The sequence below is a fragment of the Flavobacterium silvaticum genome, assembly GCF_012911565.1.
GTDB lineage: Bacteria > Bacteroidota > Bacteroidia > Flavobacteriales > Flavobacteriaceae > Flavobacterium > Flavobacterium silvaticum.
Genome location: NZ_JAAMPU010000094.1, coordinates 1 through 57671, shown reverse-complemented (window position 1 = coordinate 57671; position 57671 = coordinate 1). Strand labels below are relative to the sequence as shown.

47 protein-coding genes and 1 pseudogene (1 of these 48 running past the window's edge) are annotated in these 57671 nt (G+C 44.5%); 24 read left to right on the top strand and 24 right to left on the bottom strand.

Translation table 11 applies throughout. The features are described 5' to 3' along the window. Both G6047_RS01440 and G6047_RS01435 read right to left on the bottom strand, forming a co-directional pair. Positions 1-2150, bottom strand: a pseudogene (locus tag G6047_RS01440) (hypothetical protein); its annotated part reaches 38 nt to the left of the window's first position; the annotation flags it as partial. A gap of 120 nt (positions 2151-2270) precedes the next feature. Next, positions 2271-2687, bottom strand: coding sequence for a hypothetical protein (locus G6047_RS01435; RefSeq protein WP_169525688.1), 417 nt, complete (start codon positions 2685-2687; stop codon positions 2271-2273). A 150-nt stretch (positions 2688-2837) separates the two neighbouring features. On the opposite strand from G6047_RS01435, the gene folE reads away from it, so the two are divergent. The 4 genes from folE to lgt all read left to right on the top strand — a co-directional run bounded on the left by folE (position 2838) and on the right by lgt (position 6527). After that, positions 2838-3470 carry a GTP cyclohydrolase I FolE gene (gene folE / locus G6047_RS01430; protein WP_169525687.1) on the top strand — a complete coding sequence of 211 codons (633 nt, stop codon included), beginning with the start codon at positions 2838-2840 and terminating at the stop codon, positions 3468-3470. Positions 3471-3663: 193 nt separating this feature from the next. Further along, entirely contained in the window at positions 3664-5148 is a 1485-nt protein-coding gene (gene cysS / locus G6047_RS01425) for a cysteine--tRNA ligase (RefSeq protein ID WP_169525686.1), read from the top strand. Between the two features lie 51 nt (positions 5149-5199). Further along, positions 5200-5439: a membrane protein insertion efficiency factor YidD gene (gene yidD, locus G6047_RS01420; RefSeq protein WP_169525685.1), complete on the top strand. Its 240-nt coding sequence runs from the start codon at positions 5200-5202 to the stop codon at positions 5437-5439. Positions 5440-5594: 155 nt separating this feature from the next. Beyond that, the gene (lgt, locus tag G6047_RS01415; RefSeq protein ID WP_169525684.1) at positions 5595-6527 is read left to right on the top strand and encodes a prolipoprotein diacylglyceryl transferase; all 933 of its coding nucleotides are present in this window, start codon (positions 5595-5597) and stop codon (positions 6525-6527) included. 744 nt (positions 6528-7271) lie between these two features. Here the strand turns inward: lgt and secDF are convergent. The 5 genes from secDF to asnB all read right to left on the bottom strand — a co-directional run bounded on the left by secDF (position 7272) and on the right by asnB (position 16985). Then, positions 7272-10253 (bottom strand): protein translocase subunit SecDF, encoded by a 2982-nt coding sequence (gene secDF / locus G6047_RS01410; RefSeq protein ID WP_169525683.1) that lies wholly within the window; start codon positions 10251-10253, stop codon positions 7272-7274. 220 nt (positions 10254-10473) lie between these two features. Continuing rightward, positions 10474-11409 carry a malate dehydrogenase gene (mdh, locus tag G6047_RS01405; protein ID WP_169525682.1) on the bottom strand — a complete coding sequence of 312 codons (936 nt, stop codon included), beginning with the start codon at positions 11407-11409 and terminating at the stop codon, positions 10474-10476. Between the two features lie 120 nt (positions 11410-11529). Beyond that, positions 11530-13470, bottom strand: coding sequence for a DNA topoisomerase (ATP-hydrolyzing) subunit B (gyrB, locus tag G6047_RS01400; RefSeq protein WP_169525681.1), 1941 nt, complete (start codon positions 13468-13470; stop codon positions 11530-11532). Between the two features lie 114 nt (positions 13471-13584). Beyond that, positions 13585-14607: a dipeptide epimerase gene (locus G6047_RS01395; RefSeq protein WP_169525680.1), complete on the bottom strand. Its 1023-nt coding sequence runs from the start codon at positions 14605-14607 to the stop codon at positions 13585-13587. 761 nt (positions 14608-15368) lie between these two features. Next, a complete protein-coding gene (gene asnB / locus G6047_RS01390; RefSeq protein ID WP_169525679.1) occupies positions 15369-16985 on the bottom strand; it encodes an asparagine synthase B in 1617 nt (538 codons plus the stop codon). A 284-nt stretch (positions 16986-17269) separates the two neighbouring features. Here asnB and G6047_RS01385 point away from each other — a divergent pair, with 284 nt between their 5' ends. Next, a complete protein-coding gene (locus G6047_RS01385; RefSeq protein WP_169525678.1) occupies positions 17270-18295 on the top strand; it encodes an acyltransferase family protein in 1026 nt (341 codons plus the stop codon). Then, positions 18273-19793, top strand: coding sequence for a phosphoethanolamine transferase (locus G6047_RS01380; RefSeq protein ID WP_169525677.1), 1521 nt, complete (start codon positions 18273-18275; stop codon positions 19791-19793). Before G6047_RS01385 ends, G6047_RS01380 begins: the two co-directional genes overlap by 23 nt. On the opposite strand, the gene G6047_RS01375 is transcribed toward G6047_RS01380, so the two are convergent. Genes G6047_RS01375 through G6047_RS01365 form a run of 3 tightly spaced genes read right to left on the bottom strand, consistent with a single transcriptional unit; the run spans position 19786 to position 25024 of the window. Then, a complete protein-coding gene (locus tag G6047_RS01375) occupies positions 19786-20232 on the bottom strand; it encodes a hypothetical protein (RefSeq protein WP_169525676.1) in 447 nt (148 codons plus the stop codon). The two genes, G6047_RS01380 and G6047_RS01375, sit on opposite strands and share 8 nt — an antisense overlap. Before the next feature lie 28 nt (positions 20233-20260). Then, positions 20261-21997, bottom strand: a complete 1737-nt coding sequence (locus G6047_RS01370) for a TonB-dependent receptor (RefSeq protein ID WP_169525675.1) — start codon at positions 21995-21997, stop codon at positions 20261-20263. A 15-nt stretch (positions 21998-22012) separates the two neighbouring features. Continuing rightward, complete coding sequence (locus G6047_RS01365; protein WP_169525674.1) at positions 22013-25024, bottom strand: tetratricopeptide repeat protein; 3012 nt, start codon at positions 25022-25024, stop codon at positions 22013-22015. 264 nt (positions 25025-25288) lie between these two features. Here G6047_RS01365 and G6047_RS01360 point away from each other — a divergent pair, with 264 nt between their 5' ends. Next, on the top strand, positions 25289-26032 hold the full coding sequence (locus G6047_RS01360; RefSeq protein WP_169525673.1) for a hypothetical protein: 744 nt from the start codon (positions 25289-25291) through the stop codon (positions 26030-26032). 180 nt (positions 26033-26212) lie between these two features. After that, on the top strand, positions 26213-26896 hold the full coding sequence (locus G6047_RS01355; RefSeq protein WP_169525672.1) for a cell division ATP-binding protein FtsE: 684 nt from the start codon (positions 26213-26215) through the stop codon (positions 26894-26896). Here the strand turns inward: G6047_RS01355 and G6047_RS01350 are convergent. Then, positions 26893-27717 (bottom strand): 2OG-Fe(II) oxygenase, encoded by an 825-nt coding sequence (locus G6047_RS01350; RefSeq protein ID WP_211165354.1) that lies wholly within the window; start codon positions 27715-27717, stop codon positions 26893-26895. The genes G6047_RS01355 and G6047_RS01350 overlap by 4 nt on opposite strands. Position 27718: 1 nt before the next feature. After that, a complete protein-coding gene (locus G6047_RS01345; RefSeq protein WP_169525671.1) occupies positions 27719-28828 on the bottom strand; it encodes a glycosyltransferase family protein in 1110 nt (369 codons plus the stop codon). Positions 28829-28907: 79 nt separating this feature from the next. Here G6047_RS01345 and G6047_RS01340 point away from each other — a divergent pair, with 79 nt between their 5' ends. After that, positions 28908-29852: a glycosyltransferase family 2 protein gene (locus G6047_RS01340; RefSeq protein ID WP_169525670.1), complete on the top strand. Its 945-nt coding sequence runs from the start codon at positions 28908-28910 to the stop codon at positions 29850-29852. On the opposite strand, the gene G6047_RS01335 is transcribed toward G6047_RS01340, so the two are convergent. Both G6047_RS01335 and G6047_RS01330 read right to left on the bottom strand, forming a co-directional pair. Then, positions 29846-30244, bottom strand: coding sequence for a sugar 3,4-ketoisomerase (locus G6047_RS01335; RefSeq protein ID WP_169525669.1), 399 nt, complete (start codon positions 30242-30244; stop codon positions 29846-29848). The two genes, G6047_RS01340 and G6047_RS01335, sit on opposite strands and share 7 nt — an antisense overlap. Positions 30245-30291: 47 nt before the next feature. Next, positions 30292-31395 carry a glycosyltransferase gene (locus G6047_RS01330; protein ID WP_169525668.1) on the bottom strand — a complete coding sequence of 368 codons (1104 nt, stop codon included), beginning with the start codon at positions 31393-31395 and terminating at the stop codon, positions 30292-30294. 37 nt (positions 31396-31432) lie between these two features. Between G6047_RS01330 and G6047_RS01325 the strand changes: the two genes are divergently transcribed. Beyond that, positions 31433-32575, top strand: a complete 1143-nt coding sequence (locus G6047_RS01325) for a glycosyltransferase family protein (protein WP_169525661.1) — start codon at positions 31433-31435, stop codon at positions 32573-32575. 115 nt (positions 32576-32690) lie between these two features. Here G6047_RS01325 and G6047_RS01320 read toward each other — a convergent pair whose 3' ends face one another. The 4 genes from G6047_RS01320 to G6047_RS16895 are packed head-to-tail and all read right to left on the bottom strand — an operon-like array spanning position 32691 to position 36620. Continuing rightward, positions 32691-33980, bottom strand: coding sequence for an O-antigen translocase (locus tag G6047_RS01320; protein ID WP_169525659.1), 1290 nt, complete (start codon positions 33978-33980; stop codon positions 32691-32693). After that, positions 33977-34534 (bottom strand): acyltransferase, encoded by a 558-nt coding sequence (locus G6047_RS01315; protein WP_169525657.1) that lies wholly within the window; start codon positions 34532-34534, stop codon positions 33977-33979. The genes G6047_RS01320 and G6047_RS01315 overlap by 4 nt, the downstream gene beginning before the upstream one ends. Further along, positions 34534-35646, bottom strand: a complete 1113-nt coding sequence (locus G6047_RS01310) for a DegT/DnrJ/EryC1/StrS family aminotransferase (RefSeq protein WP_169525655.1) — start codon at positions 35644-35646, stop codon at positions 34534-34536. The genes G6047_RS01315 and G6047_RS01310 overlap by 1 nt, the downstream gene beginning before the upstream one ends. Beyond that, positions 35643-36620, bottom strand: coding sequence for a GNAT family N-acetyltransferase (locus G6047_RS16895; RefSeq protein WP_317168261.1), 978 nt, complete (start codon positions 36618-36620; stop codon positions 35643-35645). Before G6047_RS16895 ends, G6047_RS01310 begins: the two co-directional genes overlap by 4 nt. A 172-nt stretch (positions 36621-36792) precedes the next feature. Here G6047_RS16895 and G6047_RS01300 point away from each other — a divergent pair, with 172 nt between their 5' ends. From G6047_RS01300 to G6047_RS01290, 3 genes are read left to right on the top strand one after another with little or no spacing between them, the layout of a single operon-like run. Then, complete coding sequence (locus tag G6047_RS01300; RefSeq protein ID WP_317168260.1) at positions 36793-38622, top strand: T9SS type B sorting domain-containing protein; 1830 nt, start codon at positions 36793-36795, stop codon at positions 38620-38622. 7 nt (positions 38623-38629) lie between these two features. Continuing rightward, the gene (locus G6047_RS01295; protein WP_169525653.1) at positions 38630-40453 is read left to right on the top strand and encodes a gliding motility-associated C-terminal domain-containing protein; all 1824 of its coding nucleotides are present in this window, start codon (positions 38630-38632) and stop codon (positions 40451-40453) included. Between the two features lie 14 nt (positions 40454-40467). Then, a complete protein-coding gene (locus G6047_RS01290; protein WP_169525651.1) occupies positions 40468-42243 on the top strand; it encodes a T9SS type B sorting domain-containing protein in 1776 nt (591 codons plus the stop codon). On the opposite strand, the gene G6047_RS01285 is transcribed toward G6047_RS01290, so the two are convergent. Continuing rightward, positions 42240-42851, bottom strand: a complete 612-nt coding sequence (locus G6047_RS01285; RefSeq protein WP_169525649.1) for a trimeric intracellular cation channel family protein — start codon at positions 42849-42851, stop codon at positions 42240-42242. The two genes, G6047_RS01290 and G6047_RS01285, sit on opposite strands and share 4 nt — an antisense overlap. Before the next feature lie 155 nt (positions 42852-43006). Here G6047_RS01285 and G6047_RS01280 point away from each other — a divergent pair, with 155 nt between their 5' ends. The 8 genes from G6047_RS01280 to G6047_RS01245 all read left to right on the top strand — a co-directional run bounded on the left by G6047_RS01280 (position 43007) and on the right by G6047_RS01245 (position 51728). After that, positions 43007-43573: a hypothetical protein gene (locus G6047_RS01280; RefSeq protein WP_169525647.1), complete on the top strand. Its 567-nt coding sequence runs from the start codon at positions 43007-43009 to the stop codon at positions 43571-43573. Beyond that, positions 43570-44343, top strand: a complete 774-nt coding sequence (locus G6047_RS01275; protein WP_169525645.1) for a TrmH family RNA methyltransferase — start codon at positions 43570-43572, stop codon at positions 44341-44343. Before G6047_RS01280 ends, G6047_RS01275 begins: the two co-directional genes overlap by 4 nt. A gap of 191 nt (positions 44344-44534) precedes the next feature. Next, positions 44535-46058 (top strand): serine hydrolase, encoded by a 1524-nt coding sequence (locus tag G6047_RS01270; protein WP_169525643.1) that lies wholly within the window; start codon positions 44535-44537, stop codon positions 46056-46058. 1 nt (position 46059) lies between these two features. Then, on the top strand, positions 46060-47082 hold the full coding sequence (locus tag G6047_RS01265) for an Atu2307/SP_0267 family LLM class monooxygenase (RefSeq protein WP_169525641.1): 1023 nt from the start codon (positions 46060-46062) through the stop codon (positions 47080-47082). Between the two features lie 8 nt (positions 47083-47090). After that, on the top strand, positions 47091-48299 hold the full coding sequence (locus tag G6047_RS01260; protein ID WP_169525640.1) for an aspartyl protease family protein: 1209 nt from the start codon (positions 47091-47093) through the stop codon (positions 48297-48299). 298 nt (positions 48300-48597) lie between these two features. Further along, a complete protein-coding gene (locus G6047_RS01255; RefSeq protein WP_169525689.1) occupies positions 48598-50817 on the top strand; it encodes a RelA/SpoT family protein in 2220 nt (739 codons plus the stop codon). Positions 50818-50836: 19 nt separating this feature from the next. Beyond that, positions 50837-51340: a hypothetical protein gene (locus G6047_RS01250; RefSeq protein ID WP_169525638.1), complete on the top strand. Its 504-nt coding sequence runs from the start codon at positions 50837-50839 to the stop codon at positions 51338-51340. A 25-nt stretch (positions 51341-51365) separates the two neighbouring features. Continuing rightward, positions 51366-51728, top strand: coding sequence for a nuclear transport factor 2-like protein (locus tag G6047_RS01245; RefSeq protein ID WP_169525636.1), 363 nt, complete (start codon positions 51366-51368; stop codon positions 51726-51728). Positions 51729-51760: 32 nt separating this feature from the next. On the opposite strand, the gene G6047_RS01240 is transcribed toward G6047_RS01245, so the two are convergent. Then, entirely contained in the window at positions 51761-51976 is a 216-nt protein-coding gene (locus G6047_RS01240) for a hypothetical protein (RefSeq protein WP_169525635.1), read from the bottom strand. Positions 51977-52147: 171 nt separating this feature from the next. On the opposite strand from G6047_RS01240, the gene G6047_RS01235 reads away from it, so the two are divergent. The 3 genes from G6047_RS01235 to G6047_RS01225 all read left to right on the top strand — a co-directional run bounded on the left by G6047_RS01235 (position 52148) and on the right by G6047_RS01225 (position 54153). Further along, positions 52148-52621, top strand: coding sequence for a YdeI/OmpD-associated family protein (locus G6047_RS01235; protein WP_169525632.1), 474 nt, complete (start codon positions 52148-52150; stop codon positions 52619-52621). An 82-nt stretch (positions 52622-52703) separates the two neighbouring features. Next, entirely contained in the window at positions 52704-53282 is a 579-nt protein-coding gene (locus tag G6047_RS01230) for an HD domain-containing protein (protein ID WP_169525631.1), read from the top strand. Between the two features lies 1 nt (position 53283). Continuing rightward, complete coding sequence (locus G6047_RS01225; RefSeq protein ID WP_169525629.1) at positions 53284-54153, top strand: YitT family protein; 870 nt, start codon at positions 53284-53286, stop codon at positions 54151-54153. A 467-nt stretch (positions 54154-54620) separates the two neighbouring features. Here G6047_RS01225 and G6047_RS01220 read toward each other — a convergent pair whose 3' ends face one another. The 4 genes from G6047_RS01220 to G6047_RS01205 all read right to left on the bottom strand — a co-directional run. Beyond that, positions 54621-55664, bottom strand: a complete 1044-nt coding sequence (locus G6047_RS01220) for an adenylate/guanylate cyclase domain-containing protein (protein WP_169525627.1) — start codon at positions 55662-55664, stop codon at positions 54621-54623. Next, positions 55664-56041 (bottom strand): response regulator, encoded by a 378-nt coding sequence (locus tag G6047_RS01215; RefSeq protein WP_169525626.1) that lies wholly within the window; start codon positions 56039-56041, stop codon positions 55664-55666. The genes G6047_RS01220 and G6047_RS01215 overlap by 1 nt, the downstream gene beginning before the upstream one ends. 37 nt (positions 56042-56078) lie before the next feature. Continuing rightward, a complete protein-coding gene (locus tag G6047_RS01210) occupies positions 56079-57458 on the bottom strand; it encodes a sensor histidine kinase (protein WP_169525624.1) in 1380 nt (459 codons plus the stop codon). Positions 57459-57468: 10 nt separating this feature from the next. Next, the coding region (locus G6047_RS01205) for a sensor histidine kinase (protein WP_235946475.1) at positions 57469-57671 on the bottom strand (203 nt) is incomplete at its 5' end.

Genomic DNA, 57671 nt, shown 5'->3' with positions numbered 1-57671 from the left:
GAAGGGATAACAGGTGCCCCCACGACAGTCACACTCACCGTCTGGTTGATCTGCCGGATGCAGCCGTTGACGTCCGAAATGCTGATTAATTCAGCATCATAAGTTCCGGTAGAAGCTGTGCTTACTACGAATTGGAAAATATTTTCTCCAGGAGCAAGCGTCGTGCCTTGTACGATTCCTCCGTTAAGGGTATAATTAAACGTATAAGGAGATTCTCCTAAAGTAGGGTCAGCAGTAAACGTAACCGTTGGTTGAGGCGCATCCTGACAGACCTGACTGGCGCTTACTGTAGCTGAGGCAGATGGCAAAGAGTAAACTTCAAGATTTAGAATATCGCCTTGGAAATTTGAGCAATTGGCATCCGATACTTCCAGTAAGGTAATATTAACGGGACCTACTATAGAAGTATCTACAACATAATTAGGATATGTGGGATATGTCGAATCCATAACCAAAGGAGATCCGTTGTTCACCGAATAGGTAAATGAATATGGCCCAGTTCCATTTGAACCCGTAAACGTTACGGTCATTGGGCTTGATCCTTGGCATATTCCGGCAACGTTAGAGGTAATCGTCGCCTCTGGCAAAGGAAGCACATCTATGCTTACACTTTGATTTATAAGTTGTGAACAGCCATTCGCATCTACAATAGAGTCAAATGTAACCGTAACAGGTCCGGCTGTAGAAGCAGGAACATCTATAGTCAGGGAATTACCACTTACCGAAGGCGACTGTTGACCAGTAGCGTCAGTATAAGTAAAGGTAAATGGCGCCGTTCCTGTGGTAGCCGTAAAAGTCACCTGAGGAGTCGTTCCGCCAATACAAACAGAAGTTGCACTTGCACTGATAGTACCTGTTGGCAACGGGTTAACGTGAAGGGTAAAGAAAGCTGTAGAATACACGGTAGGATCTGCTATCTTTTCAAGACGAACCCACAACACCTGACCATCTGTACCGCTAAACAGAACAGCAGGATCTATTGGTGCGGCTCCGGTATCTGCATCACCTGAATTCAAATGGATGGTTGGTTGGTAATCTGCTGCCGAATTTGCCCCTAATGTCTGGGCATCGATACCACTTAAATCAAAAGACGCCACGTTTGATGGTATTGAAGCATCGGCACAAAGTGTCAGATCTCCCGGAGTTCCTGCCTGTACCTCCTCACAGAAATATCCTAAAGGAAAGGAATCTGCAAAAATACATCCGCTACCTACAGATTCGATGGACATCCAGATTATCTCTCCATCGGCACCCTGATACGTGGTAGGATTTGTAATATTATCGAACAAATATAATGCATCTTGTTCCGAGTGGTAAAAAGCCACGGTATTCGGATTCAATTCCGGTGGAATATTTGAGGTAAGATCAAAAACGGCAGGCCCCGGCTCATTACACGCAAACAATGTAGTTGGCGCTGTGTACGTAGGTGGCGGAGAAGTGAAAACCTCTACTGTTTGTGTATTATTACAAGCCGAACCTGTAGCTATGGTTCCATTGGCCTCGAGTGTATAAATACCCGGAACAGAAACAGTAAGTTGATTAGTGGTAGCCCCAGGAATGGCATTACCTGCCGGATCATACCATTGGAATGTTGGGTTGACTGCATCAGATTCTGCTACCAGGGTTACATCGTATCCCGGACATATAAAGCCCGGATCTATAAACGTTAGCGGACAAACATAATTACAGTCTGTACTACCTGCACCCGATTCCTGTGTGAAAGATATATAACCCGGATCGTCTGAATAATTCGTAATCAATACCATGTAGATTTGTCCGTTCTGCGCATTGTCGATGTGCAATGTTTCGGTATATGAAGCATCGAACGAACAATCCACAACCAATCCATCAGGATAATAATTAGGACTTGTTGTGTTGTTGGGACAAGAGTCGCACCAATCGTAATCTATGCCGTCGCATAAACTGGCAAGGAAGTTCGGATCGTTTGGATCCTGGCTGAAAGGGCCAAAGGCTATGAAATCTACATCCAGCGTTGTTCCGTTGCCGTTGGGCTGAGACGTTTGGGTAATATCGAACTGGAGATTACCTGACTGGTCTATTTTTAAGGTAAACCATGTTCCATTTGGCGTAGAACCAAGACAACCTACATCCCCAAGCCCCGTTGACCCCGTACAGTTAGGGAATTCCATGGAGTTGTTTATTTCATCCCCACAAAATGGAGTAGAATTATCACAGTTAAAGCATTGCGAAAACGCAGGAAAAAATGCAAAACAAGCGATCAAAGAAAAATAGAAATTTCTCATAGTACGTTATTGGCGATTTGGTATGATGGATTGGAATGTCCAGGCAGATTCTTCATGGCAAGTTGCAACGTCCAGTACAACGCGCCACTTAAAGCATTTAGTCCTGAAATTAGCTATGGTGTATGACGCCGATGAAACCGCATTTTCCTGAGTGATGGGATAAAAAGCAGTTTCACGGAACTGAGTGGCATTATCTGTTTCCCAACAATCCTTTACAGGTACGATTTCGATTTTGACTGATGCGCCGGATGCCAGCGCAGCCGTAAAATCCCAATCGAGTTTTACTGATCGGCGCGCATTGGACGCTTCATCTCCATTTATTGCCTTGATTTTGTACTGTAAATTACACGGATTTGAAGTTTGCCCAAAACAAAGGCTACCGGTTATAAATAGAATGGATGCAAATAATGTTTTATATGACATGGGAATTTATTTGAAGAGGCGAAATTTACAATAATTTGACATTATAACTAAGTTAATTTTTTAATTAATCCCGTTATTATGCCGGGTTCAATTATCAGTCGGAATTCCTATCTTTGCGCGGGTTAAATAAACAATATCCCACTTACGCATATGAGTAACAATCAACGCGCGCAAAACCCTACCCGCGAAGATGCTTTTGAGCTTCCAGACGATAAAAAAATCGAAATAATCAAAGGTCATGTAGAGAGTATCCTGCAGACATTAGGCATGGATCTTACTGATGACAGCATAAAAGGAACACCGAACCGCGTGGCTAAAATGTATGTCAAGGAACTTTTCGGCGGATTGAACCCGGCAAAAAAGCCAAGCCCTTCCACGTTCAGCAACAACTACAAATACGGCGAGATGCTGGTAGAAAAAAACATCACCGTTTATTCTACCTGTGAACATCATTTGCTACCTATTATAGGCAGGGCTCATGTAGCTTATATTTCTAATGGTAATGTGATTGGCCTTTCCAAAATCAACCGTATTGTGGATCATTTTGCCAAAAGGCCTCAGGTACAGGAACGTCTGACCATGCAGATCGTACAGGAATTACAGCTTGCATTAGGCACTGAAGATGTCGCCTGCGTGATGGATGCCAAACACCTTTGCGTCAATTCCCGAGGTATCAGGGACATTGAAAGCAGTACGGTAACATCTGAGTTCGGCGGGAAATTCAAAGAGGCACAGACCAAACGCGAATTCCTCGATTACATAAAACTGGAAACACGTTTTTAATTTCGGGCCGAATTCCCGACTTTTGCCCGACAGCCCTAGCCCGGATCTTAGCGGTTAGCCCACAGCGGGACAGGCGATTATTTTGATTTTTTTGCAAGGCGACCAAAGGAAGCCATTGGAAAATATACAAAATAACGACTGGATTGCGAGGACTAATAGCGGGAGCCGGAAACAGCTTCTAAACTCCGACACTATGCCGCTTTACAAAACCCAGGAACTTAAAATTTATAATTCGCTGTCTGGCGAAAAAGAGGTCTTTACCCCTATCCATGAGGGTAATGTGGGTATGTATGTGTGCGGCCCGACGGTGTACAGCAATGTGCATTTGGGCAACGTGCGGACGTTTATGTCGTTCGATATGATTTACCGATACCTGCGCCATTTGGGTTATAAGGTTCGGTATGTGCGGAATATTACAGATGTGGGCCATATTGTGGACGATGTGGACGACGGAGAAGACAAAATTGCCAAAAAAGCCCGTGTCGAAAAGGTTGAGCCGATGGAAATCGTTCAGCGATATACGGTGGATTTCCATGAAATTCTACGCGCCTTCAACTTTCTTCCGCCAAGCATTGAACCCACGGCGACTGGCCACATTATCGAACAGATCCAGATTGTCCAGAAAATCCTTGATTCCGGTTACGCCTATGAATCTAACGGATCGGTCTACTTTGACGTGGTCAAGTTCAATGAAAAATATCATTACGGACAGCTAAGCGGCCGCAACATTGACGATATGCTGAGCAATTCACGCGACCTCGATGGCCAATCGGATAAAAAGAACGCACCCGATTTTGCGTTGTGGAAAAAGGCGGATCCGCACCACATCATGCGCTGGCCTTCACCGTGGAGCGACGGTTTCCCGGGCTGGCATTTGGAATGTACGGCAATGAGTACCAAATACCTGGGCGAGCATTTCGACATACACGGAGGCGGAATGGATTTGAAGTTTCCGCACCATGAATGCGAAATCGCACAGAACGAAGCGGCAACCGGAAAACCTCCGGTCAATTATTGGATGCACGCCAATATGCTGACGCTGAACGGAAAAAAGATGTCGAAGTCTACTGGCAACAATATTTTGCCGGGTGAAATTCTGAGCGGAGATAATACCATATTGAGTAAAGCATTCACGGCATCGGTGACGCGTTTTTTTATGATGCAGGCACATTACAGGAGCATTCTTGATTTTTCTGACGATGCAATAGTAGCTGCCGAAAAAGGCTACAATCGACTCATGGAAGCCCTTACATTGCTTGGTGAACTTCAAGCCGGAAAAAATGTATCGACCCTCGATATTGCTTCGTGGAAAAAGGCTTGCTATGACGCCATGGACGACGATTTCAACAGTCCGATCCTGATTGCACAATTGTTCGAAGGTGTCCGTTTTGTCAATTTGATAAACGACGGACGCGAAAGCCTGAATGCCTCGGATTTGGAAGAATTCATAAAACTGATGAACGCTTTCGTATTCGATATTCTTGGCCTTGATACAGAAAAAGGAGATTCGGGAACGCTTGGAAAACTGGAGAACGTTGTCAATATGCTTATCCAGATGCGGAACCAGGCGCGTGCGAATAAAGATTTCGCCATGAGCGACCAGATACGCGACCAATTGCTTGACTTGGGTATTCAGCTGAAAGACGGAAAAGAAGGAACTACTTTTAGTATTTCGTGATGCTGATGTGATGTTTGCCGATTTGTTGATTATTCGGCCTGAATTATTTTTATGAAACGAATTCTTATCGCCCCTTTTGTTTTACTGATTCGTTTTTATAAAGCGGGGATCTCCCCTTTTTTACCTTCCTCCTGCCGTTACGAACCCACGTGCTCCACATACTTTATACAAGCCCTTGAAATTCATGGACTTTTTTACGGAAGCTATCTTGGAATCAAAAGAATCCTTTCCTGTAATCCGTGGGGCGGACATGGTTATGATCCGGTTCCGGAGAAAAATCTAAAAGAATAAGCTATTCCTTATATTCATTACGCTACCTGAGGCTTTTATTTTCAACGCAAATAGCGTTTTAAAACTCATTAGAGTTGAACTTGCCAAATTTCTCTTAAACCAAAACGGTTTACCCTAATTTACTTATTTTTACCGCTCGCATTAAACTAAACTACATGACGCACCCACTTGCCATCATCTGGAATCCCAGCGAAGGCCTGGACCTTGGTTTTTTTATGGTCCGCTATTACAGCCTGATGTTTGTAATCGCTTTTGGCCTCGGTTGGTTTATCACGAAAAAAATATTTGAGAGAGAGGGCGAACCACTTGAAAAACTGGACACCTTATTTATCTGGACGGTTTTAGCCACACTGCTTGGTGCGCGTCTGGGGCATGTTTTCTTTTATGATTGGGAATATTACCGAAACCATCTTTCCGAAATACTTCTGCCATTCCGTTTTGATCCGGACTTTGAATTTACCGGTTTTCAGGGTCTAGCGAGTCACGGTGCAGCTATAGCGGTTATCGTAACCATGTATTTTTACAGCAAAAAAGTAATCCATCGTTCGTTGCTTTGGGTTTTGGACAGGGTCGCGCTACCTGTTGCCTGCGGGGGTATTTTTGTACGATTGGGTAACTTTTTCAATTCTGAAATTATCGGACACACGACAGATTCGGCTTTTGGCATCCGTTTCGTAAAAGACGAGTTCAGCCACAAGGAAGCCGTACTGAGAACCGGAATTAAAAACACAAATGAAGCATACGCCGCAATTGTTCACGACCCGAAATTCGCCAATCTGCTTGCCGAAGTACCTGCAAAACATCCAACCCAATTATACGAAGCGTTCGGATACATATTCGTTTTTGCAATTTTGATGTATATGTATTGGAAGACCGATGCCCGCTTAAAAACCGGATTGATTTTTGGCGTTTTCCTCGTGCTTTTATGGTCGGTGCGATTTATTGTGGAATTTGTAAAAGAAAGCCAGGGCGGATTTGAAAGTGCTTTGGGTGTTTTCTCGACAGGCCAATGGTTAAGCATCCCTTTTATAATTGCCGGTTTCATACTGATATTCCTCGCTCAGAAGCCAGTTCCGGAAAAGTTATAATCTAAAAAACAGATGTAAAAGCAAAGCCCGTTTCATAGCGGGCTTTTATGTTTTTATACAGTTTCAGACATTGGATCTATTATTTTAAATCTGTGACTCATAATAATTTGCAACTCTATTTTTAATCATTCTATTTTCAAATTACTGTAAAGCAGCTATTTAGAATTTTTCTAACAATTGTTCTGTGTAATTTTGAATGTATTGAAAAATTAACCAGAAGTGCAACTTCAAAATAAGTATTGTTATGGATATTAAACTGGCAAATTGTTGTGGTAATTGCGACCACCATATCAAAGGACAACTTTGTAACGTACACGAAGTGATTACAGCTGAAACCCAAGCCTGCGGCGCTTATGAGTTCCGTGCGGTACTTAACAGGGAAACAGATTGTTTGAAATGCTCAAAATTCCAGACACCGCTTTGCCCTCATTCAGAAAAAGCGAGCCAAGGCATGATGTGCACCGTATTTTACCCACGGATTGTAGCATAAAAACTCCGACGTCACTAAATACATTTCGGATAAATCTAAAATAGAAATAAGGCTGCCAATGGCGGCCTTTTCTTTTGGACTGAAAAATTCTCTATAGAAATACGAAAAGATTCCGCAATGACGCTTTAATTACAACTTTAATAACAAGCAAGGCTGACAGTAAACCAGACACCGTGTAAAAATTATCCTGAACTTATACCAAACAAAAAACCCGCAGATAATATCTGCGGGTTTAATTATTGAAATCGTAAAGATTAAGCTTTATTGTGCTCTTCCTCGATGCGTTTGTGTTCGCTGTCCGGAATGGTATCACACAATACCGGTGTTGCGATGAACAACGATGAATAGGTTCCTACGATAATACCTATCAGCATCGCGAAGATAAATCCGCGGATAGATTCCCCACCGAATATGAACATGATGGTCAACACAAGGATCATGGTCAACGACGTGTTGATGGTACGTGACATGGTCGAGTTGATGGATTTGTTAACGATATCGTTGAACGTACCTTTTTCTTTACCTCCAAGGAATTCACGAACCCTGTCGAATACGATTACCGTATCGTTCATGGAGTATCCGATTACCGTAAGGATAGCCGCGATGAAGTGCTGGTCGATTTCCATCCCGAAAGGCATATATTTCCAAAGCAAAGAGTAAATACCCAATACAAAGATTACGTCGTGCGCAACGGCCGCAAGAGCACCAAGGCTATATTGCCATTTGCGGAATGAAATCACAAGATACAATGCCACGACCAACATAGCCCCTAAAACGGCCCAATACGAATTGGTCTTGATATCTTCTGCAACGGTTGGCGTTACTTTATAAGCATTAAGAATTCCGGCTTGCTTACCGTCGTATATGTTAACGAATTTTTCATACGTCATATCGGGTTTGAAATGCTTTTTAAGCGCACCGAATAACATTTCGTTCACTTTTTTATCGACTTCTAATCCGTGTTTTTCAACTTCGTATTTGGTAACGATCTTAAGCTGGTTGTCTTCTCCGAATTTCTTCGCTTCGGCACTTCCGAAAACTTTCACCAATTCTTCACGAACCGCATCAGCATCCACCGGCTGCTCAAAACGAACCTGGAATGTACGTCCACCCGCAAAGTCAACACCCGGGTTCAAACCATGTGTCGAAAGCGAAATGATACTTACGATGGTTACCAATGCAGAAAATCCGTAGGTCCATTTTTTCACTTTAAGGAAATCGAAATGGAAATTGGTAAAGAAGTTTTTAGAGAATCCGGTAACGAATTGCAGTTTATCACCTCTGTTAACACTCCAGTCAAGCAACATTCTTGTGATGAAGATAGATGTAAACAATGATGTTATGATACCAATCAGCAATGTAGTCGCGAATCCCTGGATAGGGCCAGTTCCGAAAATCAAAAGGATGGCACCGGTCAACACGTGGGTTACGTTAGCATCGATGATGGAACGCATGGCTCCTTTCCATCCGAAAGACGCTTTGATCGCTTCCGGCAATGTAACGCCGTGACGCAATTCTTCCTTAGCTCTTTCATAGATAATGATGTTCGCATCTACCGCAGTACCCATAGTCAATACGATACCTGCGATACCCGGCAATGTCAATACCGCACCAATGCTTGCAAGGATTCCGAAAAGGAACAACAGGTTCACGGCAAGCGCAGCGTTGGCAAACCAACCTGCTTTTCCGTAGTAAACCACCATCCAGAGACAAACGATGAGTAATCCAACAAGAGCCGAAGTTGTTCCGTTGTCAATAGCTTCCTGACCCAAAGACGGCCCGACAACTTCAGACTGCACAATCTCGGCAGCAGCAGGAAGTTTACCCGCACGCAATACGTTGGCTAAGTCTTTTGTTTCGGTAACGTCAAAGTTTCCGGATATTTCGGAGCGCCCACCTGCGATAGGTCCGCTGGTTACACCCGGAGCAGAATAAACAACATCGTCAAGAACAATGGCAATGTATCCTTTTTCTGTATAAGCTTTTCCTGTAAGTTCTTCCCACTGTTTGGCACCGGCTCCGTTCATTTGCATGGAAACCGCTGGCTTGCCCATTTGGTCGAATGTATCGGTGGCATCGGTAACAACACCTCCGCTCATAGCTGCTTTTCCGGCACGATTTCCTTTAAGGGCGTACATCTCTACGGTTTCAGCACCCTTCTGCTTCGGATCTTTTGAAATAACCGGTTTCCCAAAAACGAATTTGGCATGGCTCATTTCAGCAGGAAGCAACGCACGAATATCGCTGCGATTCAAATAACCACTGATTGTTTTGGCATCTTCAGGAGAAACGATCGCGAGAACCGGTCCGCCGCCACCAGAAATAATTTTGGAGAACAATGGCCCAAGGTCTTTTTTAGAGGCATCGGTAACAGAATCCTTAGTTTTTCCGGTAAGCAACGTGTCAATTCCGGTTGTTTTGGTTTCGGCCACTTGCGGAGTAGCCTGGTTTGCTTTTTCTGTTTTCTTCAACGCTTCATTGGCAGCCTGAAGGAACTGGCCTACTTCTTCGATTTTATAAGTCTCCCAGAATTCAAGCTGGGCCGTACTTGACAACAATGCCTTGATACGGTCCACATCTTTAGCCCCCGGCAATTCCACAAGGATACGACCTGAGCTTCCGAGACGCTGGATGTTAGGCTGGGTCACACCGAACTTATCGATACGCTTACGCAATACTTCAAAGGCACTTCCGATAGATTCGTCGACTTTTTTGCGGATTACTTTTTTAACATCGTTATCCGACATTTTGAAGTTGACCTCGTCACCCATGATTTTATTAGAGAAAACCTCAGGTGAAGCGAGCTTTAGTGTACCATTTGAATTTTTTTCAAATGCTTCAAAGAAAGCATCCAGATAATCTTCGTTACCTCTGCGATCACTTTTGGCATCGTCAAGAGATTTATTGAAAACAGGATTTTTAGAGTCGTTGGCAAGACCTTTCAAAATATCATGTACCGAAATCTCAAGGATTACGTTGATACCACCTTCCAGGTCAAGTCCCTTATTGATTTTCTTGTCCTTCACCTCGTTGTAGGTGAATTGGGTAAAGCCAAGGTTCAGCACTTCTTTTTTGCCAATGGAATCAAGGTATTTCACTTCTTTTTCCGAATCCCCTTTCGCGAATTCCTTGGCATTTTTCTCCACGCCGTCAGCGACGAATGTGAACATTAACTGATAAATGCTTACCAGCGCAAATAAGATTGCAAAAAACTTGACAAGTCCTCTATTCTGCATTACTCTAAAAATTAATTATTCTGAAATTAGTTGTCTTTTGGTCTGGATCAGGAGCGCTAACAAATTGATAATCACAATGCTTGCACACATCTTGAAAGGTCCCGATTTTTTAAAACGTGCAAATATATAATTATGGGAATCATAAACCAATTTATTTGCGTTTTAATCGAAAAAAAGACTGCATTTCCAGCAGTCTTTATAATTATGTATGTTATGTCGTTTAGGCCAATACCGATTTTAAATCCTGGTTCATGTTCCGGACTGCATCGGCACTTTTTGCAAATAAAGCCTTCTCGTTTTCATCAAGGTTGATGTCGAGGATTTGTTCGATACCGTTCTTTCCAATGATACAAGGAACGCCAATGCAAATGTCGCTTTGCCCATATTCTCCTTCAAGGAAAACCGAACAGGCGATCATCTTTTTCTGGTCGTTCAAAATAGAATCGACAAGGTAAGCAACCGAAGCTCCGGGCGCATACCAGGCTGAAGTTCCAAGTAAGCCCGTAAGCGTCGCTCCTCCAACCATAGTATCTGCAGCGACTTTAGCCAGTTGTTCGGACGACAGGAATTCAGAAACCGGAATACCATTATAAGAAGCCAGTCTGGTCAACGGAATCATAGTCGTATCCCCGTGACCGCCAATAACCATGGCAGATACATCGTTGGATGGTTTGTCCAATGCTTTCGACAGGTAATATTTGAAACGCGAGCTATCCAAAGCGCCACCCATTCCAATGATACGGTTCTTAGGCAATCCCGTAGCTTTGAGTGTCAGGTATGTCATCGTGTCCATCGGGTTTGAAACCACCACGATGAGAGCGTCAGGCGAATGCTGAAGCACGTTATCGGCTACCGATTTCACGATTCCCGCATTGATGCCAATCAGTTCTTCACGTGTCATTCCAGGCTTTCTCGGAATCCCGGATGTAATTACGACTACATCGCTCCCGGCCGTTTTTGAGTAATCGTTGGTCACACCGCTCACTTTGGTGTTGAAACCAGTATTCGTCGCACATTGGCTGATGTCCATCGCCTTACCTTCGGCAAAACCTTCCCTGATATCCAACAGGACAACTTCAGAAGCTATTCCGCGGTAAGAAATTACATCGGCACAGGTTGCGCCTACGTTTCCGGCACCTACTATGGTTACTTTCATTTTATTGTTGATTTGATTTTATTTATTTGTTAGTTCGGAAGTTCTTGGTTCGGAAGATCGGAAGATGACTCAAGTTTGCAATTTCTTCCGATCTTCCGAACTACGAACTTTTGAACTTATTTACGCATCAATCTTCGCATATGCCGCATTCTTCTCAATAAACTCCCGGCGCGGCGGAACTTCGTCTCCCATAAGCATCGAGAAAATCCTGTCTGCTTCAGCAAGGCTGTCGATCGAAATCAGGCGAAGCGTGCGGCTTGACGGATCCATGGTTGTTTCCCAAAGCTGTTCGGCGTTCATTTCACCCAAACCTTTATAGCGCTGGACGTTTGCACCACCACCCATTCTTTCGTTGGCAAGGTCGCGTTGATCGTCGTTCCATGCATATTCTTTTTTGTTTCCTTTTTTAACAAGGTACAAAGGAGGTGCTGCGATATACACGTGACCTTCTTCGATCAGTTCCTTCATAAAACGAAAGAAGAAAGTCAGAATCAATGTGGCAATGTGACTTCCATCGACATCGGCATCACACATGATGATTACTTTATGGTAGCGTAACTTTTCGAGGTTCAATGCTTTGCTGTCTTCGGCGGTTCCGACTGTTACGCCAAGAGCCGTAAAGATGTTTCGGATTTCTTCGTTTTCAAAAACCTTGTGGTGCATGGCTTTTTCAACATTGAGGATTTTACCCCGCAACGGCATGATCGCCTGGAACGCACGGTCACGGCCTTGTTTTGCCGTTCCGCCCGCCGAGTCACCCTCGACAAAGAAAATCTCGCATTTTTCCGGATCCTGTTCGGAACAATCGGATAATTTACCCGGCAATCCGCCTCCACCCATAACAGACTTCCGCTGGACCATCTCTCGTGCTTTTTTAGCAGCGTGACGTGCCTGGGCAGCAAGGATTACTTTTTGCACGATGATTTTCGCGTCGTTTGGATTCTCTTCAAGATAGTTCTCAAGCATTTCTGAAACCGCCTGGCTTACCGGAGAAACTACCTCGCGGTTTCCAAGCTTGGTTTTCGTCTGCCCTTCAAACTGAGGCTCAGCGACCTTGACCGATACAATTGCCGTAAGTCCTTCACGGAAATCGTCTCCGGCAATTTCGAACTTCAATTTATCCAGAAGGCCAGATGCGTCTGCATATTTCTTCAGCGTACGCGTCAAACCGGTCCTGAAACCCTGCAAGTGCGTCCCTCCTTCATGTGTGTTGATATTGTTTACGTAAGAGAAAATATTCTCTGAATAACTCGTATTATAAATCAGCGCCACTTCAACCGGAATCTCTCCTTTTTCATGATCCATGCTGATCACGTGTGTGATGATCGGCTCGCGGTTTCCATCGAGGTAACGGATATATTCCTTCAAACCTTCGTTCGAGAAGAATGTCTCAGCCTTGAATTCACCTTTTTCATCGACTTCCCGTTTGTCCATGAAATTAATCGTCACGCCTTTGTTCAGGAAAGACAATTCACGCATACGGGCCGCAAGCGTGTCATATGAGAATTCTATAGTCTGTGTAAATATCTGTGTATCCGGAAAGAAAGTCTGTTGCGTACCGCGTTTTTCAGTCGTCCCGATTTGTTTTACCGGATAAAGCGCCTTTCCGCGTTCGTATTCCTGTTCGTAGATTTTTCCTTCGCGGAAAACGACAGATTTCATGTGTTCCGAAAGTGCATTTACTACAGAAACCCCAACGCCGTGCAATCCGCCCGAAACCTTGTACGAATCCTTGTCGAACTTACCTCCCGCACCAATTTTGGTCATTACAACCTCAAGGGCAGAAACGCCTTCTTTTTTATGCATGTCGACAGGAATACCGCGCCCGTTGTCTTCTACAGTAACAGATCCGTCTTCGTTAATGGTTACAGAGATGGTGTCGCAGTGCCCACCCATCGCCTCGTCAATGGAGTTGTCGACTACCTCATACACCAAATGGTGCAATCCGCGCACGCCGACGTCGCCTATATACATGGAAGGACGCATCCTTACGTGCTCCATTCCTTCTAATGCCTGAATACTGTCTGCTGAATAGTTGTTTTTCTTAACTTCTTCGCTCATAAATTTTTGGTCCTAAAAACGCCTTTTTTGACGTACGCGCAAATATAGCGAAATAGCAGCGTTAATGCGGCTTTAAATATAGATTTGAAGGTTAAGTTATCAACATTTTGTTGATTAAAAACCTATGGACTCAGCCCCAGTTCCATCGTTTTCGCTGAAGATAATTTTACCGTCGGAAAACGATACTCCGACAGCAATGTCAGAAGCAAGCAACAATGCGCCATCGGCATCGATATAATCCAAAAGGCCGGCAAGCTGACATAGCGCAGAAATCCCGATAGTCGATTCTGTCATGCAACCTGCCATAACTTTCAAACCGAGTTCACGGGCCTGATCAATCATTCGTAAAGCCGGGGTAATTCCTCCGCACTTCATGAGTTTGATGTTAATGCCATGGAATTGGTCGGCGCATAAAAGAACATCTTGTTCGGTCTGGCAACTTTCATCTGCGACAAGAGGCAATGGGGAATATTTTTTCAGACGCTTCATGCCGTCAACATCTGACGCTGACAAAGGCTGTTCTATGAATTCCACATTCATTCCGGCAAGCATCTTCGAGTTTTCCAACGCCTGATCTTTTGTCCACGAAGCATTGGCATCAATACGAAAGGTCGAATCGGTTATGGAACGTAATTCACGCACCATCTCCATGTCGTTCGGTCTTCCGAGTTTGACTTTGTATAACGGCCAAGGCATTTCGAGTACTTTTCGCTTCATTTCCGGCAATGTATCTATTCCGATAGTATAGGAAGTTAAAGGCGTATTTCCTGTTCCGTCTGAAAGCAAATCTCGAAGCCGCTTTTTTTGTTTTCGCGAATAGTAATCCCAATAGGCGACATCGACGGCACAAAGGGCAAAATAATCTTCGGGGATTTCACCCTCTAATTTGGGCCAGAGTTCAGATGGATGAAGATTTCCGGCTTTCGAAACTAATGGCTTTAGTTTTTCAATGGCGTTGCCGATTCGCTCTCGGGTGCTGTGGTAATATGGGTTTGCAGTGGCTTCTCCATAACCTGACATTTCTCCATCAGAGATTATGGCGATAACAGTTTGCTGGATTTCGACGGTATAGCGTGAAATAGTAAAAGGGTGTTTTAGCGGCAGGTCGAAAAAACGATAAGATAAAGTAAGCGCCAACGGATTTTTTTAGCTAAGATAGAATATTGGATTGAGAGTCGATCCGATGTGGTCTTCATCACGGCTACAGTGTAAATTTAAAAACCTGCCGGGTCTTTGAGACCTTCGGGGTTTTATAAACCTTCCAGGTCTTAAAGACCTGGAAGGTTTAAAATAAGGAAAGTCAATTTGACTATGGTACATTTTTTCTGCACCATTTGTTAAAAGCTGAAGGTTAAAGTTAATACATCAGTTGCGACCGAAGACGCATGCGGCCCCGATGGCAGCGGTTAGCCCGCAGTTTTAAAATGCTGGCTTTTAAGGATTGAGGCAGCGACTAAAAGAAGCTCGCCTCAAGACTATAAAAACCGCGATTTAAAACGAGGACTATGAGCAACAGCGGGAACCTGCCGCCATAAAAAACATTACGACACGGCTAAATTCTAAAAAGAAAGTCTATCTGACGGAATGACATCACAGATCTACTAAAGCCACAATCGTGGCCAGAACGGTGAAGCCAGTTCCGGTGGCGCGCGAGAAGCCAGGATTTTGTTTCCGGTTGGAGTTTTGCGAAGACCCGAGGCTTTGGCCGAACTGAGCGAAGCTAGTAGCGTAGCAGCGCTACGTGACCGACGAGAAAAATTTCAACCGGGAGCAAAAGACTGCTTCGTAGCCATCGACGGAACTGACTTAGCCGTTCACAAAAAAAAACGCCGGGATAACTACAAACCCGGCGCTTCAAAAAAAAATACAAACAACTATATAACAAACCAACTAAACAACTATACGATACTATTGGATTTTGCAATTTCAACATCGGCCTGGACGTGGGCGGCGTTTGCTCGTCCGCTTGGATCTTGGTTATCCTGCCATTTCGGGATCCACTTGCGCACCGTTTGGGCAGCGCTTTTTTGCGGATAATGCTTATGGAAAATATCGCGGTAATAATACGCCTCTTTGGTAAGCGGCGTGTTGTACGGAAAACGCTCTTCTGCCTTTTCCATTTGCCCATCGGTTACCTGGGACGAGCAATATTCGATCAGCGTATCAATCCAGCTGTAACCGACACCGTCAGAAAACTGCTCTTTCTGTCGCCATAGAACTTCAGACGGCAAATACGGGTCATTTGGTGTATCGAACGCTTTTCTCAAAATATACTTTTCGACGCCGTCATAGGTTTTTGGCTGCTTCTGCTCAGCTTCAATCGTCATGGCGACGTCGAGGAATTGTGTGTCAAGGAACGGAACACGGGCTTCAAGTCCGTGCGCCATTGTGGATTTATCGGCGCGGAGTAAATCTGCGGTAAACAGTTTTTGTACGCGTTCGATGGTTTCTTTTTGGAAATCTTCTGTTGACGGAGCATTCCTGAAGTACAGATAGCCACCGAAAACCTCATCGGCTCCTTCACCCGAAAGGACAACTTTGATGCCTTTATCTGTAATCGCCTTGGACAGGAAATACATTGGTGTACTTGCCCGGACCGAAGTCACATCATAGGTTTCCAGATGCCAGATCAGTTTGTCAAGGATTTCAATTCCCTGTTCAATCGTAAAATGGACTTCTTCATGTTCTGTTCCGAGGAATTCCGCGACTTTTCTTGCAGCGATGGCATCAGGCGCAGTCGGATCTAATCCTATCGAAAACGAATGAAGCTTTTTACCACTGTCTTTTAGTTCACGTGCGGCAATCGCCGATGTCAGTGAAGAATCGAGTCCGCCGGAAAGCAACACACCAATAGGCACATCGCTCATTAAACGTTTCCGGACGGAATCCGTTAGTTTTTGCCTGAGAAGATCCATATCGAGCTTACTCACCGCTTTAGCATGGTCTTCGTATTCAGGCTTATAATATTTGACAAATCCGGTTTTCGGGGTGTAATAATGTCCCGGAGGAAATGTCGAAAAGGTTTTACATTGATCGGCCAACGGTTTCATTTCAGATGCGAACCAGGTTCTTCCGCGTTCGTCTATCCCATAATAAAGCGGCTTCACTCCCATTGGATCGCGACCGGCTATAAAATCGTCACCATCGATAACAACGAAAGCGAAATCCCCGTCGAGCATATGGACAAAATCGTATCCGAATTCTTCGTAAAGGTGAACGATGACTTCTGAATCTGACTTAGAACGGAATTCGTGGTGTTTCAATACCGTCGAACGCAATTCCTGATGATTGTAGATTTCACCGTTGTGGATCATCCAGGCAGATTTACATCCCTGGATTGGTTGCTTTCCGGAATGAAGGTCGATGATTGACAAACGTTCATGGCTCAGGATATGGCCTTTCTCGGTGACGTGCAGGTCGCTCTCATCGGGACCGCGATGTGACATACGCTTGGAAAGTTCCCTTACGAGCTTCTCGTCTTTGCCTTTCCCGATGATTGCTAAAATTCCACACATAACCTGCTTGTTTGATTAGGTGAGGCAAAGATTATTGTTTAGTTATAATTATGAAAATTTTAATTCTAAAATGGTTACATATTTAAACCAAAATGTTGTTTTTACAAAAAAAATTAAAATCATACACACGCGAAAAAGCCAGTTTGATTACAATCATAAAAAACGTTTTCGCTGGCAGAACAATTTCGTATTGGTGCGACTTCGCTTAACCTCAAAAATCCATCTTCCAAAATCTTTAGCCGATTTAGAAAACAGAACGATACATTTGCAAAAGAGTTCACTTTATGAAAATCACAGACAACATTCCTGACACCCCCAAACCTTCCAAAAGACTGGATTGGGTCGATCAGGTTAAAGGACTAACCATATTTTTAGTGGTTTACGGCCACAATTTCCCGGTTTACGGCAAACATATCGACAGCTTCCGAATGCCGCTTTTCATAATGGTAGCGGGGTTTTTCCATCCCAGGGTTTCATCGGCCATGAAGCTTAAAAAGAGGTTCAAAACCGTGATGATCCCATACTTTATCTGGAGTTCGCTCCTGTTTCTTTTCTGGCTTGTCATAGGCCGCGATTATGGGGACAGCGCCAAACTCAATTTATCACCGGTCAAAAATTTCATTGGGATTTTTTACTCACAAGGCGATCGCCAGTATATGGATTGGGGCATTCCGCTTTGGTTTCTTCCGAATATCTTTATGACGTTTGTGTTGTTGTATCTGATCCGGAAAATCGAAAACAGAACGATTCAATACATACTCCTGGCTACGATTCCGATTATTGGATTACTGTATCCGCATTTTACGAAAGTCAATCTGCCCTGGAGCCTTAATGTAGCGATGGTCTCTCTTCTGTTTTATGCTTTCGGGAACCATTTTTTCAAATCCATTTCCAATCTGCCGCTGAATAAATCCATTATCCTGATGTTTCTCACCGGAATCCTCAACATCTGGCTGCTCGGCAAGAACTCAAAAATCGAAATGTACCGCGCCAGTTACGGGAACGAATTGTATTTCATCCTGAACGGAATCAGCATTGGGATATTCATCCTGTTGCTTTTCAAGACATTTCCTTATTTCAGGTTCTTTGGATTCATCGGTAAATTTTCAATGACGATCCTCGCCCTACACCTCACGGCACTTACCTTCATTAAATTGGTACTTATGCTCGCCTGCGGACAAACGGAATTCAATTTTTCGGAATGGGAAAAATTCAGTTACACCATCGTCCAGATTGTATTGTTGATTCCGGTTTTCTTCATCATAAACAAATATCTGCCGTTATTAAATGGAGGTTATAAAAAAATATAAGGGCCAGATTTATTTCCATCTCATGCTGAATCTGGCGTGTGCCGCATTCATCACTTTTGCTTCGTTCAGTCATTATCCGCTCCATGATTTCAGGGCATACCTGTTTTACGGGGCACATTTCCTGGCGATACAATGGAGTGTTTTTGGGTTTCTGTATTTCGTAAGTGCCGATAAAAGATTCTTCACCGTATTTTTCCCGATTCTTTTCGTGCTTTTTTCCTCGATCGCATTCTGGGTATACGTTCAGGACATCGCCATTTCTCAGGGCATCGTCCAGGTATCTCTTGAAACAAAACCCGACATTGTTTTCGGGCTCATCAGCTGGCAGTTTTTACTGTATTTTGTTTTATCGGTCATCACTTCCATTATTCTGGTATGGCAACGACGAAAACTTCTGGTCAATGCGTGGAAATCGCCTTTGCTGATTCTTGCCTTGATAGGAATCGCGATTTTTTTTGTAACCGAAAACTACAGAACAGGATCTTTTTCAAGACGACTTCCGTACAATGTTTTTTATGCCTCAACGGAATATTTCCAACAAAACGATTTGGTTTTCAGATCGGTTCCCGCATCGGTCAAAAAAACCACTGATAGCCTGAATGTGATCCTTGTTCTTGGCGAAAGTGTCCGTGCCGATCACCTGCAACTCAACGGATATATCCGGCAAACCACTCCGCTGTTGTCAGCCCGGAAAAACATCATAACTTTTCCGGATGCCTTCACGCCTCTTACCTATACCGGCGCAAGCGTTCCCCAAATCATGACTGACGCCACCTTTTCAGATTCCTTCGACAAACCCAAATATTCATTGATATCGGTATTGAAGCAAGCCGGAATCAGAACCAGCTGGATTGGAAACCAAACCCCGGAAAAAAGCTTCGAAATGTTTCCCAAACAGGCCAGCTTCAGCAAAATCCTCGACCCGATGCATTCTGAGCTGAGTTTCAGGAAAGACTATGATGAAAAACTACTCCCTGTTTTCGACAACGTTTTTTCAACAAAAGGAAATGCATTCACTGCCATCCATCTCATGGGAAGTCATTGGTGGTACGAGACAAGATATCCTTCAGCATTCAGGATTTTTCAACCGGTCATAAACAGTAAAAACGTAACCTCGAATTCGCCTGAACAACTGATTAATTCGTATAACAATACTATTCTTTACATGGACTATGTAGTAGACAAGCTGATTCGGAAAATCGAGGAGAAACCTTCAAATACACTGGTTATATACTTATCAGATCACGGGGAAATGCTTGGCGAAAACAACCAATGGCTGCATGCCCAACCCGGAAAGGGAATTTCAAATCCGGGGTTATTTTTTTGGTATTCGGACGGATTCGGTAAGAAATATCCTCAACTGATAAAAAGACTTGAATCGATCCGCCTGAAACACACGGAGCTGGAATTCTTTTTCCCAACGGTAATCGACCTTTTCGGAATCAAAGGAATTGACAACAAAAAAAGCCTGCTGCACCTGGAAAAAAACATTAATTGATTTCTTGTATTTCGTATGAAGTTCCGTTGATTTCAAAAGTAAAACCAACGGCCTGCGACATCAATTTTGATCCGAGTGGCGAATTTGGAGAAAGTGCCAGAATGGTTGTACCGTCAACCGCAATCTTTGGCAAAGCCAGGCTGACAAAAAATAATATACCGTTTGCTTTTACAAGACTTCCGATTCCAATTCTCGAATGTCCGCTATTGGGATCGATTTTGTCCAGGACTGCTTTCTGTTCCAGACATTCACGAAGCTTAAAACTCAGTTTCTCCTGTTCCAGATGCATCATGGACAAACCAGTTTCATGCTTATCGCCTGCCGATCCTTTGGCGTCGCTCTGTGCATCATCTGCCAACCCGGAAATCATATCGCGAAACACATCGATCTTATCATTGACGAGCTGAAGATAGCGGGCGTGGATTTTTTGTTTGAGCAATTATTAATTGTTAATCGTTAATTCAAGATTAAAAGTCAAACTTATACCCCGCGCCCAGCATCACCTGAAATCCCTGAACCGGATAATTGAGCCACTTTTCATATGACTGCGCCGTGATGTTATTGAACTTCAAAAAGCCGCTCAAACGATCGCTGTGTTTGTAACCGATGTGTGCGTTCAGGTCGAAATATCCGTCTACATCAACAGTCTGATCCATAACGGCACCTCCAAGCTGTGTCATCACATCTTTGCGTTTTCCAACATAAAAAGCCTGCATTCCGGCGAACCATTTTGGTGTGATGTCAACTTCGACTTTACCGGACAGACTCAGCTGTGGCAGGTTCCACGCTTCTTCCTGGTCGTCTGTATCGAATGTTTCGAAACGGGCAGACAATCCGGCGGAAACAGTCTTAGAGAAATCGGCGTTCAAATCTCCCGAAACACCAATCGTGCGTACATCATCATAAACCACATCGAACGAATTCGAGAATTGATACGGCTGATATGACGGCAGTCCGAAAGCCGGCAGCATATTATACCGGAACAAAGCCTTGTCTTTTTCGCCTTTGAAATAACCGCGAACGTCATAACTCACATTCCCGGCAAGCATTCCCTTCAAACCTGCATATCCGTCAATCTGGCGATCTGTAGGCGTGATATTGAGCGTTGGGGAAACATATGGGTTGATCTCAGATAATTTCTGATAGGTATTCTGGTCCATTCCGCCTTGAGCGCCGACATAGAAAACCATCAAATCACCGACGACTTTGAGGCTGGCTTCGGCTTCCGGATACACACGGAAACGGTTCAGGCTGCGTTCGGAATCCATGCTGTACAGTACCGATGCGCCAATATTGATAGTCCAGTCGTCGCGCTGGATCGAAAACGACGGATGGGCGCTGATGTTGAAAATCGTATATGGATTCTTTTCATCGACAAGATAAAAACGGCTGAATTCCCCGTGAAGATAATCGGCTTCGATTCCTAATTTCACGTTGCTTCCACCCACGTCGAATTTGAAATTGGGACGCGCGACCAAATGGTTTTCGGCAGAATCGAACCGATCCCAAAAACGGTCGTAACGGAGTTTCATGCCTTCAAAAAACGAATCGTTCACGCCAATGGTTCCACCAATGTGGGCATTCTGGAAATTGTGCGTCGGATTGAAATTTTCGTAAATTCCGGAACCCGCACCCGTAATCCAATTGGAATCGACACCATACCAATTGAAATTGCGGTGATAGTAACCGGCATCGATCTGGTAATTCATCTCACGCATCTTGTTCAGATAAGCCAGGTCTATGGAATTGGTCATGAATTCGTCGTCTACAAGCGCATCCTTGATACCGCCCTGGGACGAATTATGACGCACCATGGCACTCACGAATCCGTTGTCGCCAAGCTCATGCGTCAGGTATAATTCCGTCGAGATATTGAGGTAATTCCCAATCCCGAACGTCACGTAATTCTGGTACAGTTTCTCACGCGCCGCTTTGTCAACGGCCGCTGCACGTCCTTTGGAAGGCGTAAATGTCGAAGCGACCGGAAACGAGAAAATCTTGTAATTGACCGGTTCTTTTTTCAGGCTTTCCTCATCGTCGAGAACAGGCTCTTCCTTTATTTTATAAGCATCGGACAATGTCGGCGAATACGGCTTGACCACATTCACGACTTCCGACCCAATGTTTTCGTCTTTTTTCTGGGCGATGATAACCGTCGGAAACAATAGTCCGACAAGTAAAATATATCTGGCTTGGAATTTCATACGTTTGGTTTAGGGCTATTGACGGATGGATGAATTGGTCTTGGCTTCTTCGGTACGGATGCGCGTCAGTTCGGTTTGCGCCTCTTCTGTCACATCGGGATAAGCCGTGAAATTCTTGATGACATTGTCCAAGATGTAGGTCGCCTGATAGCTATCCTTTAAATTGTAGAAGTTTTTGGCCATGACGACCAATCCTTTGGCGCCGAAATATTTATAGCTCGAATAGTCTTTCGCCAATTTCTGGACTGCGGCATTTGACAAATCGTATTTTCCTTCCTTGCTTTTGAAATAGGCATCATAGTACAAAGCCTCGGCTGCGAGTTCACCTTTTGCAATGGTCTGTAACGTGGCATAAGCCGATTTGGCCTTCGCTTCGTCACCGGAAAGCCAGGCCGAACGCGCAATAATGATTTGTGCGTCAGATTTTACCTTGTCTTCCGTCTTTGGATTCGCAAGGACTTTCTCGGCATAGATTACGGCATTCGGGAAATCTTTCTGCTCGTAATAGGTTTTCATCAGGTTCGCCTGTGCAAAAGTGATGTTCTGCGGATATTCAGCAGCCGATTCGAGCTTTTTAAGCACAACCACCGTATTCGCAGGATCTTGTTTTTTAAGCGCGATTTCAGACAGGCGCACCAAAGCCTGCTCGGTGAATTCGCCACGTGGTGCATCTGCTACTTTCTGGAAGCTTTTTGCTGCGTTGTCGATCGCATTTTGTTTGAAGTACAATTGCCCCAGATAGAAATTCGCTTTGACCGAATGCAATCCGTTCGGGAACTGGGAAACGTACGCTGCAAGTTGTGTCGTTGCAGCCTTTTCATTATTCTGCTGATACTGCTTTTCAGCCGCTTCGAAACTGTCGTTATCCAATTCGGCATCGGACACTTCCACAAAACTGAGTCCACGAACCCAGGCTGCATATTCACTCACGCGTCCGCTATCGACATAAATCAATCGTGCCGTTGCAACGGCTTCCTGAGCTTCGGCTGAATTCGGGTAATCGGCAGCGACTTTCTTGAATTTGAGAAGCGCCTGCTCGTCATTGTCGTTGTTGTAATAGACCAATCCCTGACGCAATACGGCTTTGGCATTGTAATTCCCGGTCGGATAATCACGCAGCAATTCATCGTAAGCGGCAACGGCGAGTTGGGTTTTCTTTTCGGACACATAGGTATTTCCAAGCTCGAACAACGCATCGTCACGGTATTGTGATTTCGGATACGTAGCCTCGAATTTCTTCAGGTCTTCGATTTTCTTGTCGTTCTTACTGACGAATCCGTATGAAATCGCTTTCTGATACGCGGCATAATCGACATCGGAACCACCACCTTCGATTACCTTGTTATAGGCATCCATGGCCGGCCAGTATTTTGCGGTCACGAAACGGCAATCAGCCAAACGTAGCCACGCATCTGCCGAACGCTTTTTATCGCCTTTACCGGCAGTCGTATACGCTTCAAAGGCAGTCGCGGCCGCATCGTATTCCTTCAGTTTGAAAGCCGCGTAACCTATATTGTACTGCAGGTTTTTGAATTCAGGTGTAGCCGAAGCCTGACCTGAAACGCTGAAATCCTTGAATCCGGATTGTGCCGATTTGAAATCACCTAATGTAAACTGTGTTTCCGCCTTCCAGAACGTAGCTCTTGCGGTGTATAATCCGTTTTTAGGTTCGGATAACGATTTGCTGAACAACGCCAAAGCTTCATCGTATTTCCCATCCGTGTATAATTCAAGACCCCGATAAAACGTCACTTTTTGATAGGCTTCACGGTTCGAACCTTTGTTCTTTTCGAGCAACGCCAAAGCACCTTGGTAGTTTTTACTCGTGATGTAGGAATTAATCAGCAAACCTTCGAGTTCCGGTCTTGCGGCAGACTGCGGATATTTATCGAGGAACGCCTGCAAAACCTCAGGAACCGATTGATACGAGTTCCCGATGTCGTAACTGACGCGGGCGTAATTGAGGGCGGCATCTTCGGCAATCCTTGCATCGAACGGCATTTCGGAAGCATTCTTGAACGCATTCAGTGCTTGCTGCTTATTATTGGTTTTCAGATAACTTTCCCCTAAATGATAGTACGCATTCTGGGCAACCGAATCTTTTCCGTCGATGATCTTATTGAACTGGGCAATCGCGTTGGTATAATCTCCTTGCTTGTAGTACGCATAGCCAAGCTGATAGAAATCGGTGTTGTTCCACTTCCCTTTCTTGCCTTTGTATTCTTTGAGATACGGAAGCGCCTTGTCGTATTCGCCAAGGTTGAAATAGCTTTCGCCGATGATTTTATTCAGTTCCGATTTTTCCATGGCGTTCGATTTGGCCATAGCCGCTTCACCCGTCTTGATGGCTTCTTTGAACTTGCCGAGCTTGAAGTTCATATCGGCCTGGAAATACGATAGTTTTTCCTTATACTTTTCTTCGCCCGAAACTTCATCGAAATACTTACTGGCTTCTTTGTAATCGTCGGTTTCATAAGCCATAAAACCCATGTAGTATTTGGCCTGAGAACCGAATTCCTGAGAATTGACAACCTGGCCCAGATAATCGTTCGCTTCTTTTTTTCGACCGGTGCTGAAATACGCATATCCTTTCTGGAACAGATACTCATCGCGCTCTTTTCCGGAAAGTGATTTCTCATCTACCTTTTCAAACCATTCAAGTGCCTGCGGATATTTTCCCTGCTGGAAATAATAGCGCGCGACCTCGGAATAAGCTATGGGTTGCTTGCTGCTCGCCGGATAATCTGCTATGAAAGATTCCATCTGTTCGTCCGCTCCGGGTTGTTCGAGACGGATGGCGCAGGTGGCGCTGTAATAGGCGCAATCGGCTTTTAGGTCTTGTTTGGTATTTTCTGCGGCTACTTTGTCAAAGATGAGTTGTGCCGACAAATACTGGCTGTTGCGGTAAAGCGACAAGGCTTCATCGAACTCTTTGAGCTTGTAGGTATTGATTTCTGATTGCTGGGCCGATAGAGTCAGGACGCCCGATAAGAAGAGCAATCCGGCCAGCCGGTTTCTTTTACGCATTCCAAAATATTTGATTCGTAAAGTTACCCCATCGTACTTTGGTTAACGGGTGGCTGTTTGGTTTTATTATACACAAGGTTTTTAACAGTTGGGATTATCTAACTGATTTTACACTGTGTGAAATGTCAACATACCCATTATTAAGTATTTTTAGTATAGTCTTTTTTTGATATTTATTTTTTCATTAGTTTGCCATAATGCTTAAAACCAGTAAAAAGTTGCTGGCCGGCAGAAATCAAAAACCATTAAAAACTCCAAACCAAAATGAAAAAAATTGCCTTTTTACTTGGCTTCGTTGCCATTTCACTGACTTCGTGTTCTTCTGATGATTCAGGTTCATCTACAGACGATGGATCAGATGACGTCCTGATCAAAAAAATTGTTTACACAGATGACACCGACGATTTCACCCAGGTAATCCAGTACACGTACAGCGGAAACAAAATTGTTCAGGCGACATACGACGACGGCAGCGTGGATACATACACCTATTCCGGGGATCTTATTACGCAAATAGACCAGACCATGGGCTCGCAGCTATTATATCGAGATTCGTTCACCTATGACGGCAATGGCCGCCTGACGCTTTATGTTTCCCAGGACATTGAAGATGAATGGGAAGAAACGGAAAGCTTTGTTTATAATTCAGACGGAACGGTGACTTCTAATTATGACGGCCTCATCAGCACATTGCATTTCGAGAATGACGAAGTCACACAAATGGTCCAGACCGGCTTCGATACCTACACATACACCTATGACGGAAAGAACAGCCCGTTCAAAAACGTTACAGGCTATAGCAAAATTGCCTTCGCAAACCATGGCGACCACGAATTTTTCGGGGCCAAACAGAACATCATTTCAATCCATGACGATACGAACGACATTGACTACATGACCAATACGCTGACTTACAATGCCAATAATTATCCGACATCTTCTACGTCTGTGGCTATATTCGATTCAGAAGGAACCTATACGGCGAATGTGCAATATACCTATTATTGATACTCTGGTACATAGAATAACCGATCCCCGAAACCATCAGAAGGCTTCGGGGATTTTTTTGTTGGCAGCCGCCAGGGATTTTTTATTGCTAATCACCCTTAATTCGCTTCGCTCGGTTCGGCGAAAAAAGTTCGTCCCGGATGTTAATTATTAATTACTTTTACGCTCAAATTTTCTCCCATGTCTGACACTGTCGTTTCCCTTTCCAATGTCAATATCTATCAGGATGAGCACGCAATCCTTACCAATGTGAACCTCGACGTGCGTCCGGGTGAGTTCATTTACATCATTGGAAAAACCGGAACAGGAAAGAGTTCGTTCATGAAGACGCTTTACGCCGATCTCAAACTGCGTGAAGGCCAAGCCGAAGTGGTAGGTTATGACCTGGCCAAGCTCAAAGAATCCCAGATTCCGTTTTTGAGAAGAAAGATTGGGATTGTGTTCCAGGATTTCAGATTGTTGCCGGACAGAAGCATCAATGACAACATGGAATTCGTGCTTCGGGCTACAGGCTGGAAGGACAAAAAGGAAATGCAGGACAAAATCGACGAGGTATTGAACCGCGTGGGCATGGGCGGAAAAGCGAATAAAATGCCGCACCGTTTATCCGGAGGCGAGCAACAACGCGTAGCCATCGCACGTGCGCTTCTCAACGATCCGGAATTGATACTTGCCGACGAGCCTACCGGAAACCTTGACCCGCAAACGAGTGTTGAAGTCATGGAAGTACTGCGTAAGATCAATACCAGTGGACGCGCCGTCATTATGGCGACACACGATTATGCGTTGCTCCTGAAATTCCCGTCAAAGACGTTGAAATGCGACAATAACTCTATTTTCGAGGTCGTACAACGAAGCGTCTAATCTTTCTTTTTATAGACATGCGGATTTTCGCGTATCCCTTTTTTGAATAACGTCCGGAGTTTCATCCTCAGGAAAGCATCTACTCTTAAAACAGCATCGGTGAATTTATTTTCCGGACGGCCGCGGAATGAGGTTACGTGAAAACTGTCAGTAGGTTGCAACGGCTCTTGTGAAAAATAATAATTCGAAACGCAACACCTCAAACCATCGTATTTTACAGGCGAAACCGAATGAAGTGAAGCGTTATGCGTAGCCATCACCGCGAGTCTGTTGAATTTACTGTGAATGGTGATTTGCGGTTCGTCCATGCCATTTGGCCACAATTCAAGGTTCGCTCCATAATCAAGTTCCCAATCCAGGGTCACATAATACAGCAGGTTGAGTACACGCCACAATTCGCGGTCTTTGTCATGTGAATTATCAAGGTGCGGATTCAGGAACTGCCCTTTTCCCATGGCAGAAATTCCTCCGGCATAGAGGTTTTCATCAGGAGTGATCGCTTTTAAATTACAAATACGCGATACCACTTCAACAATTCGTTCATCCTGAAACGCATAAATGGCTTCTTCAAGCAACGGATTGTATTGATCCATTTGGGCTGCTACATATTTGTCTTCGCGCAGGCTTTTTTTATGGACCATTTGGGAAGCGTCCGGAAAAGCACGGAATATCCGGACTGCGATTTCTTCTGGCAGTAAATCGTCTATAAAAAAGTATCCTATTTTTTCTGAGCTTTGCCTGTATTGTATTCGCGACTGATTTTCGGTCAGAAGCATCTTTTCCAAAATGATATCGGCGAGCGCCTTGCGGTTCAGTTCCATATTATTCATTTATTATGGCGGCCAGTTTTTTTGCATTTTCGACATCAGACAATACCTTTTCGAGCACGGCTTTTCTTTCTTCGTAATCCTCAAAAGGTTGTTCCCAGAGTTCTTTGACTTTTTCCAGATACTGTGCTTTGTTATTTGCCACATGGCATAATCTGACCAGTTCCGGATCGTCGATCATATTTTCGTTTATCAGACAATGCCGACTGTTGAACAAGCCGTTGACTACTTTTAATTTCGATCCTGATTTCTGGAACGAAAACATAACGTTTATATGTGCCGATGCCAGTAATTGCTGTAATTCCGGATAACTTTGGGTCTTTACAAAAGTAATTTTTTTGCTCTTGCCGATACGTTGCTTTATATCTTCTTCCCCACCCGATCCCGTAATGATCAATGGAAAATCCGTTTCCGTGAATACATCTATGATAAAAGCAGCTGCACGTCTGTTGTCCGGCGTATTGAAATCGGCGGCATAAATGGCGAATTCTCCGGAACCGGAAAGCTCAAGGACTTTTTCGTTTCCGTGAAAGAGTGGAATATAGTGCGACTTTCCGATCAGATTCTGAACATGCTGGTTTTCATATCTCGACAATGTAACCACAGCATCAAATTCTGAAATGACGGGCTCATATTTTTCATACTTCAAACCCTCAAACCAATAGGCAAGCTTTTTAAAAACATTGGTTTCACTTTTGGCAATACCAAAAAAATAATCCTGTTCAATATTTTGGAGACGCAGGATTTTTTTTTGTACCGATGCTAATTGATTGACGGCCGTTGGTTTAAGACCTTCGAATAAAATGGGCGCGCAGGTTTTTTCGAGGTTACTTTTTAAATCCGGATGCCTGCGCAACATGACCGAATAGGGTTTGGCAGATAAAAAGTCAAATAGGTTACGACGTTTACGATAAAAGAAAACCTGATCTGTCACTTCCGACAATTCAGCCGGGACTGAATCGGGAATATCGGCCACGAAACAATGAAGCTGGATTCGATAACCGATTTTATGCAATGCCCGAACCTTGTAATATACATCGATCACACCTCCATAAACTGGCGGAAACGGATTATCGAAACTTACAATATGTAACGGACCTCGCATAAACACAGCCAAAGTTAGCACATTTAGGCCGTGTTCAGAAAATAAAGTATTTTTGGAAACCTAAGTTTTAAGCCTGTCTATGATTCCTGAGGTTTCCATCATTATGCCTTTGTACAACAAGCAGAACCATGTGTTCCAAACGTTGCACTGCGCATTGGAGCAGACTTTCAGTGATTTTGAACTGATTGTCATAAACGATGGTTCTACAGATGAAAGCGAAGCCGAAGTGTTGAGAATAACGGACAACCGCATCCGATATTTCAAAACGGAGAACCAAGGTGTTTCCGCCGCACGGAATCTTGGGATTTCCAAAGCATCATCTAACCTCATCGCTTTTTTGGATGCCGACGATTTCTGGTTTCCGGATCATCTGGAACATTTGGTTCAACTCCATAACGACTTTCCCCAAGCCGGAATCCTGGCCGCGAATTATCAGCTGTATTACAGTGAAAAGGAAACGATTGACATCACGCTGGTCGGGCTTCCCGATTTTCCGTGGCGAGGAATCGTTCCGGATTATTTCGCTTCGAGTTATGTGGATCGCATTGCATGGACATCGGCTATCGCAATTCCCAAAAAGGTATTGGAAGATGTTGGCAATTTCAGCGAAGCCATTACGTTAGGCGCCGGCGAAGATCTGGATTTATGGATTCGGGTTGCACTCAAATATCAGGTCGCTTTTGACAGTAAAGTGACTGCACAGCACAATTTATCGGCAGACAATCGCATTTCGCTGACGCAGACCAAACACCGGAAATTTGCAACGCTCGATGGTTTTTTGGCAGAAGAAGCCAAAAACAAATCGCTCAAAAAGTTCCTCGACCTCTATCGGGCGGAATTTGCGCTCAAGATGAAAATTGCTGGTGACGACCGGTATTCATTATACAGAAAAGCCATTGCCGAAGAAAACCTGTCGGCCAAAACCAAATTCCTGCTTTCGCTTCCAACAACCATTTTGCAGTTGTTGTACCGGTTCAAAAAAGTGCTTGAAAAAAGAAAGATCCGGCTATCGGCCTATCACTGAGCGCGGCTTGATTCTATAAAAGAATCGAAATCGCGAATATAGTCGGACTCATCGAATTCACCCGAAGAAATCACCATACACACGCTTCCGGATGAAAAATTCTCAAGTTCGCGCCACGTTTGTTTGGGCACGAGCAATCCGGTATCTGGTTTATTGAGAGTAATTCTGTGTTGCTTCAATCCGTCGTGCAAAATCACATCGAAACTGCCTGAAAGTGCGAGCAGCAACTCTTCCTGTTCGATGTGTGAATGGCCGCCGCGCTTGGCTCCGCTGGGAACATCGAACAAATAATAGACACGTTTAAGGGCAAAGGGAATCGTATTTCCTTCCACAATACCAAGGTTGCCGCGATGATCGCGTACCACGGGTATTTGTATAAGTTCAATCTGCATGCGGGTTTGTTTAATCGGCTCTTGCCTGGGTTGGCAAAGTACGTCAATTATTCGGCTGGTTCGACACGAAATAGTGTAAGCCATTGTTGTATTATGGCATTCGGCTCAAAACGTTCCACACTTTGTTGGGCATTCACTTTACAGTTGTCATGCAATTGCCTGTCAGAAATGAATCTGTCCATAGCCATTGAAAGGGCCTCGAAATCCTGGTCTTTTACAAGCAATCCGTTGTGTTCGTGCGTTATGATTTCAGAGGGTCCCGAAAAGCAATCGAAAGAAACAACGGGCGTTCCAACGGCAAGGCTTTCGAGAAGCGCGTTCGGGAAACCTTCATAGGCACTTGACAATACAGTGAACTTCGCTTTTCTATAATACGGGAACGGATTCGATTGTTGGCCTTTAAGAATTACAGATTCCGTAAGGTTATTGTCGCGAATGATTGTTTCAAGTTCTTCACGCATCCAGCCATCGCCTACTATGAGAAGCTTGATATTTTCTTTGGGCAGACTGGAATTTTTATACGAAAGGATCAGCTTGTCGAATTGCTTCACGCGTTCGTTGAGCCGGCCTACGGCAAGTATATAGTTGTCTTCCGATGGTACAAATGCATCGCTTTCCTTTTGCAGCCTGTCGATTTCAACCGGATTGTAGAATGTGGTCACTTTTGATTTGAGTATTTCTTGCAATCGGCCCGAAATCGCTTTGCTGACGCCGATAATGCGAAATGCCTTGTCATAAACCAATCGGTGTATAAGGCTTTTTGGCCCGACGTAATTTTCCACTTTGCCACTATGGACGGTGTAAATAACCGGCACATTATAGGCCACATAAAACATCAGCAATTCATTGATGCCGCTAACGCGGTACCTGAAATCTATGATATAATCAAAATGGTTCTGGTCGAAGAATTTTTTGAGTTCAAGCACTTTTTTGAACCGGTGCCATTTGTTTCCGTCCTTCATCTGGCCCAAATCGAGAAGCTTTCCGGAAAACGGATAGGAAACACCGTCGTACAGAATCACATTATGGACTGTCACGCTGTATCTATGGAACAATTGCGAAAGCACTGCATGAACCCTTTCTGCCCCGCCACCGGCAAGCGTATCGCCAACCAGTGCAATTTTGAGGGGTTTTGTTTCGGGTTTGGTCATGCAAATGGTTATTTTCGCATCAAAGGTAAACACATTCATGCGAATATTGCTCGTGGGCGAATACAGTCGGTTGCACAATTCCCTGAAAGAAGGCTTGATCCGGCTTGGCCATGAAGTGACTTTAGTGAGTAGCGGTGACGGATTTAAAGGTTATCCGTCTGATTACAGTTTTGGGAATTCGTTTACACAGACGAACTTCGGACGTATTTCAGAGCGCGTTTTAAGACGATTGTTCGGATACGACCTTAACCGGTTCGAACGTGGTTTCCGATTTAAAAAAATCCTCAAAAACCTAAAAGGATATGATGTGGTCCAGTTGATAAACGAAGCGACCATAAACACTTTTCCGGATCTTGAACTGAAATTGCTCAAACAGCTATCGGCTCAAAACAAAAAAATGTTCCTGCTTTGTTCCGGTGCCGATTATATGACGGTGAGCTTCCTTATGAAACGGACACTTCCCTACTCCATGCTCGATCCGTATTTTGAAAATCCGGAAAAATTGAAGCATCAGTTTGAATATGTATTCAACTTCCTGTCATCTGACCATAAAAAAATCCACGATTACTTATACCAAAACGTGAATGGTGTGATTGCCACAGATCTTGATTACGTGTATCCGCTCAAAGGAAACCCAGAATTCATAGGTTTGATCCCGAATCCGGTCAATCTTGAAAAAATAGATTTCAAGCCGATTGAAATAGTTGGGAAAGTCGTGATTTTCCTCGGAATCAACCGACATACGTATTACGCCAAAGGCATTCCGTATTTTGAACTGGCGCTGGCCGAAATCAAATATGCATACGCCGATAAAGTCGAAATTGTCGTGGTTGAAAATATGCCATATGCCGACTATATCAAAGCCTATGACCGTGCCCATATTTTACTCGATCAGGTATATTCGACAGATCAGGGTTATAATGCGCTTGAGGCCATGGCGGCAGGGAAAGTAGTTTTTACGGGCGGCGGATCGGAATTCATGGAGCAATTCGGGTTGAATGAACGCGTGGTAATAGATGCCGCACCAAATGTGGAAACACTGGTATCTGAACTTCAAAAACTTATTGAGAATCCGGGTGAAATTACAGCGATTGGAAAACGGGCGCGTTCCTTTGTTGAAAAAGAACACGACCTGGAACAAATCGCTTTGCGCTATCTTGGAACCTGGAAATCGCATTGATCCTTTTATGGCTTCGCATCCCGAATCGAAGTTGTTCGGAACAGAAGAATCAAAGCTATTTCGGGATTGAAAATCAAATACATTTATCGAACGCGACGCGCCATAATCAGGCCACTTAAACTACTTCTTTTTGGAATACGGACTTTATAGTAACCGGAAAATGCCAAACCATAATAAGTAAAGCGACAACATTTGCAAAGAAATATGCCATTACAGCCGCTTCTGCCTCATACCTTGAAACCAGCTCATAAGAAAGCAACAGATAGATAACATTAAACCCAATTTCGATGCTGCAATACCGCCACACCTGTTGTTTGACCAATAACCTGAAACCAAAAGCCAGGTAAAGAATCCTGAGAAAATCACCGGCAAGCTGCCATTTTATCAAATCGGCCACAGGTGAGAATTCTGCCGAAAAAACCAAATGGATAACCAAATTACGCAGTGCATAAAGGGACACGATAAGTACAAGCGAAAGCGGAACAAGTATTTTGTAATAGGTCCTGATTTCGGCAACGAATTCCTGTTCACTCTGGCTTGAAGCCAATTTGGGCATGTAATACAGTGTCAGCCCCGAATTGATGAACGTCATCAAAAATCCGGAAAAACGATTTGCCGCATCCCAAATCCCGGCTTGTGACAAACCCGAATCAGCTATAAGAATGTTGCGGATAAGTAATAATGTACCTTGTCCGACAACCGCCGAAACAATCGCCATGATCGCGAATTTCCGTATGTTGTTCAAATACGTTCCGTCAATCCCAAATTGCAGCTTCCAATCGAATTGCCGGATGTCTTTGACAAGGTAAACAGATGTAACGCCAACAATCAGCACTTCGCCTATTGCCAAAGAAACCAAACCTCCATCTATACCGAATTTCCATATGCCAATGCCCGAAACCGCAAAGACCAGTATCGAAGAGATGGTTTGTATGTAGATGATTTTCCGGAAAAGACTGAATCCGTTGTAAATGGCGAGCCAGAAAATAGTAAGGACCACAAGCGGCAATAACAACAAAAATAACCGCAATGGGTTGACATAATCAATGGTGTAGAACAGAAATTGCGACAGTGCGTTGCAAAAGAATAATCCTATTCCTGAAAGCACGACCGACGCAATTGCCAAGAGCCAGAAAAAGGTAGAATAAATAGCCGAAAGTGCCTTGGGATTTTCCTTATTTTCAATAATCAGCGTAATCACCGCACTGCTTATTCCCATAGTGCAAAGCCCTTTGACCATGGCGATAAAGTTTCGGAAACTGCCAATCAAAGCCATTCCCGATGCACCAAGGAAAACCGATATTATTTTAGCCGATGCAAAACCAAGCACAAAATTGATCCCTACAGAAATGGAATTCAACGAAAGGACGCGGACGAGCTTGTTCTGCTTAAGCCGGCCTATCATAACATCCGGATTATTTGGGCCGGATTTCCAGCTGCCACAGCATTATCCGGAATACTTTTGGTCACTACGGAACCGGCACCGATAATGGAATTCATGCCAATTTCAACACCTTTCAGAATGGTTACGTTATCGCCGATAAAAACATTTTCTCCTATGCAGACCTGCTTGCTTCGTGGGATTTCAGTTCTTTTTGCCGGATCAGCCTCGTGCCCGTCATTATCCATGATATAGCAATTGTATCCTATGAGAACGTGGTCTGCAATGGTAATCCTGGAAAAAGACACACATTTGAAACAATTGTTGATGCTTACATTGTTGCCAATTTCTATGCGACTGTCAACATTTCGGGCTTCGAGATACGCATAATCCGAGTAATAGGCAGGAGATGAAATGACCCCGATTTGAACATTTTCGCCAAATTTGATATGCCCTTTCCCGGTAAGCAAGGTGGGCTGGTATTGCATGGTTTTGCCGGATACATTTTTACAATCAGACAGTACTTTATACTTGAGGTTCCTTAATCGGATAATGATATGGGTCAGGATTGAGGCCATCAGGCAAATTCATTTAGGGTTCGGATCACTTTTTCAACAGCTTCGGTTGACAACACAGCACTTATAGGCAAGCTCAGAATTTCGTCATGAATTTTTTCTGTGATGGGGAATGAAAATCCAGACCATTCACTATATGCGACCTGACGATGCGGCGCAACCGGATAATGTACCATCGATTGTACGCCGTTGTCAGACAAATGCTGCATTAACGACTGTCTTTCTTTACAAAAAACTACGAACAAATGAAACGCATTTTCACCTGTCGCACCAAAGTCCGGAACCCGAATCGTGGGATTTTTTATCCCTGACCGATATAAAGTCGCTATTTCTTCCCGACGCTTATTATCCGAATCCAGGAAAGGCAGTTTCACATTGAGGAAAGCAGCCTGCAGTTCATCGAGGCGTGAATTGATGCCTTTGAAATCGTGGATGTATTTTTTCTCGGTTCCATAATTCCTGAGTTTGACCAGCACATTGAAAAGTGATTCATCATTCGTCGTGATCGCTCCCGCATCGCCAATGGCTCCGAGGTTTTTTGTGGGATAAAAACTAAAACCGGCAGCATCTGAAAGATTTCCGGCTTTTTTTACGTGTCCGCCAAAAACCGTTTGCGCCCCGTGTGACTGGGCCGCGTCTTCAATAAGCAACAGGTTGTTTTGTTTGCAGATGGCATCCAATTCATCCATCAGCGCCAATCTTCCGTATAAATGGACCGCAAGTACGGCACGGGTTTTTGGGGTAATTGCTTTTTTCACCTCGACCGGGTCAATATTACAGGTCAATGCATCCGGCTCAACAGGAACAGGAACCAAACCCGCATGTGAAACGGCAAGAATACTGGCAATGTAGGTATTTGCGGGAACGATTACCTCATCCCCGGATTTTAATTTACCAAGTTCCATGTAACCCTTGAAAATAAGGATCAACGCATCGAGGCCGTTAGCAACGCCAAGGCAATAGCTGGTTCCGCAGTAGTTTGCGTATGATTTTTCAAATAGAGAAACTTCATTGCCCAAAATCGTCTGTCCGGAATCAAGTACCGATTGCAGTTTTCCGGCAAAAGCATCACGGAACCTGTCGTTCGATTTTTTAAGGTCGTTGAACGGAATCATAGCAAAACGGTTTTGAAACGTTCGTGTTTTGATGTATCGACTTTGTAAAAACGCTGCGTTATGGTTCTCGCCCCGAAACTTTCTTTCCAGAACAACAAACCTTCGTTCAGGTTCAATCCCTGGTTCGTATTCGATGTCCCGAAGTCGAAATATCGTTTTCCGCTAAAGGTTTCCATGATCAGCTGGTAATGTAAAAAGTCAAGTGCACCGTGTTCGCTTCGGTTTTCATCGGCGGAAATATATTGCATATGGGCCGTGGTTTCGGTTTCAAAAACAATGCAGCCGGCCACTGGTTTTCCTTCCTGCAAGGCCGAAAAATAGCGGATTTTATCCGGAAATCTTGATTTGAGCAACTGCATTTCTTCAAGTGAATGTACCGGACTTGCGGCATGCCTTGCGGCGAGATTCGGAATCAGGAGTTGGTTCCAGAATTCATCGAGTTTATCAGATTCTATGAGTTGTATGCCAAGTGACACGGCTTTTTTGACACCGCTCATCCTGTTAGAAGCTACGGGCAATGGGTTGGATTTGTCGATGACCGAAAGCGTATCACATCGGGTCAATTCCGCTTCGGCCAAAAACAAGGCATAGGAGATTTCGTCGGAAGGAACCTGATGATAAATCTCAGGAATTTCCTTTATGGATAAAGCCTGAATATCGTTTTGGTGCAGATAGCTTAGCGTCGCCTGGAAAATCCCGAGAAAATTGGGGAGCTTGACACCAATGCCGTATATAAATCCGCCATAAGACAAGCCCCAATGCGAGTACAAACCGTCTTTTTCAAGATTCGCCGGAAGCAACGCAACGAGTTTACCATCTTCAAAAACCAATAGCGAATGATCTTCAAAACGATCCTTGTGATAATCCATGTAAGCACGTTCAAACAGGAAAGTACCGTTCCGGGATTGCTTTACAAGGGCGTCCCAACGGGCGGAATCTGTTTTTTCGTAACGCTTTACGGAATAGATCTTCACAAAGGTTGATTTGATGGTTTGCTGATTTGTGGATTCGAATCATCAAATCAACAAAAATCCTTTTAAAACCAGTCGCCAAATTAATCAATATTTCCCTATCCGCTTCATTTGATATTGCCGGCGCAACCGATTTGTATTTGTGCTATCTTTAGGCGACTGTAAACCACGGGCCGTGGCAAGAATTTTATCTCGGTTTTATTTTATGCTGCTTCTGCTTCCTGTGCTTTGTTCGGCTCAGGATATTTCGCTTTACGAGCAATTCAACGGGCGTTACGATTTTGTTTTTGTCGGAAACACCATGAATACGGCCGAAAACAACGGTAATGCATTTTGTTTCGCGCTCACCGAATCAGCCGCCACACTAAACCTTAATTCATCAGACCAGATTGAAAGTGCCTATTTATATTGGGCCGGATCAGGGACCGGTGATTTTGATGTCAAACTCAACGGAACCGACATCAGCGCAACCCGCACGTTCGAATACATACACTGGAATTTCGGGTATGAATATTTCAGCGCGTTCGCAGATGTGACTTCGCTGGTGCAAGCTACCGGAAACGGGCTTTATACGTTATCTGAACTCGACATCAATCCATTCCTGATGCCAGATAAATATTGTGATAACCGTACAAATTTTGCAGGCTGGACACTTGTTGTCGTGTATAAAAACGATGCCTTTCCGCTCAATCAGCTAAATGTTTACGACGGGCTTCAGGGCGTTCCTCTTGTCATCGACATTTATCTGAACAATCTCAATGTAATCGACAACGTGGGCGCGCGCATTGGGTTTGTGGCCTGGGAAGGCGATAAAGACCCGAACATCGCCATTAATGAAACGCTTTCGGTCAACGGAAATCCCATTAGTAATCCGCCGCTGAATCCGGTCAACAATGCTTTTAACGGAACCAACAGTTTCACGGGAGCGAACAATTTATACAATATGGACCTGGACGCGTATAACATTCAGGGAAATATCAACATAGGCGATACCTCTGCCCACGTACAGCTTACGTCCGGCCAGCAAAATCCAAACGGAACCATTTCCGGCGATTTTGTCATGATAAACGTGGTCGTGACCAAGCTCAACAGCCAATTGCCGGACGCGACCGTGACCGCCGAACCGCCTGTCCCTGAATGCAATTCACGTGTCATCACACTTGATTATACGGTTTTCAATACGGCAAGTACCGATGTCTTGCCCGCCGCAACACCGGTGACCATTTATGCCGACGGGATTGCCTGTGGAACGGTCTACACCCAAAACGACATCCCTATCGACGGAAGCGAAACGGGCCAAACGATAATCACAATTCCTGCAGGCGTACCGGATACCTTTACGCTGACTCTTGTTGCCGACGATGACGGAACCACGGGCATCGTTACGGAAATAGACGAAAACAACAACAGTTTTGGACTCAGTGTCACGTTGCTTCCGCTGCCTGAAATCAATCAACCGCAAAATCTTTTGGCGTGTAACGAAGGGCTGACGAGCGGAACTTTTGATTTTTCCGAAGTGGCCGATAGTGTCGTGACGAATCAAAACCAATCGGTACAGTTTTTTGAAAGCCAGGCCGATGCCGAATCGAACAGCAATCCCATCCTCGATTATTCGAATTACCACGCGAATGACACGCCTCACACTATTTACATCCGGATTCAGGACGATCCTTGCTACAATACGGCATCTTTTGAACTCAACATTCACAATTGCCCGCCTACGGTTTACAATTTTATATCGGTCAACGGCGACGGAAAAAATGATACGTTTATCATCAAAGGCCTGTATGATATTTTCCTCAATTTCCAGTTGTCCATTTACAACCGATGGGGCGCGGAAATCTGGAAAGGAAACAACTCAAGTGGCAAATGGGACGGACAAGGCAATGAAGGCATACGGCTCGACCACGAAAAAGTACCTGATGGAACCTATTACTACATTCTTGAGTTAAACGATCCGGATTATCCCAAACCACTCAACGGATTTTTATATATTACGCATTGAAAACAACATGCGTCACCTGAATTATTTTTTATGCCTTTTGATTTTGTCTGCATTTTCAGGATTGGCGCAGCCCGTCACACTTTATAAACAATTCAACGGCCGTCAGGATTTTGTTTTCATCGGGAATACGATGAACCTTTTTCCAAATGAGACAGAAGATGCTGCCTGCATGGCCCTTACCCAAAGCTCAGCCACCCTTGCGCTGAATACCAGCGACCAGATCAAGGCCGCTTATTTATATTGGGCAGGCGCAGGACCGGGCGATTTTGAAGTCAAGCTCAATGGTTCCGATATTGTTGCCCAACGCACCTTTGTCATCAATATGTCGGGGTCGAATTTACCCGTCTTCAGCGGATTTGCCGACGTGAGTTCTCTGGTAAAATCAACAGGAAATAGCGTTTACACACTTTCGGAACTGGACGTAAACCCATTTCTGGAACCGTATTGCGACGGAAGCCTGAATTTTGCCGGATGGGCACTTGTTGTGGTCTATGAAAATCCATCGTTTCCCACCTACCAGCTGAATATTTATGACGGAATGCAGACGATTCCCCAAATGGTCAACATAAACCTGGACAATCTTTCGGTGGCCGATCCTGCAGGCTCAAAAATAGGCTTCATTGCCTGGGAAGGCGACAAAGGCGACCCCATGCAGGAATACGTGGTGTTCAACAACGATACACTGAGCAATGCGCCGTTGAATCCGTTCAACGATGTATTCAACGGAACCAATAGCTTTACAGGTGCCGATAATTTATACAACATGGATCTTGACGTGTTTGACATCAGCTCCAGCTTATCTGCCGGAGACACATCGGCCAATTTAAAACTGATATCGAGAAACGTGCTTTTTGAGGAAATCTTTTTTATTCGTGACGTAGTCAATATAAATGTCGTGGTTACCAGATTGTCAGCGATTTATCCTGATGCCGAAATAACAGCACAAAACAATCATCCCATTTGTTCCGGCCTTGACCTGACGCTCGATTATACTGTTTCAAATCTGCTTTCCTCCGATATTTTGCCGGCGGGAACGCCAATAGCCTTTTATCTGGGAGACATACTGCTGGCAACAAGCCAAACAAATGCCGATATTCCTGTTGACGGAAGCCAATCGGGTTCGCAACTCCTGACACTTCCCTCAGGAACCGTGCTTCCGGTAAGCATAAAAGTAGTGGTAGATGACAATGGCACCGGATCTGGACAGGTTACAGAACTAAACGAAGACAACAATACCTTTTTTATTGAAATTCCGGATAGCAGCGCCATAGACTACAATGTGCCTCCAAACCAACTTAGCTGTAATCTTGGAAACGGACGCGGAATTTTTGATCTTTCAGGTGTCAGAACAGCTATTGCCACAAATCCGGGACAAACTGTCCGGTTCTTTGAAAGCAGTCAGAATGCGTTTGATATGGAAAATGAAATATCAGATTACACATCGTTTGAAGCCGCTACAACACCAAAGACCATTTTTGTCCGCATAGATGAAGCGCCCTGTTTCACGCTGACGCAATTCGAATTGGAAGTTCACAATTGCCCGCCCACGGTTTATAATTTCATATCGGTAAACGGAGACGGAAAAAATGATACGTTCATCATCAAAGGGCTGTATGACATTTTCCTCAACTTTCAATTATTCATTTACAACAGATGGGGAACACTTATCTGGACGGGGAACAACAAAACCGCACCTTGGGACGGACAAGGCAATGAAGGCATCCGGCTCGACCACGACAAAGTCCCCGACGGAACCTACTATTACATCCTTGAATTAAACGACCCCGATTATCCCAAACCACTCAACGGATTTTTATATATTACGCACTGATAGCTAAGTGCCTGATGAAAAAACTTTTGTGGCTTGCCGGGTTGTTTGTCATCGCTGCGAACGCCCAGAACATTTCTTTATATCAACAATTCAACGGCCCGTATGATTTTACGTTCGTTGGCAATACGCTGAACCCAAGCCAGAACGGTTTGGGCGGCTGTTCCATACTGACCCAATCCAGTGAAACATTGACCCTTGGCCCAGGCGATTCCATTGTTGCCGCTTACCTGTATTGGGCCGGCTCGGGAACAGGTGATTTCAATGTGACGCTCAATGGTTCAGCCATAACCGCGAGCCGCACATTCAGCACTATACAGGCATCTTCGGGCATGCCGCATTTTGGTGCATTCGCCGATGTTACGGCTTTGGTCCAGGCAACAGGTCCTGGCTTGTATACATTATCTGATCTCGATCTTACAGCCGTCATAAATGACTACTGTAGCTTTGGCGGAAACTTTGCCGGCTGGTCGCTTGTCGTGGTGTATAGCAATGTCACTTTTGATGGCACACAAATCAATGTGTATGACGGCTTCCAGAATATGCCCGATGCTATAAATGTCTCGCTGAACAACCTGAACGTAGTCAATACGAACGATGCGAAAATCGGGTTCATAGCTTGGGAAGGCGACAGTTACAACATGACAGACGAAACACTTCGCATCAACGGAAACATCCTAAGCAACAGTATAAATCCATCTAATAATGCCTTTAACGGGACCAACAGTTTCACCGGAAGCACGGAACTATATAACATGGATCTCGATTTCTACGATATCAGTTCTTTTATTTCCGTGGGCGATACCTCGGCATCTGTCCAGATGACATCGGGCTTTGATTTCGTTATCGTCAGTACCATCGTCACCAAAATGAACAGCCAGCTTCCCGATGCTTCTGTAGTGATTGAAAATATCCTGACAGATTGCACTTCCAGGCAAATAACCATCGATTACACGGTATCGAACCTGAACAGCACGGCTGTTTTGCCTTCCGGAACCTCGGTTGCTTTTTATACCAACGGTATGCTTTTGGGAACAACTCTGACACAGACAGCTATTTCGCCGGACCAAAGTGAAAACCTCCAGGTTTCTTTTGTGATCCCGGATGATTTCCCGTCTGAATTGACCATCAAAGCAGTAGTCGATGACAACGGAAGCGGCATAGGATCAGTTACGGAACTCGACGAAAATAACAACAGTACTTTCTTCGACATTGTTTTGGGAGAACCGATTGCAATTCCACAAGTTGAGGATGTGTCCTTGTGCAATGCAGGTTTCGGTTCGGCGGAGTTCGATTTCTCAGCGTATCAGCAAACCATCAGTGAAGCCACGGGTCGTGAGACAGCTTTTTACCTGACCCAAACCGATGCCGAAAATGCAATCAATCCCATTCCGGACATCGCCCATTTTACCTCGACATCGAATCCGCAGACTATCTATTATGGATTGACGCAGCAAAATTGTGGCATATTCGCGTCGTTCCAGATCAAGACGACCAATTGCCCGCCAACGGTTTATAATTTCATATCGGTCAACGGAGATGGAATCAACGACACTTTTATAATCGACGGCTTGTACGACATCTTCCTCAATTTCAAACTCTTTATTTACAACCGATGGGGCGCTTTGGTGTGGCAAGGCACTAATTCAAGCGGATTTTGGGACGGACAGGTCAATAACGGAATCCAGATGGGTGGCGGAAACGCACCGGACGGAACCTACTTTTACATTCTCGAACTCAATGATCCGGATTATCCTAACCCACTCAACGGCTATCTCTATCTTACGCACTAAGCTGTGGTGGGCGGTGCGAGATACCATTTGTACCTCACGGCGAACAGTCTCAGCATAATGATGAAACCGGAAGTGATAAAGGACATCACATCTTTTGAAAACGGCAGGTATTCGCGCATCAGGAAATACAGGCAGCCACCCGCAATGCACAGTGTCGCATAAATCTCCCGTCTGAAAATCACCGGGATTTCGTTGCACAATATATCGCGGGTCACACCTCCGAAGCAAGCGGTAATGGTCCCGAGCGCAATACAGATGGACGGCTCCAACCCCACTGCCAATCCGCGTTGTATTCCCACCATAGTGAAAAATCCCAATCCTATGGTATCGAACAGAAAAAGCGATTTGCGCAGGTGATCGAGTCGTTTGCGGAAAACAATCGCCAGGAAGAAACCCGCAATAACACAATACACGTATGTTGGGTCACGCATCCATCCTACGGGCGTACGCCCTATAAGCACATCACGCAAGGTTCCGCCTCCCACAGATGTCACCATAGCGATGATAAAAACCCCGAACGGATCGAGTTTCTTGTTCATCGCAGCCAACGAACCTGATACGGCAAATGCTGTGGTTCCGGCAATTTCAATAAGGGAAAAGGCTTGCATATAACTGCTGTATTTTGGTCGTGCAAAATTAGGCAAAACCAAATGGCTGTGATTCCGTGCTTATTTATTTTTTGGCCGACGAGTAGGATTCAGGCTATAATTGGTTAAATTCGGAACCACAATAAAGCCCGGCCAAACGGGCATAACCATTACGTATGCCAAGCGGTTTTTCTGTCTTTTTATTCTTTTTATGTGCCGTATCTTTTGCAGGATTCGGAATTTACTCCCCGTTTTATTTCTACCTCAAATCTAAAAACCCTACCAAGTATCTCAAACGCTGGGACGCCGATGCTTTTACCATTTTACTTACTTCAGGCATGGTTTACCTGGCATTATGGTTTTCCGAAGTCATTCTGTTTTACCTTGAACTCAAAAAAGAGATAAAACCTGAATTTACAAGTGCTCTTTCAGGTTCGCAAGGGTATTGGTTCTGGTTGCCCCCCGTGTTTTATTTTGTGCTTTCACAATTGTTCTGGGTGAATAAACTTCGTGAAATGCTCATCCCAAGACTATTGATTGCACTTTTTCTTTTTACAGGTTTTACAAATATTGCCTTGTTGATGGGAAAAACGGCACCTAAGTTCCCATTCGACTGGCAATTGAAGCCCGAATACACAGCCAGCAACTATATTATCCTGGATTATTTTTTAAAGACGCTGATTTTCCTGGCATTGCTGGGTGCCGTATATTTACTCCGGAACAGGCAGAAACAAACCAAATGAAGCAAATCCTATCTGTCCAGAACAGCTATATAAAATCGCTGATACAATTACAGGAAAAAGCTCGGGCAAGAAAACAGAGCGGTACTTTTTTGATAGAAGGCAGGCGTGAAATAGAACTTGCGATTGCCGGAGGTTACAAAATCCGGAATGTATTGTTTGTTCCTGAGTTAACAACTGCCGAAGGAATTCCTGCCGATGAAGCCATCGAAATATCTCCTGCCGTCTATGAAAAACTGGCGTATCGCGAATCTACCGAAGGAATGGTTGCCGTGGCAGCATCAAAAGATTTGTCTCTTTCCGGTTTGCGCTTACCCAAAAAACCGCTCCTGCTTGTTGCCGAATCAATAGAAAAACCCGGAAATCTGGGCGCACTTTTACGAACCGCCGATGCCGCTGCCGTCGATGCCGTAATCATTGCAGATGCCAAATCTGATATGTACAACCCGAATATCATACGATCGAGCGTCGGGTGTCTATTCACCAACCAGATAGCCGTAGCCGATTCTGCCGATGCCATAGCATTTTTGAAAAGCAACGATATCGACATTTTTGCGGCCACGCTCCAGGATGCAATCCCATATCACGAACAGGATTTTTCAGGCGCAACCGCTCTTGTTGTCGGAACCGAAGCTACAGGCCTGACTCAACCCTGGCGTGAGGCATCCAAACACAATATCATGATCCCGATGCAGGGCGCGATCGATTCGATGAATGTGTCTGTAGCGGCAGCCATATTGATTTTTGAGGCAAAGAGGCAACGTGGATTTTAGTCGTTCCGGATTTTGTGTGTGAAATTGATTTTCGGAATACGTTTAACACGTGTTTTGTGTGAAACTGAATTTAAATTGTCATTTAACACACACAATTCGTGTGAAATCGTTTTTATTTCCTGATTTAACACAAAAACGAAACCCTTGTGATGCCTCAATACCAGCACAAATATGCATAACTAAAAAATAAAATGAATAGAATAGTATTTGTCCTTCTCGCTCTCCCTTTGGCTGCTTTCGCGCAAATTTCCGAACAGCAAATCGATGCCGTCACCCAAAACGCGATGAAAACGTTCAACGTTCCCGGAATTGCGGTCGGCGTTGTCAAAGACGGACAATTGATTTATGCCAAAGGACACGGCGTAGCATCTGTAAAGACAAAGCCAAAAGTCGATGCCAACACCTTGTTCGGGATTGCTTCCAACAGCAAAGCGTTCACCAGTGCTGCACTTGCGATTTTAATGGACGAAGGCAAGCTCTCATGGGATGACAAAGTCTCCAAATACATTCCCGAGTTTAAAATGTACAACGATTATGTCACGACAGAATTCACCATCAGGGATTTATTGACGCACCGCAGCGGGCTTGGTCTCGGAGCCGGGGATTTGATGGTTTGGCCAGACGGGAATGACTTCGGGGTGCAGGATATCATCGACAACCTGAAATTCCTCAAACCTACATCGGCGTTCCGGACAAAATACGATTATGACAACCTGCTTTATATTGTTGCAGGGGAAATCGTGCATCGCGTCAGTGGTGTTTCCTGGGAAGAATTCGTCGAAACCCGGCTGATGCAACCCGTAGGAATGACCCATAGCGCCGCAACGTTCAGCCGCTTAAAAGACACATTGAACGTCATCGATCCGCATGTTCCCGTCGGCGACCAGCTCAAAATCATCCCAAAATACAAACTCACACACTTTGATGCTGCCGGCGGCATCTATTCGAGTGTCAACGATTTGTCCAAATGGGTCATTGCCCAACTCAACGACGGTAAAGCATCTAACGGAACACAACTGTTTTCAAAGGTGAGGCACGACGAAATGTGGACTCCGCAAACCATACTGCCCAACAAACCCATGGCTCCGTATTTTTCCCAATTCAAGACGTATGGCCTGGGTTGGGGCCTGACCGATGTAAAAGGCAAGTTGCAGGTTTCGCATACGGGAGGACTCGAAGGGAATGTCACCCAGGTTTTGATGATCCCGGAACTAAAGCTCGGAATCATAGTATTGACGAACCAGCAATCAGGGGCGGCATTTACGGCTATCAGCAATACGATCAAAGATTTCTATTTGGGTATTTCAGGTGTGGATCATGTGACCGAATTCGCCGCGAAGGCACAGCAAAGATCATCAGATGCAGATAAGATAACCGATGCCGTCTGGAAAACCGTCGAAGATAACAGCAAGAACAAAAAGGTTCCGGATTTAAAAAAATTCGAAGGGACATTTACAGATAACTGGTTTGGGCAAGTGACGCTGACACTCAAAAAAGGGAAACTGTATTTCGCCTCGAAACGATCGCACAAACTCACGGGCGAAGTGTTTTTCTACAAAGACAACACCCTGGCCGTAAAATGGGATCACCGGACTTTTGATGCCGATGCCTATCTGTTTTTCGACGGCAACAATCATTTCACCATGAAGCCGATCTCGCCTTTGACGGATTTCAGTTACGACTTCCAGGACCTCGATTTTAAACGGACACATTGATATGGAAATAGGGATAGGATTATTCGGGGATTTGGGTTTAGATGCATCCGGCAAACCGGAAAGTGCACACGAAAAAATCCGGCGGCTTGTAGAAATCATCCGCCTCGCAGACGAAACAGGCCTCGATGTAGCCGGATTGGGCGAACACCATCGCGAAGACTACGCGGTCTCGGTTCCGGAAATGGTCTTGGCCGGAGCGGCGACCGTGACCCAATCGATCAAACTGATGAGTACGGTCACCGTTTTGAGTTCGTCGGATCCGATTCGTATCTACCAGAATTTCTCGACGCTCGATGCCTTATCGAACGGCCGGGCCGAAATTGGCGTGGGTCGTGGCAGCTTCACCGAATCGTTCCCGTTGTTCGGATACAACCTCAGCGACTATGAAACGTTGTTCGAGGAAAATCTGGAACTGTTGCTTAAGATCAATCGCGAAAAAACCGTTGACTGGAGTGGCAAACTTCACCCTCCTTTGCAAAACCAATCTGTATTTCCAAGACCGGACGACGGACGCGAATTACCCGTTTGGATTGCCGTCGGTGGCACGCCTCAATCTGTCCAACGCGCAGCTGTATTGGGATTGCCTTTGGTAGTTGCCATCATTGGCGGAATGCCGGAACAGTTCAAGCCGTTGATGGATTATTACAGGAAATCTTACATCGCCTTTGGCCATACCGCGCCCATGCAACTCGGCATACATTCACATACGTTCGTGCAGGAAGACCCGAAACTCATAGCTGCTTATTTTGACAATTACGCTTCCCAGATGAACCGAATCGGGCGTGACCGCGGTTGGTCGCCGTACAGCAGGGAACAATATGAAGGCGGACGCTCTGCAGACGGGGCTTTGTTCATAGGCAATCCCGAAGAAGTGGCCGAAAAAATCATCCGCATGAAAGAGTTGTTCGGATTGACCCGTTTCATCGCGCATATCGATGTTGGCGCACCCAATCACAATCAATTGATGAAAACCGTTGAATTGCTTGGAACCAAAGTGGCTCCATTGGTCCGAAGCGCCATCTGATAAAAGACATGACAAAATATCTGCTGCTATTGCTTACCGCCATCGGCTTTGCCCAATCCAAACAGGAGATAAAAGAAGCCAAAGGACGACGCGACACCTATTTGTTTGCGGCTTCGACGATGCCAAAAAAATTCAATGGCAGTGTCCCGATTGAAATAGTGTCGGACGAACTGCTTATACAGGTTACTATACACGGAAAACCGTACACCTTTTTGTTCGATACGGGCGCCATCACGATTTTATCTGATGGATTGCGAAAAGAACTCGGTCTCGCGGTAGCCACATCAAATAAGCTCACTGATGCGGCTGGCAATGTCTCATCGGAGGATTTTTATATGATCGATGAACTCAAATTAGGTGAAGTCACTTTTTCGAAAGTCGCTGCCGGCTCTTTCTCACTCGATTCGTTTTCGTTGATGCTTTGCCGCAAGATCGATGGGATCTTCGGATCTAACCTGATGCGGTTAGGTAACTGGAAAGTAGATTATTTAAATTCCAAATTGTCTTTTTCTACAGACAAGTTATTGCCGGATTCCGAATTTGACACCATAGATTTTGATGAAGGTTTCTCCGGAACACCGGTAGTTTTCCTTGATACGGGCGGTTATCGGTTTCCGGCCATGATAGATACCGGAAACAACGGCACGATCGATATGCCTGAAGATTTGTATCAAAAAACGAGATTGTCAAAATCGGGGAAATTCCAGACGAGTTATGGCAAAGGTTTTTTTTCGCTGTCCGGGAATAAGGAACAGACGGAACGCCTGGGCACGGCCGATTCGCTTTATCTTGGAAACCGTCTGCTTCGCGACCAGCGACTTCGCATCTCTCCCAGTCCGATGATTTTGGTCGGTAATGAATTCCTGAAACAATTTGGTGAAATTGGCATTAGCTGGAAAAAGAAGGAAATGTATCTTCCGAAGAAGACGTTGCCTTTGGAAACGGAATGGTCTTTCGGGTTTACACCTTTGAAAGATGACGGCAAAATAAAAGTCGCCGTGATCTGGGAAAAAAGTCCAGCAAAACAGAAAGGCCTCGAAATTGGCGATGTTATTTTAGCCATAAACGGCCAGGATGTGGCAGGTTCTACAGATGAATTCTGGTGTGGCATGCGGGAACGGTTCAAAAAGGAATCTTCACTTGAATTGGAAATCGAAAAGGCTAACGGACAACGGAAAATGGTTTTGTTGGACAGATATGATTTACTGAAACCCTGACAATCTTTCGGCACAAAAACAGTTGTTGAAAAACGAGGCGTTGCCCCACCCACCCTACAAAGGTAAACTTCCCACAAACACCCCAAGTACATTTTTTATGTATCATTTCTTAAATTTTGACAAGACCTCAACATAATTTGGAATCGGTTGCAAAAAAGAAAGGGTTGTCTTTCTCGTCAATACCTGTGGCATTGGTCAACCCGTATAATTCAAATTATTTATTTTTATTCTTAATTGTCAACTGTTGGCTTTCAATCGCTAACTGTTACCTATAAATTACTAATTTACCGCTATGGAGTTGACCGAAGAATTCATAGAGAAAGAGAACAAGGCGATTGCGCAGGAATACAAGGAGCTGCTCCGGATTTCCTACCAGACGCTGAGTGATGCCGACAAGAAAATGATCCGGAAAGCGTTCGATCTGGCCGTTGATGCGCATAAGGAACAGAGGCGAAAATCGGGCGAAGCGTATATTTTCCATCCGATTGCCGTGGCGAAAATAGTGGCATCACAAATAGGACTTGGAGCGACATCTATAGCAGCGGCATTGATGCACGATGTGGTGGAAGATACCGATTATACGGTGGAAGACATCGAGCGATTGTTCAACCCCAAAGTCGCCCAACTCGTCGAAGGTCTGACCAAGATTTCACAGGTCAAGAAAGACCTCAATATTTCGATGCAGGCGGAGAATTTCCGCAAGATGCTTTTGACGCTCAACGACGATGTGCGCGTAATCCTGATCAAAATCGCCGATCGTTTGCACAATATGCAGACGATGGATTCGATGGCGGAATACAAGCAGGTCAAGATTGCATCGGAGACACTTTACATCTACGCGCCTCTCGCCCATCGGCTTGGCCTTTACAATATAAAAAATGAGCTTGAAGATCTTGGTCTCAAATACACCGAACCCAATATCTACAAAGACATCGTTTCCAAAATCAAGGAGACGAAGGAACAACAGGACGCTTATATCAAGGAGATTTCAGATGTCCTCAAAGCGTCACTCGATGCGGAAGGTGTCGATTACATCATCAAAGGACGGCCAAAATCGGTGTATTCGATACGTCGCAAGATGAAGCAGCAGAATGTGGGCTTTGATGAAGTGTATGATAAATTCGCACTGCGTATCGTCTACAAATCTGATCCGCACGACGAGAAATTCCTAGCCTGGAAAATCTATTCCATAGTTACCGATCATTACCGCCCGAGCCCGAGCCGGTTGCGCGACTGGATTTCATCGCCAAAATCCACGGGTTATGAGGCGCTGCACATTACGGTCATGGGGCCGAAAGGACGTTGGGTCGAGATCCAGGTTCGTTCAGAACGCATGGATGAGATTGCCGAAAAAGGCTATGCTGCCCATTACAAATACAAGCAAGGCGGCGGAAACGAGGAATCGGGACTTGACGTTTGGCTGAACCTGTTGCGTGAGGCTTTGGAAAATTCCGAGTCTAATGCCGTGGATTTTGTCGAAGATTTCAAGATGAACCTGTATGCGAAAGAGATTTTCATCTTTACGCCGAAAGGGGAAATCAAATCGCTGCCGAAAGGAGCGACATCGCTTGATTTTGCGTTTTCTATCCACTCGGAAATCGGCATACGGACAAGAGGAACACGCGTAAACGGACGTTTGGTTCCGCTCAATTACGAACTCAAAAGCGGCGACCAGGTAGAGGTCATCACATCGCCCAACCAAAAACCGACGGCTCACTGGCTTGAATATGTGACGACATCACGTGCAAAGAACAAAATCCGCAACGTCCTCAACGAAAACACCAAGAAGATTGCCGAAGAAGGAAAAGAGCTGCTGAACAGAAAGCTGCGCCACCTCAAAATCACGATGAGTGAAACGGTCATCAATGAACTGGTGAGCTTTTTCAAACTCAAGACGAGCCTGGATTTATTCTACAGAATGGGAATCGGGTCGATAGAGAACCAGCAACTTAAGGATTACGCGGCCCAGAAGAGCAATACGTTCATGAACTTCTTCAAAAGCAAGATTGGCCGCTCCAAACCTGCGCCTGAAGAAGAAGTACACAAACAGGTACTTACGCATAATTACGATTTGCTGGTTTTTGGGCCGGAACACGACAAGCTCGATTATAAGTTATCGAGTTGTTGCAACCCGATTCCGGGAGATGATGTGTTCGGTTTCGTGACCATAAACGAAGGGATCAAAGTGCATAAAAAAGACTGTCCGAATGCTATTTCACTCCAATCGAACTATGCCTACAGGATCATGACGGCCAAATGGATCGATTCGACACAACAGGAATTCAAAGCCATCCTCAACATTACCGGAATGGATACGTTGGGACTTACAAACCAGATTACCAAAGTGATTTCAAACAATATGCATGTCAATATCCAGAGTATCGCGCTAAACGGCGAAGCTGGGATTTTTAATGGGCAGATTGCTGTTATCGTCCAGAACAACACAATCCTGAAGAAACTTATGGATGCCATCAAAAAAATCGATGGTGTGGATAAGGTGACACGGGTGTATCATTAATCATAAAAGTCCGCTACACATGAATAAAAAAATACTTTTGCTGTTCTTCTTGGTCAGCTTGGTTCCGAACGCCAGGAGCCAGAAACAAGAACTGCAAAAATTTACCAGTAAAAAAGGGCTTTACGAAATAAGCTACAGCAGCAAAAGTTGGCAGAAAAGCAACGAACAATCTGTTTGGGATGCCGAATTCAATGACACTTATAACGTGGTAAAAGCGTTTTTCAATGAATTCGATTATTTTGTTCCTGACGAAAACCTTGAATCGACCGTCAGGGAACAATTTGCAAATCAGGGAGAAATCAAAAGCCTTAAAATATATAAGAAGAAAATCAATGGCCTTGAGGTGGATTATTTTGAACTGGCACTAGTCTTTTCCGGAATGACATACAATTTTGAGGGATTTTTCTACAATGGCCAGGGCGGAGCCGTCGAACTCAGCTTCAGGTTCCAGAAAGAATGTGGAGCACCCTGCCAGGAACGCATCGCCGCATTTTGTTCCGGATTTAAACTAGTAAAGCAATAGTAAGCACATAATTTCGACATACAAGATGGAGAAAACGACATTCCTTTTAGAAGATAGCCTGTTCAAAATATGGAACAACCGGAACGCTACGGAACGACTTTCAGAAATGGCCCGAATCTATGCGGCCGACATCCATTTTTACGAGAGTGACGATTCCGAACCGTTTATAGGATTCGAAGCCATCAATAACCTGATTAGCAACCTGCAATCCCAATGGGCGCCCGAATTTGCTTTCCAAACCGAAAATCCGGTACAGGTGAACCATGATATGGAAGCCGCATCCTGGCATTTGGGCATTCCGGGACAAAATCCGGTGGCTGGCGGAATGGACGTCGCCCTTGTTGAAAACGGCAAAATCAAAAAGCTGTATCTGTATTTAAACAAATAGCCCCGGAAATTCCAGGGCTATCTTATTTTTTTTTAGACCGCACTTCCCGGCCCGGTCGGATCCATTCCCGTCCAAGGCTGGTTCGGGCTGTCTGTTGGGTCTATTTCTCCCCAGTCTTTGTGGACATCTTCTTCCTCTTCTTCATCATCTTCTTCGTCATCAGGATCGTCGTTGTAATTACTGAAGCTATATGTTTCGTATTGCCAATCGTTTTCAGGTTCTTCTATAGGGCTGTTTTCGGTGTACATGATTTCTATTGTTATGATTCGTATCTGATTTACATTCTGATAAAATTACAGTTTGAGTTGCCGATGATTTTACGGCATTCCAAGGAAACGTTGTCGAATTTCGAGAATCACATTGTTGCATAATGGAATCTTTCGATATATTGCACTGGCTTACAGTGAAAAGCAACTCAAATGGAAAAACCAATCATAGACGGTTCGTTCATCCTTAAAAAAGGGAAAGAAAAGGGCGCGTGGACGTTCATAGAAACTTCCGCGCTTGAGAATGTCCCGAAGAAAAAGAACAGCACCGTGGCCGTCCGTGGATTCATCGACAATTATGAAATAAAGGATTTCAATATCTGGGCGATGAAAAAAGGAACTTTCATGGCGGTCAAGGCCGATATCCGCAAAGCGATCAAAAAAGAAGAAGGCGATACGGTAAAACTGATCCTGTTCCTCGATGAAGCGCCAATGGTCCTTCCCGATGATTTTGTCGTCTGCCTCAAAGATGAACCGAAACTCCATCAGAAGTTCCTCAAATTCCCAAAGACACGTCAAAAGGAAATCAGCGACTGGATTTTTTCCGCATCGACCGAAGACGCCAAAATTTCCCGCATTGCCGAAGTCATGGAAAAACTCGAAACAGATGCCGCTTTCAAGTTATGAATCCATCGCTTTTATCTGCCGAACTTCTTCTGCAACCGATTGATTTTCGGCCATAATTCTTATATTAGCCCACCTTTAATCTATGCCCGATAAACCTGAACATACTTTTATACTGGACAAACTCCGAACGGAGCTTCCGCCCTATTTGCATTACCACAGGGTTGAGCATACGCTTGATGTATACGAATGTTCGAAGCACATCGCCCAACAGGAAAATGTCAATGAAAAGGACACACGGTTATTGCTGACGGCAGCCATTTATCATGATTCAGGCTATTTGTACCAGATTGACGAACATGAGAGCTGTTCGTGCGACATTGCGCGTGAAAGCCTGGTCAAGTTCGGGTATTCACAAGACGATATAGAGATTATCTGCGGACTGATCATGGCAACACGGATTCCGCAGACACCGAAAACGCCTTTGGAAAAAATAATCTGTGATGCCGATCTGGATTATCTGGGCCGATCCGACTTTTACGAACTCGGCGACCGGTTATTTCTGGAAATGCAGCATTTGGGAACAATTGAAAACCGCGAGGAATGGGATAAGCTTCAGGTATATTTTCTCAGCAACCATCGCTTCCTGACCGAAACATCAAAAAAAACAAGGCAGCCTGTGCAGGACGCACATCTGCAGCAAATACTGACCAAAATCAATTGAAATGGAAAGCAACCGCTTTGCTAAAAACGTCACCGACACACTTTACACCATAGCCGGAATTTTGTTCTGCGGTTTTGCCCTTAAAGGATTTCTCGTCCCGAACCAGTTCTTTGACGGAGGCGTCTCGGGTATTTCACTTATGATCCATGAATTGTATCACTGGAACATCGCTATCGTAATCATTCTGGCCAACATTCCTTTCATTATCATGGGTGCCTTTCAGGTGAACAAGACATTCGCCATACGTACCTTTACGGCAATCATCGGGTTGGCGCTTTGCCTTCACTTTATACCATATCCGCAAATTACGTCAGACAAATTACTCGTTTCCGTTTTTGGCGGCGTGTTTATGGGAATCGGTGTCGGTTTGTCCATGCGCGGCGGCTGTGCGTTGGATGGGATTGAAGTATTGGCTTTGTACACCGGAAAACGCGTCAGTTTTACCGTCAGTGAAATCATCCTCGGGATCAACATACTTATTTTCCTTGTCGCGGCCTTCAAATTAGGTTTGCCGACAGCTTTATATTCGATCATGACCTATTACTCAGCTTCAAAAACCATTAATTTCGTCGTTGAAGGCCTTGAAGAATATACAGGAGTGACAATCATATCTGCCCAAAGCGAGAAGATGAAAGAAGGGCTTGTGATGAAATTGGGGCGCGGAATCACCGTTTACAAAGGCGAGCGTGGTTACCTGAAAGAAAGCTTCGACATCAGCCAGCCGGTTGATATTATCTTTACCGTTGTTACCCGACTCGAGCTTCGCCGACTAAAAAATATGGCCCACGAAATAGATCCGAAGGCTTTTATTTTTACAAGCGTCATTAAAGAAGCGGCTGGTGGTGTGCTTAAAAGGGTTCAGCGCCATTGATTTATCTGATTTGTAGTCCTCCTCAAAATCAACAGATCATTTTACACAATGCTTTAGCTAGCCGAACTGTGCGTAGCTAAAAGGTATTTTTTCTGTAACTGAACGGCAACATCCACCTCTTTTATGAAGTAACAGGATATCCAATAGCTGATGCCTGTTTTTTTATCGCGCTCAATTTCATAGAATTGACCAGTTTCTTCAATCTGGTGGAATCCTTAAAATAACCCGGAAAATCAAAATATAAACTTTAACAAAAAGTACATTTTTTAGCTTACGCTCAGTTCGGGCAAGCCCTCGGGTCTGTACTTCAGTTATTTCAGGATTTTGTAGGGATACATTTTCCCCTTCCCTGAAGGTAAGATCGGGATTTCAGTGATAAATCGGGTACATTTTTTCTACCGGAATTATTAAAGATATCAAGGAATAAATTTTAAGCTTATGCTAAGTTCGGTTAAGGTTAAAACACACTACTCAACAACCTCATACGTATTCACCGGCAACGCCTTATTCTTAAGGTGTAATTCGCCGTTCGCAACACATTTGAACGATTCCTTTGCCGTTTGGTAAACCGCGTCGGTAATTAATATCTGTCCAGGTTTTGCCGCCGACTGCAAACGCTGTGTCAGGTTGACGACATCTCCAATCACTGTGTAATCAAGTCTTTTCAAAGAAGCCGATCCGATGTTTCCCGAAACCATTTCACCTGAGTTTACGCCGATTGAAATTTCAGGTTTATATGTCATTCCGGCCAACTCGACACCCTCTATTTTTGCTACGGCATGTTTGATGGCAAGTGCCGAATCGATTGCCCTGTCCTGGTGATAATCCCCACGGAACACAGCCATTACGGCATCGCCCATGAATTTGTCAACATGGCCGCCCTGCCCTATTATTTCTTTGACAATGGTATCAAAAAGGCTGTTGAGTAGATTCACGACTTCGTTTGGAGTGACTTTTTCAGTGAGCGCAGTAAATCCGCAGACATCAATGAAGATGACCGAAGCCTCCATAAGCTCGTTCTTTAAAAGACTGGTTTCAAACTCCTTGGAGCCCATGAAATTGAGCACATTTTCATCGACATACATCTTGAGAATATTGTTTTCCTTGATGGCCCTAAGCGTATCCTGTGTCTGACGTACATGCTGGATTGTTTTTTCCATAGTAAGGTCAAGATCGTCGAAATCCACAGGCTTGAACACAAAATCGAAAGCACCACGATTCATGGCCGTTCGTATGTTCTGCATGTCGCCATAAGCCGAAACCACAACGGCACGCAATACCGGATTGGCATCCGGAAGCCTTGTCAACAATGTAAGTCCGTCCATGACAGGCATATTGATGTCGCTCAGGACAATATCCAGATCAGGGTTTTCAACGATCCGCTCCAAGGCTTCCTCACCGTTGCGGGCAAAGACAAATTCGTATTCGTTCTCGCGAATCTTGCGACGGAATTTCTGCTTGACCAGGATTTCCAAATCTTCTTCGTCATCAACAACTAAAATCTTCGCCATTAGGTCGTGTAATTTTTGAGTTTTTCTTTGAGTAAGTTAAAATCGAGCGGTTTTGTCAGGAAATCGTTAGCACCTCGTTGTATGGCCTGGGTGTGGTTTTCCTCGTCCCCATAAGCCGTAATCATCATGACAACCGGAGGCGGGGCGCTGTAACTGGTCCGTATCCTTGACAGCAATTCAAGGCCTGTCATGCCCGGCATATTGATATCTGATAAAATTAGCACAACCTCAGAATGATTCTTTTCCAGATATTCCAAAGCCTGTTCACCGGAAAGCGCAAAATCAAAATCGATTTGATGCTCGCGGATTTCTTTGCGGAAACGTTGGGTAAACAGCGGTTGTACGTCGGCTTCGTCGTCTACTACAAGTATTTTCATGTTTTTTAGGGATGGCTAAATATACAAATCAATTTTTTCATTCAGGATTAATTGTGTCGATTGGGAGCCGAACCGTAAATATAGTGTATTCGCCTTCAACACTATCTATGTTTATGCTGCCCTGGTGCACTTTTACTACTATATCATAACTCAATGACAGGCCCAGACCCGTTCCTTCTCCTGTAGGTTTTGTAGTGAAAAAAGGCTGCAAAATCTTGTCTTTTATAGCTTCAGGGATTCCTGTTCCGTTGTCTTTGACTACTATTTCGACAAAATCGCCGATCCTTTGGGTCTTGAGTTCTACTATCGGGCGGTAACTATCATCATTTTTTACCAACTTTCTTTGTTGAATGGCATAAAACGCATTCGTAAATAAATTGAGGAACACACGGCCTAAATCCTGCGGTAACACACTTATCTTAGGCAGGTTTTCATCTAAGTCCACTACTAATTCGGAATTGAACGACTTGTCCTTAGCCCGTAATCCGTGATAGGCCAATCGCAGGTATTCATCGGCCAATGCATTGATATCGGTAAGTTCTTTTTCTCCCGAAGATTTACGGCTGTGCTGCAACATGCCTTTCACGATGGAATCTGCGCGACGTCCGTGATGGGCAATCTTTTCGAGGTTTTGTTTGATGTCAGAAGCAATTTCATCTATAAGTTCCTCATCGCGTTCGTCCTTTGTCTTTCGTCTTTCATCATTCATCTCTTCTAAAAGTTCCATGCTCACATCACTGAAATTATTGACAAAGTTGAGCGGATTCTGGATTTCATGCGCGATTCCGGCCGTGAGTTCTCCCAGTGAAGCCATTTTTTCAGACTGGACCAACTGCGACTGAGTGGTCTTGAGTTCGGTAAGCGCGTTTTGCAATTCTTCCTTTTGACGGACCAGTTCTGCCGTACGTTCCATGACTTCCACTTCCAGTTCGGCTTTTATTTTTGCCGTAATGAGGTATTCTTTTTCTTTTTCTTCTGCCTTTAGCCTTTCTTTTGCCAATGCCTTTTTTTGACGGTTGGTGAAAATGATCACCGATATCATCCATACAAAAGCAATAAGGCCGGCTATACCAAAATAGTTCTCCCATTCCGAATAAAATTCCACAGCGGCAAGCTCGACCACATCTCCAATGAAATTAACTGCCCATAAGGGTAGAAAGGCAAAAAAAAGGGACTTTGCCCCAGCGAAATCCTTTCTTGTAAAAACCAGATACAGCAGGACCGCCAAAAGGAAATGAGCGCCCCATTCTACTATATAATCTATCTCGTCAAGGAAAATATCCGCTGCAATGATCAGGACAAAGAAGCCTATCCCAGCCCATAAGTATCTGTTCCACTGTTGAAATGCCGCTGTCCCTTTAAACGATTTTCGTATAGAGTTCAACAGAATAATGGCAAGTATTGCTTGTAACGTCATCGATGTAAAATTAACACTGGAAAGTTATGGTAAACTGAGTGAATTCGCCTTGTTTGGGCATCAATTTCAATTCACCACCGTGTGATTTAATGATATCATAGGCCAGCGACAACCCCAAGCCTGTTCCTTCCCCCGTAGGTTTCGTAGTAAAAAACGGCTGGAAGATTTTCTCCCTGATGGCATCCGGAATGCCGCCACCGTTGTCTTTTACCT

Excerpts from the sequence above, each read along its gene's own strand:
- G6047_RS01435 (WP_169525688.1), bottom strand. The coding sequence starts at position 2,687 with ATGTCATATAAAACATTATTTGCATCCATTCTATTTATAACCGGTAGC.
- folE (WP_169525687.1), top strand. The coding sequence starts at position 2,838 with ATGAGTAACAATCAACGCGCGCAAAACCCTACCCGCGAAGATGCTTTT.
- cysS (WP_169525686.1), top strand. The coding sequence starts at position 3,664 with ATGCCGCTTTACAAAACCCAGGAACTTAAAATTTATAATTCGCTGTCT.
- yidD (WP_169525685.1), top strand. The coding sequence starts at position 5,200 with ATGAAACGAATTCTTATCGCCCCTTTTGTTTTACTGATTCGTTTTTAT.
- lgt (WP_169525684.1), top strand. The coding sequence starts at position 5,595 with ATGACGCACCCACTTGCCATCATCTGGAATCCCAGCGAAGGCCTGGAC.
- secDF (WP_169525683.1), bottom strand. The coding sequence starts at position 10,253 with ATGCAGAATAGAGGACTTGTCAAGTTTTTTGCAATCTTATTTGCGCTG.
- mdh (WP_169525682.1), bottom strand. The coding sequence starts at position 11,409 with ATGAAAGTAACCATAGTAGGTGCCGGAAACGTAGGCGCAACCTGTGCC.
- gyrB (WP_169525681.1), bottom strand. The coding sequence starts at position 13,470 with ATGAGCGAAGAAGTTAAGAAAAACAACTATTCAGCAGACAGTATTCAG.
- asnB (WP_169525679.1), bottom strand. The coding sequence starts at position 16,985 with ATGTGTGGAATTTTAGCAATCATCGGGAAAGGCAAAGACGAGAAGCTC.
- G6047_RS01385 (WP_169525678.1), top strand. The coding sequence starts at position 17,270 with ATGAAAATCACAGACAACATTCCTGACACCCCCAAACCTTCCAAAAGA.
- G6047_RS01380 (WP_169525677.1), top strand. The coding sequence starts at position 18,273 with ATGGAGGTTATAAAAAAATATAAGGGCCAGATTTATTTCCATCTCATG.
- G6047_RS01370 (WP_169525675.1), bottom strand. The coding sequence starts at position 21,997 with ATGAAATTCCAAGCCAGATATATTTTACTTGTCGGACTATTGTTTCCG.
- G6047_RS01365 (WP_169525674.1), bottom strand. The coding sequence starts at position 25,024 with ATGCGTAAAAGAAACCGGCTGGCCGGATTGCTCTTCTTATCGGGCGTC.
- G6047_RS01360 (WP_169525673.1), top strand. The coding sequence starts at position 25,289 with ATGAAAAAAATTGCCTTTTTACTTGGCTTCGTTGCCATTTCACTGACT.
- G6047_RS01355 (WP_169525672.1), top strand. The coding sequence starts at position 26,213 with ATGTCTGACACTGTCGTTTCCCTTTCCAATGTCAATATCTATCAGGAT.
- G6047_RS01350 (WP_211165354.1), bottom strand. The coding sequence starts at position 27,717 with ATGGAACTGAACCGCAAGGCGCTCGCCGATATCATTTTGGAAAAGATG.
- G6047_RS01345 (WP_169525671.1), bottom strand. The coding sequence starts at position 28,828 with ATGCGAGGTCCGTTACATATTGTAAGTTTCGATAATCCGTTTCCGCCA.
- G6047_RS01340 (WP_169525670.1), top strand. The coding sequence starts at position 28,908 with ATGATTCCTGAGGTTTCCATCATTATGCCTTTGTACAACAAGCAGAAC.
- G6047_RS01335 (WP_169525669.1), bottom strand. The coding sequence starts at position 30,244 with ATGCAGATTGAACTTATACAAATACCCGTGGTACGCGATCATCGCGGC.
- G6047_RS01330 (WP_169525668.1), bottom strand. The coding sequence starts at position 31,395 with ATGACCAAACCCGAAACAAAACCCCTCAAAATTGCACTGGTTGGCGAT.
- G6047_RS01325 (WP_169525661.1), top strand. The coding sequence starts at position 31,433 with ATGCGAATATTGCTCGTGGGCGAATACAGTCGGTTGCACAATTCCCTG.
- G6047_RS01320 (WP_169525659.1), bottom strand. The coding sequence starts at position 33,980 with ATGATAGGCCGGCTTAAGCAGAACAAGCTCGTCCGCGTCCTTTCGTTG.
- G6047_RS01315 (WP_169525657.1), bottom strand. The coding sequence starts at position 34,534 with ATGGCCTCAATCCTGACCCATATCATTATCCGATTAAGGAACCTCAAG.
- G6047_RS01310 (WP_169525655.1), bottom strand. The coding sequence starts at position 35,646 with ATGATTCCGTTCAACGACCTTAAAAAATCGAACGACAGGTTCCGTGAT.
- G6047_RS01295 (WP_169525653.1), top strand. The coding sequence starts at position 38,630 with ATGCGTCACCTGAATTATTTTTTATGCCTTTTGATTTTGTCTGCATTT.
- G6047_RS01290 (WP_169525651.1), top strand. The coding sequence starts at position 40,468 with ATGAAAAAACTTTTGTGGCTTGCCGGGTTGTTTGTCATCGCTGCGAAC.
- G6047_RS01285 (WP_169525649.1), bottom strand. The coding sequence starts at position 42,851 with ATGCAAGCCTTTTCCCTTATTGAAATTGCCGGAACCACAGCATTTGCC.
- G6047_RS01280 (WP_169525647.1), top strand. The coding sequence starts at position 43,007 with ATGCCAAGCGGTTTTTCTGTCTTTTTATTCTTTTTATGTGCCGTATCT.
- G6047_RS01275 (WP_169525645.1), top strand. The coding sequence starts at position 43,570 with ATGAAGCAAATCCTATCTGTCCAGAACAGCTATATAAAATCGCTGATA.
- G6047_RS01270 (WP_169525643.1), top strand. The coding sequence starts at position 44,535 with ATGAATAGAATAGTATTTGTCCTTCTCGCTCTCCCTTTGGCTGCTTTC.
- G6047_RS01265 (WP_169525641.1), top strand. The coding sequence starts at position 46,060 with ATGGAAATAGGGATAGGATTATTCGGGGATTTGGGTTTAGATGCATCC.
- G6047_RS01260 (WP_169525640.1), top strand. The coding sequence starts at position 47,091 with ATGACAAAATATCTGCTGCTATTGCTTACCGCCATCGGCTTTGCCCAA.
- G6047_RS01250 (WP_169525638.1), top strand. The coding sequence starts at position 50,837 with ATGAATAAAAAAATACTTTTGCTGTTCTTCTTGGTCAGCTTGGTTCCG.
- G6047_RS01245 (WP_169525636.1), top strand. The coding sequence starts at position 51,366 with ATGGAGAAAACGACATTCCTTTTAGAAGATAGCCTGTTCAAAATATGG.
- G6047_RS01240 (WP_169525635.1), bottom strand. The coding sequence starts at position 51,976 with ATGTACACCGAAAACAGCCCTATAGAAGAACCTGAAAACGATTGGCAA.
- G6047_RS01235 (WP_169525632.1), top strand. The coding sequence starts at position 52,148 with ATGGAAAAACCAATCATAGACGGTTCGTTCATCCTTAAAAAAGGGAAA.
- G6047_RS01230 (WP_169525631.1), top strand. The coding sequence starts at position 52,704 with ATGCCCGATAAACCTGAACATACTTTTATACTGGACAAACTCCGAACG.
- G6047_RS01225 (WP_169525629.1), top strand. The coding sequence starts at position 53,284 with ATGGAAAGCAACCGCTTTGCTAAAAACGTCACCGACACACTTTACACC.
- G6047_RS01220 (WP_169525627.1), bottom strand. The coding sequence starts at position 55,664 with ATGGCGAAGATTTTAGTTGTTGATGACGAAGAAGATTTGGAAATCCTG.
- G6047_RS01215 (WP_169525626.1), bottom strand. The coding sequence starts at position 56,041 with ATGAAAATACTTGTAGTAGACGACGAAGCCGACGTACAACCGCTGTTT.
- G6047_RS01210 (WP_169525624.1), bottom strand. The coding sequence starts at position 57,458 with ATGACGTTACAAGCAATACTTGCCATTATTCTGTTGAACTCTATACGA.